The organism is Perlucidibaca piscinae DSM 21586 (assembly GCF_000420045.1).
GTDB lineage: Bacteria > Pseudomonadota > Gammaproteobacteria > Pseudomonadales > Moraxellaceae > Perlucidibaca > Perlucidibaca piscinae.
Window position 1 is genome coordinate 274,453 of the sequence record NZ_ATUE01000006.1, and the last position, 54,426, is coordinate 328,878.

60 protein-coding genes and 1 tRNA gene (1 of these 61 only partly in view) are annotated in these 54,426 nt (G+C 65.1%); 37 read left to right on the plus strand and 24 right to left on the minus strand.

What is annotated here, in order from left to right; translation table 11 throughout:
* Positions 1-64: 64 nt before the first annotated feature.
* Both F595_RS0105360 and F595_RS0105365 read left to right on the plus strand, forming a co-directional pair.
* Positions 65-1,000 (plus strand): sterol desaturase family protein, encoded by a 936-nt coding sequence (locus F595_RS0105360; RefSeq protein WP_022955845.1) that lies wholly within the window; start codon positions 65-67, stop codon positions 998-1,000.
* A 245-nt stretch (positions 1,001-1,245) separates the two neighbouring features.
* Positions 1,246-1,593, plus strand: coding sequence for an HVO_A0114 family putative DNA-binding protein (locus tag F595_RS0105365; RefSeq protein ID WP_022955846.1), 348 nt, complete (start codon positions 1,246-1,248; stop codon positions 1,591-1,593).
* 173 nt (positions 1,594-1,766) lie between these two features.
* On the opposite strand, the gene F595_RS0105370 is transcribed toward F595_RS0105365, so the two are convergent.
* On the minus strand, positions 1,767-2,759 hold the full coding sequence (locus F595_RS0105370) for an integron integrase (RefSeq protein WP_022955847.1): 993 nt from the start codon (positions 2,757-2,759) through the stop codon (positions 1,767-1,769).
* 674 nt (positions 2,760-3,433) lie between these two features.
* On the opposite strand from F595_RS0105370, the gene F595_RS14635 reads away from it, so the two are divergent.
* The 8 genes from F595_RS14635 to F595_RS12930 all read left to right on the plus strand — a co-directional run bounded on the left by F595_RS14635 (position 3,434) and on the right by F595_RS12930 (position 9,082).
* Positions 3,434-4,165 (plus strand): hypothetical protein, encoded by a 732-nt coding sequence (locus tag F595_RS14635; protein ID WP_156873805.1) that lies wholly within the window; start codon positions 3,434-3,436, stop codon positions 4,163-4,165.
* Positions 4,166-4,984: a DUF5677 domain-containing protein gene (locus tag F595_RS14640; RefSeq protein ID WP_156873806.1), complete on the plus strand. Its 819-nt coding sequence runs from the start codon at positions 4,166-4,168 to the stop codon at positions 4,982-4,984.
* A gap of 70 nt (positions 4,985-5,054) precedes the next feature.
* Positions 5,055-5,831 (plus strand): hypothetical protein, encoded by a 777-nt coding sequence (locus F595_RS14645; RefSeq protein WP_156873807.1) that lies wholly within the window; start codon positions 5,055-5,057, stop codon positions 5,829-5,831.
* 97 nt (positions 5,832-5,928) lie between these two features.
* Positions 5,929-6,435, plus strand: a complete 507-nt coding sequence (locus F595_RS0105380) for a hypothetical protein (protein ID WP_022955849.1) — start codon at positions 5,929-5,931, stop codon at positions 6,433-6,435.
* 115 nt (positions 6,436-6,550) lie between these two features.
* Positions 6,551-7,018 (plus strand): hypothetical protein, encoded by a 468-nt coding sequence (locus F595_RS0105385; protein ID WP_022955850.1) that lies wholly within the window; start codon positions 6,551-6,553, stop codon positions 7,016-7,018.
* A 154-nt stretch (positions 7,019-7,172) separates the two neighbouring features.
* On the plus strand, positions 7,173-7,976 hold the full coding sequence (locus F595_RS0105390; RefSeq protein WP_040568137.1) for a class I SAM-dependent methyltransferase: 804 nt from the start codon (positions 7,173-7,175) through the stop codon (positions 7,974-7,976).
* Positions 7,977-8,099: 123 nt separating this feature from the next.
* On the plus strand, positions 8,100-8,792 hold the full coding sequence (locus tag F595_RS0105395; protein WP_022955852.1) for a type 1 glutamine amidotransferase: 693 nt from the start codon (positions 8,100-8,102) through the stop codon (positions 8,790-8,792).
* 77 nt (positions 8,793-8,869) lie between these two features.
* Positions 8,870-9,082, plus strand: coding sequence for a hypothetical protein (locus F595_RS12930; RefSeq protein ID WP_022955853.1), 213 nt, complete (start codon positions 8,870-8,872; stop codon positions 9,080-9,082).
* A 28-nt stretch (positions 9,083-9,110) separates the two neighbouring features.
* Here the strand turns inward: F595_RS12930 and F595_RS12935 are convergent, their stop codons facing one another.
* Together F595_RS12935 and F595_RS14470 are read right to left on the minus strand one after the other, a co-directional pair.
* Positions 9,111-9,437: an addiction module antidote protein gene (locus F595_RS12935; protein WP_228126947.1), complete on the minus strand. Its 327-nt coding sequence runs from the start codon at positions 9,435-9,437 to the stop codon at positions 9,111-9,113.
* Positions 9,438-9,469: 32 nt separating this feature from the next.
* Positions 9,470-9,799, minus strand: coding sequence for a type II toxin-antitoxin system RelE/ParE family toxin (locus F595_RS14470; RefSeq protein ID WP_084682840.1), 330 nt, complete (start codon positions 9,797-9,799; stop codon positions 9,470-9,472).
* A 218-nt stretch (positions 9,800-10,017) separates the two neighbouring features.
* On the opposite strand from F595_RS14470, the gene nadA reads away from it, so the two are divergent.
* Positions 10,018-11,085 (plus strand): quinolinate synthase NadA, encoded by a 1,068-nt coding sequence (gene nadA / locus F595_RS0105415; protein ID WP_022955856.1) that lies wholly within the window; start codon positions 10,018-10,020, stop codon positions 11,083-11,085.
* 39 nt (positions 11,086-11,124) lie between these two features.
* Here nadA and F595_RS12940 read toward each other — a convergent pair whose 3' ends face one another.
* Complete coding sequence (locus F595_RS12940; protein ID WP_022955857.1) at positions 11,125-12,603, minus strand: M48 family metalloprotease; 1,479 nt, start codon at positions 12,601-12,603, stop codon at positions 11,125-11,127.
* A 14-nt stretch (positions 12,604-12,617) separates the two neighbouring features.
* Here F595_RS12940 and F595_RS0105425 point away from each other — a divergent pair, with 14 nt between their 5' ends.
* Positions 12,618-12,845, plus strand: coding sequence for a sulfurtransferase TusA family protein (locus F595_RS0105425; RefSeq protein ID WP_022955858.1), 228 nt, complete (start codon positions 12,618-12,620; stop codon positions 12,843-12,845).
* Between the two features lie 3 nt (positions 12,846-12,848).
* Here the strand turns inward: F595_RS0105425 and F595_RS0105430 are convergent, their stop codons facing one another.
* The 16 genes from F595_RS0105430 to aspS all read right to left on the minus strand — a co-directional run bounded on the left by F595_RS0105430 (position 12,849) and on the right by aspS (position 25,498).
* Positions 12,849-13,316, minus strand: a complete 468-nt coding sequence (locus F595_RS0105430) for a peroxiredoxin (protein WP_022955859.1) — start codon at positions 13,314-13,316, stop codon at positions 12,849-12,851.
* A gap of 14 nt (positions 13,317-13,330) precedes the next feature.
* Positions 13,331-13,873, minus strand: coding sequence for a glycine cleavage system protein R (locus tag F595_RS0105435; protein WP_022955860.1), 543 nt, complete (start codon positions 13,871-13,873; stop codon positions 13,331-13,333).
* A 53-nt stretch (positions 13,874-13,926) separates the two neighbouring features.
* Positions 13,927-14,604: a 7-cyano-7-deazaguanine synthase QueC gene (queC, locus tag F595_RS0105440; protein WP_022955861.1), complete on the minus strand. Its 678-nt coding sequence runs from the start codon at positions 14,602-14,604 to the stop codon at positions 13,927-13,929.
* Between the two features lies 1 nt (position 14,605).
* The gene (gene queE / locus F595_RS0105445) at positions 14,606-15,247 is read right to left on the minus strand and encodes a 7-carboxy-7-deazaguanine synthase QueE (protein ID WP_051144663.1); all 642 of its coding nucleotides are present in this window, start codon (positions 15,245-15,247) and stop codon (positions 14,606-14,608) included.
* Between the two features lie 23 nt (positions 15,248-15,270).
* Entirely contained in the window at positions 15,271-16,215 is a 945-nt protein-coding gene (locus tag F595_RS0105450) for a YbgF trimerization domain-containing protein (RefSeq protein ID WP_022955863.1), read from the minus strand.
* A 75-nt stretch (positions 16,216-16,290) separates the two neighbouring features.
* On the minus strand, positions 16,291-16,902 hold the full coding sequence (gene pal, locus F595_RS14790) for a peptidoglycan-associated lipoprotein Pal (RefSeq protein ID WP_022955864.1): 612 nt from the start codon (positions 16,900-16,902) through the stop codon (positions 16,291-16,293).
* Positions 16,903-16,978: 76 nt separating this feature from the next.
* Entirely contained in the window at positions 16,979-18,268 is a 1,290-nt protein-coding gene (gene tolB / locus F595_RS0105460; RefSeq protein ID WP_022955865.1) for a Tol-Pal system beta propeller repeat protein TolB, read from the minus strand.
* Position 18,269: 1 nt separating this feature from the next.
* Complete coding sequence (locus tag F595_RS0105465) at positions 18,270-19,127, minus strand: energy transducer TonB (protein WP_022955866.1); 858 nt, start codon at positions 19,125-19,127, stop codon at positions 18,270-18,272.
* Positions 19,128-19,146: 19 nt separating this feature from the next.
* Complete coding sequence (gene tolR, locus F595_RS0105470) at positions 19,147-19,590, minus strand: protein TolR (RefSeq protein ID WP_022955867.1); 444 nt, start codon at positions 19,588-19,590, stop codon at positions 19,147-19,149.
* Positions 19,591-19,592: 2 nt separating this feature from the next.
* The gene (tolQ, locus tag F595_RS0105475) at positions 19,593-20,276 is read right to left on the minus strand and encodes a protein TolQ (protein ID WP_022955868.1); all 684 of its coding nucleotides are present in this window, start codon (positions 20,274-20,276) and stop codon (positions 19,593-19,595) included.
* Positions 20,273-20,731, minus strand: a complete 459-nt coding sequence (ybgC, locus tag F595_RS0105480; RefSeq protein ID WP_022955869.1) for a tol-pal system-associated acyl-CoA thioesterase — start codon at positions 20,729-20,731, stop codon at positions 20,273-20,275. The genes tolQ and ybgC overlap by 4 nt, the downstream gene beginning before the upstream one ends.
* Positions 20,728-21,741, minus strand: coding sequence for a Holliday junction branch migration DNA helicase RuvB (ruvB, locus tag F595_RS0105485; RefSeq protein WP_022955870.1), 1,014 nt, complete (start codon positions 21,739-21,741; stop codon positions 20,728-20,730). Before ruvB ends, ybgC begins: the two co-directional genes overlap by 4 nt.
* A 3-nt stretch (positions 21,742-21,744) precedes the next feature.
* Positions 21,745-22,359: a Holliday junction branch migration protein RuvA gene (ruvA, locus tag F595_RS0105490; RefSeq protein WP_022955871.1), complete on the minus strand. Its 615-nt coding sequence runs from the start codon at positions 22,357-22,359 to the stop codon at positions 21,745-21,747.
* Between the two features lie 46 nt (positions 22,360-22,405).
* Positions 22,406-22,924, minus strand: coding sequence for a crossover junction endodeoxyribonuclease RuvC (gene ruvC / locus F595_RS0105495; RefSeq protein ID WP_022955872.1), 519 nt, complete (start codon positions 22,922-22,924; stop codon positions 22,406-22,408).
* A gap of 29 nt (positions 22,925-22,953) precedes the next feature.
* Positions 22,954-23,703, minus strand: a complete 750-nt coding sequence (locus F595_RS0105500) for a YebC/PmpR family DNA-binding transcriptional regulator (RefSeq protein WP_022955873.1) — start codon at positions 23,701-23,703, stop codon at positions 22,954-22,956.
* Between the two features lie 4 nt (positions 23,704-23,707).
* Entirely contained in the window at positions 23,708-25,498 is a 1,791-nt protein-coding gene (aspS, locus tag F595_RS0105505; protein WP_022955874.1) for an aspartate--tRNA ligase, read from the minus strand.
* A gap of 197 nt (positions 25,499-25,695) precedes the next feature.
* Here aspS and F595_RS14775 point away from each other — a divergent pair, with 197 nt between their 5' ends.
* From F595_RS14775 to F595_RS0105525, 4 genes are all read left to right on the plus strand, one after another.
* Positions 25,696-25,869: a PA3496 family putative envelope integrity protein gene (locus F595_RS14775; protein WP_022955875.1), complete on the plus strand. Its 174-nt coding sequence runs from the start codon at positions 25,696-25,698 to the stop codon at positions 25,867-25,869.
* A gap of 113 nt (positions 25,870-25,982) precedes the next feature.
* The gene (locus tag F595_RS0105515) at positions 25,983-26,582 is read left to right on the plus strand and encodes a superoxide dismutase (protein WP_022955876.1); all 600 of its coding nucleotides are present in this window, start codon (positions 25,983-25,985) and stop codon (positions 26,580-26,582) included.
* Positions 26,583-26,590: 8 nt separating this feature from the next.
* On the plus strand, positions 26,591-27,910 hold the full coding sequence (locus tag F595_RS0105520; RefSeq protein WP_022955877.1) for an ATP-binding protein: 1,320 nt from the start codon (positions 26,591-26,593) through the stop codon (positions 27,908-27,910).
* A 23-nt stretch (positions 27,911-27,933) separates the two neighbouring features.
* On the plus strand, positions 27,934-28,473 hold the full coding sequence (locus F595_RS0105525; protein WP_051144665.1) for a response regulator transcription factor: 540 nt from the start codon (positions 27,934-27,936) through the stop codon (positions 28,471-28,473).
* A 45-nt stretch (positions 28,474-28,518) separates the two neighbouring features.
* Here the strand turns inward: F595_RS0105525 and F595_RS0105530 are convergent, their stop codons facing one another.
* From F595_RS0105530 to F595_RS0105540, 3 genes are all read right to left on the minus strand, one after another.
* Positions 28,519-29,166, minus strand: coding sequence for a DedA family protein (locus tag F595_RS0105530; protein ID WP_022955879.1), 648 nt, complete (start codon positions 29,164-29,166; stop codon positions 28,519-28,521).
* Positions 29,157-31,019 carry a protein-disulfide reductase DsbD gene (gene dsbD, locus F595_RS12950; protein ID WP_022955880.1) on the minus strand — a complete coding sequence of 621 codons (1,863 nt, stop codon included), beginning with the start codon at positions 31,017-31,019 and terminating at the stop codon, positions 29,157-29,159. The genes F595_RS0105530 and dsbD overlap by 10 nt, the downstream gene beginning before the upstream one ends.
* Before the next feature lie 72 nt (positions 31,020-31,091).
* On the minus strand, positions 31,092-33,197 hold the full coding sequence (locus F595_RS0105540; RefSeq protein WP_022955881.1) for an acetyl-CoA hydrolase/transferase C-terminal domain-containing protein: 2,106 nt from the start codon (positions 33,195-33,197) through the stop codon (positions 31,092-31,094).
* A 101-nt stretch (positions 33,198-33,298) separates the two neighbouring features.
* Here F595_RS0105540 and ccmA point away from each other — a divergent pair, with 101 nt between their 5' ends.
* The 21 genes from ccmA to F595_RS0105645 all read left to right on the plus strand — a co-directional run bounded on the left by ccmA (position 33,299) and on the right by F595_RS0105645 (position 53,102).
* Entirely contained in the window at positions 33,299-33,958 is a 660-nt protein-coding gene (gene ccmA / locus F595_RS12955) for a cytochrome c biogenesis heme-transporting ATPase CcmA (RefSeq protein ID WP_022955882.1), read from the plus strand.
* Complete coding sequence (gene ccmB / locus F595_RS0105550) at positions 33,958-34,632, plus strand: heme exporter protein CcmB (protein ID WP_022955883.1); 675 nt, start codon at positions 33,958-33,960, stop codon at positions 34,630-34,632. The genes ccmA and ccmB overlap by 1 nt, the downstream gene beginning before the upstream one ends.
* Before the next feature lie 10 nt (positions 34,633-34,642).
* Complete coding sequence (locus F595_RS0105555; RefSeq protein WP_022955884.1) at positions 34,643-35,407, plus strand: heme ABC transporter permease; 765 nt, start codon at positions 34,643-34,645, stop codon at positions 35,405-35,407.
* Positions 35,404-35,628: a heme exporter protein CcmD gene (gene ccmD, locus F595_RS12960; RefSeq protein WP_022955885.1), complete on the plus strand. Its 225-nt coding sequence runs from the start codon at positions 35,404-35,406 to the stop codon at positions 35,626-35,628. The genes F595_RS0105555 and ccmD overlap by 4 nt, the downstream gene beginning before the upstream one ends.
* A complete protein-coding gene (gene ccmE, locus F595_RS0105565) occupies positions 35,628-36,068 on the plus strand; it encodes a cytochrome c maturation protein CcmE (RefSeq protein WP_022955886.1) in 441 nt (146 codons plus the stop codon). The genes ccmD and ccmE overlap by 1 nt, the downstream gene beginning before the upstream one ends.
* The gene (locus tag F595_RS0105570) at positions 36,065-36,538 is read left to right on the plus strand and encodes a DUF6882 domain-containing protein (RefSeq protein WP_022955887.1); all 474 of its coding nucleotides are present in this window, start codon (positions 36,065-36,067) and stop codon (positions 36,536-36,538) included. The genes ccmE and F595_RS0105570 overlap by 4 nt, the downstream gene beginning before the upstream one ends.
* A 3-nt stretch (positions 36,539-36,541) precedes the next feature.
* Entirely contained in the window at positions 36,542-37,423 is an 882-nt protein-coding gene (locus F595_RS0105575; protein ID WP_022955888.1) for a pseudouridine synthase, read from the plus strand.
* Positions 37,420-39,138 (plus strand): autotransporter assembly complex protein TamA, encoded by a 1,719-nt coding sequence (locus tag F595_RS12965; protein ID WP_022955889.1) that lies wholly within the window; start codon positions 37,420-37,422, stop codon positions 39,136-39,138. Before F595_RS0105575 ends, F595_RS12965 begins: the two co-directional genes overlap by 4 nt.
* Entirely contained in the window at positions 39,135-42,113 is a 2,979-nt protein-coding gene (locus tag F595_RS0105585; RefSeq protein WP_022955890.1) for a translocation/assembly module TamB domain-containing protein, read from the plus strand. The genes F595_RS12965 and F595_RS0105585 overlap by 4 nt, the downstream gene beginning before the upstream one ends.
* Positions 42,114-42,199: 86 nt before the next feature.
* A complete protein-coding gene (thrS, locus tag F595_RS0105590; RefSeq protein ID WP_022955891.1) occupies positions 42,200-44,164 on the plus strand; it encodes a threonine--tRNA ligase in 1,965 nt (654 codons plus the stop codon).
* Positions 44,151-44,693 carry a translation initiation factor IF-3 gene (infC, locus tag F595_RS0105595; RefSeq protein WP_026913265.1) on the plus strand — a complete coding sequence of 181 codons (543 nt, stop codon included), beginning with the start codon at positions 44,151-44,153 and terminating at the stop codon, positions 44,691-44,693. The genes thrS and infC overlap by 14 nt, the downstream gene beginning before the upstream one ends.
* 97 nt (positions 44,694-44,790) lie before the next feature.
* Positions 44,791-44,988, plus strand: coding sequence for a 50S ribosomal protein L35 (gene rpmI, locus F595_RS0105600; RefSeq protein ID WP_022955893.1), 198 nt, complete (start codon positions 44,791-44,793; stop codon positions 44,986-44,988).
* A gap of 18 nt (positions 44,989-45,006) precedes the next feature.
* Entirely contained in the window at positions 45,007-45,366 is a 360-nt protein-coding gene (rplT, locus tag F595_RS0105605) for a 50S ribosomal protein L20 (protein WP_022955894.1), read from the plus strand.
* Positions 45,367-45,515: 149 nt separating this feature from the next.
* Positions 45,516-46,532, plus strand: coding sequence for a phenylalanine--tRNA ligase subunit alpha (gene pheS / locus F595_RS0105610; protein ID WP_022955895.1), 1,017 nt, complete (start codon positions 45,516-45,518; stop codon positions 46,530-46,532).
* A 98-nt stretch (positions 46,533-46,630) separates the two neighbouring features.
* On the plus strand, positions 46,631-49,009 hold the full coding sequence (gene pheT, locus F595_RS0105615) for a phenylalanine--tRNA ligase subunit beta (protein WP_022955896.1): 2,379 nt from the start codon (positions 46,631-46,633) through the stop codon (positions 49,007-49,009).
* 39 nt (positions 49,010-49,048) lie between these two features.
* Positions 49,049-49,351 (plus strand): integration host factor subunit alpha, encoded by a 303-nt coding sequence (gene ihfA / locus F595_RS0105620; RefSeq protein WP_022955897.1) that lies wholly within the window; start codon positions 49,049-49,051, stop codon positions 49,349-49,351.
* Positions 49,332-49,751 carry a MerR family transcriptional regulator gene (locus tag F595_RS14980; protein ID WP_022955898.1) on the plus strand — a complete coding sequence of 140 codons (420 nt, stop codon included), beginning with the start codon at positions 49,332-49,334 and terminating at the stop codon, positions 49,749-49,751. The genes ihfA and F595_RS14980 overlap by 20 nt, the downstream gene beginning before the upstream one ends.
* A gap of 50 nt (positions 49,752-49,801) precedes the next feature.
* Positions 49,802-49,878, plus strand: a tRNA-Pro gene (locus F595_RS0105630).
* Positions 49,879-50,026: 148 nt separating this feature from the next.
* The gene (locus tag F595_RS14150; RefSeq protein ID WP_169446961.1) at positions 50,027-50,512 is read left to right on the plus strand and encodes a ComEA family DNA-binding protein; all 486 of its coding nucleotides are present in this window, start codon (positions 50,027-50,029) and stop codon (positions 50,510-50,512) included.
* A 457-nt stretch (positions 50,513-50,969) separates the two neighbouring features.
* On the plus strand, positions 50,970-52,208 hold the full coding sequence (locus F595_RS0105640) for a nucleoside recognition domain-containing protein (protein ID WP_022955900.1): 1,239 nt from the start codon (positions 50,970-50,972) through the stop codon (positions 52,206-52,208).
* A 93-nt stretch (positions 52,209-52,301) separates the two neighbouring features.
* Positions 52,302-53,102: a ParA family protein gene (locus tag F595_RS0105645; protein ID WP_022955901.1), complete on the plus strand. Its 801-nt coding sequence runs from the start codon at positions 52,302-52,304 to the stop codon at positions 53,100-53,102.
* Here F595_RS0105645 and phrB read toward each other — a convergent pair.
* Positions 53,059-54,426, minus strand: the 3' portion of a protein-coding gene (gene phrB, locus F595_RS0105650; RefSeq protein WP_022955902.1) for a deoxyribodipyrimidine photo-lyase. The gene runs 93 nt beyond the window's last position; the window shows 1,368 of its 1,461 coding nt (coding positions 94-1,461); its start codon lies off the right edge, out of view; it ends in the stop codon at positions 53,059-53,061. The genes F595_RS0105645 and phrB overlap by 44 nt on opposite strands.

The following is a 54,426-nucleotide window of genomic DNA, read 5'->3' on the forward strand; positions in this document are numbered from 1 at the left end:
CGTGACCGTCAAGCCATCACTACCCCGACGCGCTATTCTGCTGACATCACAGGAGGGTAATGCAATGCAAGCACTCGAAACATGGCTGTACCAGATGGTGCACTGGCTGGAGCAGCTCACCGGTTTTCCGGTCGACACCAAGCAGATCATCCTGATCGGCCTCACGCCGCTGTTCCTCGGCGCCTTCTTCGTCGAGTGGCGCGTCATGCTGCGCCGCGGCCAGGACAAGTACTTCAAGGGCCAGCTCATGCCCATCCTGACCAACCTCAACCTTGGCGCCGCCTACCAGGCCTTCGAGCTGGTCGTGCACGCGTTCATCTTCATGGCGGCCATGCACTGGGTCTACGGCCAGCGCTTCTTCGACGTGCCGTTCAACGGCTGGACCATCCTGCCGCTCTTCATCCTGCTCGAGCTCTGCTACTACGTGTTCCACCGCACCAGCCACCGCGTGCGCTGGTTCTGGTGCGCCCACGTCGTGCACCACAGCGGCGAGCACATGACGCTGAGCACGGCCATGCGCCAGAGCATGCTGTACTCGCTGACCGGCTACTGGCTGTTCTTCACCCCGCTCATGCTCATCGGCGTGACCCCGGAGATGACGCTGGCCATGTACGCGGTCAACCTGGCCTACCAGTACTTCGTGCACACCGAGTCGGTGCGCAAGCTGCCGGCCTGGTTCGAGTACGTGTTCGTGACCCCGTCGCACCACCGCGTGCACCACGCCCGCAACCCGCAGTACATCGACAAGAACTACGGCGGCGTGCTGATCATTTTCGACCGCCTGTTCGGCACCTTCGCCGAAGAAGTCGAACCCGTGGAATACGGCATCGTGCGCCAGGTGCACAGCAACAACATCATCACGCTGAATTTTCACGAGTTCGTCGACATGGTGAAGGACATGCTCAAGCCCGGCCCGCTGTGGCTGCGCCTCAAGCACTTGTGGGCGCCGCCCGAGTGGGAGCGTCCCGGCCTCGAGCGTTCGCTTGAACAGAAAGGATGACCTGAGGAAATGACAGGGCCGCCGCAAGGCGGCCTTGCTGTTTCTGGCGGCGTACTTGTCGCGAACGGCACAGGCGAAACCGGTGGGCATGGTCCATATCTGTATCGCAAGCATGCAACACGAATGCTATTGCGTATGGACAATATATTGCTAGGATGCCATATATGTCTGGACATGCTTTGGTACGGGCAAAGGAAGTTCGTGATGACGGCAGCATTGTCGATATCGTGCCTGGGAGAGCGAACATGAAAGCGATCATTGATCTGGCGCCACGCAGCAGCGTATTTGCCACGGCAGCCGCGCAACTGGCGGCAGGCGGCGAGAGCGATTTTCGACTGCATTTCGAGTCGGCACGAGCCCTGTTCTCTGAACTCACCCCGGCGCGCATCGAGTTGCTGGATACCCTGCGTCGTCAGGGGGCGTGCAGCGTTTATGCTCTGGCCAAGGCCGCAGGCCGAAACTACTCCAATGTGCATGGCGACATTGCCGCACTGGAGAACCTGGGGCTGGTAGCCCGCGACGCGAGCGAGAACGTGACCGTGCCGTTCGAGTCCGTTGAAATCCGTTTGTGTCTTGCGGACGCAGTCGCCTGAACCGTTGCCTGACTACCTGCCCAATCGGGCAGGTGACACGCCTTGATCCGCTCGCGTTCAATGCCGGCAGGTGCACTTGCTGCGGTGTTTGCTGTCGCAGCCGTGCTTGGTCACACACATTTCCTTGAGCCGGTGGCTGCACGCGTCGTGCGGTAGCCTGCCCGGATGGCAGGTCAGCGCCGGTCCAGCGGACTGATCACGCCACGCCCGCCCTGGTTCAACACATGGGTGTAGATCATGGTGGTGGACACATCGGAATGCCCCAGCAGCTCCTGCACCGTGCGAATGTCGTAGCCACCCATGAGCAGGTGCGTGGCAAAGCTGTGACGGAGGGTATGCGTGGTGGCAGGCTTGACGATGTCGGCGGCCTGCACGGCTCGCTTGATTGCACGCTGCACGGCCTGCTCGAAGATGTGATGCCGCCGTCGCACGCCGGTGACCGGATCCAGCGAGAGGTGGTCTGCCGGAAAGCACCAGAACCAGCTCCAGCTGGTTGCCGCGCCGGGGTACTTGCGAGCCAGTGCATCCGGCAGGGAGACACCCGGTTCAGCGCGCGCCCGGTCGCTGTCATGGCACTGGCGAGCGGATTTCAGCTGTGTCTGCAGGTCCGTGATCAGACTGGCAGGCAGCATGGTCACGCGATCCTTGCCGCCCTTGCCGGCACGTATCGTGATTTCATGCTGCTGAAAGTCGATGTCCTTGATGCGCAGCTGGCAGCACTCCATGAGCCGCATACCGGTGCCGTAGATCAAGCGGGCCATGAGGCCGGTGACACCGCTCATGCAGGCCAGCAATGCACTGACTTCATGGTGAGACAGCACGACCGGTCGACGCTCGCGGGGTTTGGCGCGGGTGATCTTGTCGAGCCAGGGCAGGGTCAGTCCGAGCACTTCCTTGTACAGAAAGAGCAGTGCGGCCAATGCCTGGTTCTGGGTGCTGGCAGACACCTCGCGGTCGGTGGCCAGCCATGACAGGAACGCTTCGATGTCGGGGCCGTTCATGTCTGCCGGGTGTCGTTTGCCGTGGAAGAGAATGTAGCGCTTGATCCAGTGCGTGTAGGCCTGCTCGGTGCGTCTGCTGAGGTGTCTGGCGCGAATGCGGCGTCTGACCTGTTCCAGCAAGGGCAGGGCGGTGCTGCGGTGATTGTCCGGTGCCGTTGTCGACATGATGCACGCCTCTTGCCTGCGGAATCATGTCATTAACGCTAGACACGGTACCGGCATATCGCCAGTCGTGCAGCTTATGCAGCAGGCTGTCGGGAGGTCAGGCAGCTGTCACGCGGGATGACAGAAAAGCTGCGATAGTTGACGGACAGGGCTGCGGTGACGGGTTTTTCAAGGCGTTGATTCAAGGGGTTTTTCATGGCCGCCAACGGTGTTACGCAGCAATTCAGATTACTTACACCGCACCACTGCGGTCGAATTTAAGTTGGGTGTAACAGACATGAGGAGTCGCACTTCTGCACTGCTTCTCGCAATCATTGGCTGGAGCTATGGCGCTGGGCTCCTGCTTATTGCATATCGGGGGCTAGGTCTTGACGGTCAGCCAGCCAGTCCAGTGTGGAGCGGGGTAGGCACATTTCTAGCGGTCGGCTTCATCGCGTCACTTGTTGCGGCAGTTGCAATGAGCCTGCAGGGTCTTTGGCAGAGGGCGCACGTCGTAGAAAACCTTCTTGCATTGCTGCTAGTGTTGCCGGCTGCAGTTCTTGCATTCCTGTAATTGGTTTGCTGAGCGGAGGCATCAAAATGTACCACCCAACCAACGCTTCAATCCGACGTGGCGCTTCGCGCCACGCGGCTTAAGCTAGGCGTTATGCGCCTATGGCTGCGCGAGGTGCTCCGTGAGTGAGTCAAAGAAGAAAGGAGTGCTAGCCGATCATCATCGGCAAGGGAAGCGACTAATCCCGCCTCTCATGAGGATCGCAAATATTGCAGAAACTTCGTTCCGTGACTCAAAAATTCCAGAACTAGTGTGGATGTCAGCAATATTTAACAGGGCTACGGACAAGAGTGCAGTTGATGGAATCGTAGAGTTCCTAATAGCGTGCCAGGAAGGGATTTCTGAAGATGGCGCACCGCACCTTTCCTTTCTAAGCAATTTTTCTCGGCTTTCGGGTGCCCAGAGGCAGAAAATACTGGACTGCGAAAAGTGTCAGGAGAGAATTCCATTCCTTCAGCAGCATCTTTGGCATCACAACGTACTTTTCGAAGCATACCCGCTGGCATTCATATTTCCGGATCGCCCAGAGTATGACCATCAATCTGCAATTGAACGCCTAAAGCTAGATGTAGATTCTTTGCTTAATAGGTACTCAAGCCACGCTACTAAAGTACAAACGACAGCCGTTGTTGCCATGATGGCAACTGGGAAAATGTTTATACACGAGAGAATCGATCTGCCAGACCCGAATGCCATTTTCACCAGCCCCGACTCAGATGAAGCAAAGAGGGTGGCGTCGTTCGTTAGGGCCACACTAAATGCCGGGAGTGATTTATTGGAGGAGCAGGCCGTATCAGAGCGATGGATTTCCGAGTTCTGGGCTAAATGCTTTGTACTGGAAGGGTGTAAGTGAATGAGCGATCACATGGATGAGCTGAGGGCTCTCGTTCAGGACTATGAAGCGTACTTGCAGTCGTCGTTTCGGGAGCTTTGGCAGAAGGTTCCTATAGACCCTTCCAACCTAGAGGCATATTCGGTAATCGGTGGGCTACTCTCTCGCCAGGTAACACTATCCATCCAATTGGCAAGATCTCCCGCAGCATGGAATGGGCATGCCGCCTCGCTATTTCTTCGTGCACAGACTGATCTGCATATAACGCTTGCATGGATTCTAGGAGACCTGGTCGATCGTGCAAGGAAATATGTATTGCATGGGCTTGGAGAGGAGAAGCTCATAATTGAACAATACAAGAAAGAAATTGAAGAAATGCCAGATTGCGATCTTCGTTCGCAGATGGAGCAATTGGTTGAAGTAAAAACGGCGTGGGTAAGCTCGCAGCGCCATGAGTGGATGGTGGAAGTAAATCTTGGTCATTGGGCGCACCTAGATACGAGGTCAATGGCTATTGAGGCTGACTGTGAGGGTCTTTATAAATTCGCCTACAAGCCGTTTAGTCAGTCAGCGCATAGTATGTGGCCTCATGTGTCCATATATAACTGCAGGCAGTGCGAGAGTCCTCTGCATCGTTATCACCTAATTCCAGAACTAATAGATCTTCACGGTGATCCGGACTATTTGTACCGGTCATGCAAATATGTTGACCGGAGCTATGAGTCCATCGTAAAGAGGTTTGGCATCGCTTTGCCTGTGCCAATGCCACTTCAGTGGTGGAGTGACTACTTTTCTGATGATGAACTGCCTTCGGAACAGGAGCCTAACGCAGGCGCATAACCATTCGCTGCAGGCGCGACGGCCCGGACGGGTCGCGGCCTGAGCTCAAACGTTAGGGCAAGTTAAAGTCATGTACGAAAATAGATTTATTGCATTTATAGATTTACTTGGATTCGGAAGTCTTGTTGAGAAAAGCGCAACAGATAACGACCTACCGGGGAAAATATTCTCGGCACTATCCTCGCTTCAACCAAAAACCATAGAAGAAGAGGCTTATGCCTCGATAAATCATGAACTATGCCCACCCGAGGAACTAGAAAATGTTCGCGCCCTTCTCAAGAGAATGACGCAGAACATGAAAGCCTTGCACCCCGTAACAATCACATACTTTTCTGATAGCTTGGTTATTTCAGCATTATCTGATGATGTGATTTCATCACAAATGATTCTTGATCTTTTAGCAAAGCTCAGCATTAAGTTGTGGTCAGAGCATTCACTTCTGCTCCGAGGAGGCATAACAGAGGGAAAACTAATACATCAGGAAGGCGGCCCACTTTTTGGCCCAGCCATGAATCGTGCTTATTATTTAGAATCAAAACTAGCAATAAACCCAAGAATACTTATTGATAATGAGTGCATTACAAAATACAGAAGCGTTGAAACATTCCAACTATTTGAGTCGTTCTTTGAGTTTGATGGCGAATTTAACTATGCATCACTAGGAACCGCATATCGTCATATCTTAAACGATAGCTCTTTAGTATTAGCTGGAGAAGAGGTTCTTTGGAAGTTCCGAAAAACGCTTGCAGAAACAACCGGAAAGCTATCAGAAATAAGAGAACATTTCGAAGATGAAAGAGTTAAGGATAAATATACTTGGCTTATAGAAGAAGTATCTAGAAGATAAAGTGAGATAAATCAGCTCTAATAAGTCCTTCAAGCGGACACCGTACCGGTGCCGCTTAAGTCCAACGTTAGGCCTTAAAGAGGTGCGGTCAGTGGGCATGACGCCGGAACAGTTCCTAGAGTCTTTCGTCGAGTGGAACCTCGCTGATTGCTGTGAACAACCCGGCGATATCCGGCGCGGATTTAACGCTGCGGTATCAGCGTCTCAGCTGGCAGACCACTATTTTTTCTTCGCAAAGCGCCACAAACCCGAACTCGTGGCCCCTTTCCAAAACCTCGGGCAGTTTGTAGAGCACATATGCCAAGAGACGTCTGGAGCGTTTAAAGATATTCGCAGCGTATCCAACGTTTATAAGCATCTATACACAGATAAAGGCGAGCTCTCGCAGTATTCGTCAGTGAATTCATGCGGCGCTATTGAATGTCTGAGGCTGGAGACAGACGAACCCATTAGGGCGTTGGAAGAAGACTACGTTTCCGGTGACGAGCAGGAAGGCCGGATGCGTGTAATCGTGAGGAGAAAAGACGGCTCTAACTTCGAGCTCCTTCCAGCGCTGGAGGCCGTCGTGGCTTATTTCAGAGAGCTGGTCTATGCCCAGGTATAATCAGAGCTTCCAGCCGACGTGCTTGCCTCCGCTTAGCTTTTGCGGGGCCGCAGGTGAAGGCTGGCGTTAGGTGCCATGATAGAAGCACCAATGGTTGCCCCTGCAGGAGACCAACATGGTTATTGACATCGAGAGACTCAAGCATGACCTGCGGTACTGGACGCTGCTTCTCGGTACTCTGCAGATCATTGTCGGCTGCGTCGTCGGGCTCATCCCGCCCTCTGCCGTGAGCTGGTTTCGCGGGATTGTCATGGCGCACATCGAGTTCACGGCCAATGGCGTCCTGATGGTCGTGCTGGGTTTGCTGGTTCGTGACCTGGCGCTCAAGGCCTCCGCGTTGAAGGTGTGGTTCGCAACGCTCCAGATCGGCACGTGGACGAACGGTACAGCGGGTGTCATCGCAGCGTTCTCCGGGACTACCTCAACACTCATGACGACCCTTAACGAGAAGTTTCCCCCACCACACGGAACGGACAGCGTGCTCGTGACCAGCACGCTTCAGCTTTGCGGCGTCACCATCCTGATTGCGCTCGGGCTGACCCTCTATGGTCTGTACCAGTCTCGGCATACTTCCGCGTCGTAACGCAGCGCCCGGTCGCCAGTAGAGAAGTAACCCGACCGGGAGCGTTGCCGAGCCTGCGTCGTGGTGCCATGCTCATAGGGCAGCCTCGCGTCATGTCCCGGCTGTGTCTGCTGCTGTCAGCGTGTCTCCGCACCATCCCGAGCCGGAGGTTGCCATGACCGATTTCACTGAACTCAAGACGCGTCAGCGTGCCATGTGGGCGCTGGGCGAATACGACCGCATTGCCGACGGGCTGACCGTCTCCACCGACCAGACCCTGCGTGTCGCCGCGGTTCGCCAGGGCGAGAAGGTGCTGGATCTGGCGACCGGCACGGGCGTGACCGCGATTGCGGCGCGCGAGCGTGGCGCCCGTGTCACCGGTGCCGACCTGACGCCCGAGCTGCTGGCGGTGGCGCGTGACCGGGCCAGGGCTGCCGGCTTTGACGATATCGAGTTTCTCGAGGCCGATGCCGAGGCCTTGCCCTTCGCCGATGCCAGTTTCGATGTCGTGCTTTCCACCTGCGGGCACATGTTCGCGCCGGACCAGCCCCGCGTTGCCGCCGAGCTTGGCCGCGTCACCCGCCCTGGCGGGCGAGTGGTGTTCCTGGCATGGACGCCGGAAGGCGGCATAGGTCAGTGGTTCCGCATCACCAATGCGCATGTGCCGCCACCGCCCGGCCTTGCCAGCCCGTTCAACTGGGGCAATCCGGAGCAGGTCAGGACGCTGCTGGGCAGCGCGTTCGCCGAGATCAGCTTCACGCAAGGCGATTGCCCGCAGTTCGGTGACTCGCCGGAGAGCATCTGGGAGCTGTTCTCGACGCGCTACGGCCCGACCATTCGCGCCCTGGGCAGCCTTGAGGGGCCGGCCAGGGAGGCATTCCGGCGTGACATGCTGGCGTTTCTCGCCGGCTATCGCGCTGCCGACGGCAAGGTGCGCTGGGGCCGTGAATACCTGATCACGCGCGCGATCCGGGCCTGAGGGCGAGCGGGTGGCGTGGCCATGTCCGGTTCGTGCAGCCACCTGCACCGGGCGCCGGATTGACGCCGTCCAGCGCGTGCGCGAGTCTTGCGCCTCGTCAGTCATCGCCGCCCGGGATCCTCCATGCGCATTCACTGCCTGCAACACGTCGACTTCGAAGGCCCCGGCCAGATCGGGACCTGGCTGGCCGCACGCGGCCATGTGCTGACCACCACGGCCTTCTGGACCCGGGATGCCGTGTTGCCGGCGCTGGATGCCTTCGATGCGCTGCTGATTCTGGGCGGGCCGATGAGCGTCAACGACGAGCAGCAGCTGCCCTGGCTGCGTGACGAGAAGCGATTCGTGCGTGACTGCATGGCGGCCGGCAAGCCGGTGCTGGGCATCTGCCTGGGCGCCCAGCTCATTGCCAGCGCGCTGGGCGCGCGGGTGTTTTCCAACCCGGTCCGCGAGATCGGCTGGTTCGACATCCACCCGGTGACCACCGGCGGCGATGACCTGCTCAGACTGACCGGGGAGACCCGCGTCTTTCACTGGCATGGCGAGACGTTCGAGCTGCCGGCAGGGGCGCGACTGCTGGCCAGCAGCGCTGCCTGCGTGAATCAGGTGTTCCAGATCGGGGAGCGCGTGATCGGCCTGCAATGCCACCTGGAAACCACGCCAGAGGCGGCGCAGGCACTGGTGGCGCACTGCGGTGACGAGCTGCAGCCGGCAGCCTGGGTGCAGAGCGAGGCGGAGATTCTGGCGGCACCGGCTTCGGCCTATGCGCAGGCCCATGCCGTGCTCGACTCGCTGCTCACGCGGCTGTTGCGCGACTGATTTGTCCCGCGCTGTTCCATGCCATCCGTGCCGGCGCTGGCTATGCTGACATTTGGTCAAGAATCGGGGATTTCCACATGCCGCGTTTAGTCATCTACGTCCTGATCATTCTGCACGTGGCGCCCGGCATCGCCTTCACGCTGCTGGCCTTCGGCTGCAATCCCTACGTGCCGTCGCTTGGCGGTTTCTGCGGTCAGGGTCTGCTGCTGCCGTTCATGCAGATCACCCTGATTGCCACCCTGGCACTGGCAGGGGTGTTTGCGCTGTTCGAGCGACTGCGAACGCGTTGACCGAGAGTGGCGTCCACCGAGAGGGGCGTCAAGGCGATGGCGTGTTCTCGGTGACGCCAGCCGGCGCCGTTTCAGAAGGAGCGGCCGGTACTGCCGACAGACGCATGCCGACGGCATGAAGCACGGCCAGCAGCGTTTTCAGTGTCGGATTGCCCTGCGCAGACAGCGAGCGATACAGCGCCTCGCGCGAGATGCCCGCTTCACGGGCAATCAGTGCCAGGCCGCCATGGGCCTCGGCGACATGACGCAGAGCCATCAGCCCGATGGCTCTGTCTTCGGGGTTGTCCAGATCTTCCAGCGCGGTGCGCAGGTACTCGCTGGCGAAGGCCTTGTCGGCGCGAAGCATGTCAATCATGAACGCATGATGTGACACGGAGGCTGGGTAATTCATGTGCGCAGTCTCGCTTTCCAGTCATGCCAATAGGTGAGTGCCAAGGCAATGTCGCGATCCTGCGTGGATTTGTTGCCTCCTGCCAGCAGGATGTCCCACTCCGGACCATGGCGACCCAGATAGATTCTGTAACCAGGACCACTGTGCAATCGCAGCTCCAGAATGCCTGCCCGGAGTGGACGAACATCGCCGAAATTTCCATCTGCAAGGCGATTAAGTCGCGTCGTGATGCGGGTGATCAGTACGGGATCACGCAGTCCCAGCAGCCATTGCTGCAAGGGACGCTGGCCGTCAGGGCGCTGGTAATGCACAAGATGAATGGTCATGGCACTGTAACTTAAAAGCTACATGCAATCAAACGCCCGGCCAATTCCGCCTGTTTCCGGATCATGGCGCTGCCTCCCGGCCTGAATGCTCCTCAAGACATGGCACCGCGATGGCGATTTCGCCACCCGCGGGCACAGCCAGTCGTCGTGCTGATGCCCTGAGCGCGTCACTGCGCTAGAATCCGGCCTCTGTCTTTTGCCCCCTGCGTGAGGCCGTCATGTCCCAGCCCGTCGATCCCGCCGCCCAGCGCCTGGTCCAGGAGCACCTGGCCCATCTGCACGAGGTCGTGGACACGCACACGCCGGAAGAGAAGCGCGCGCTGCGCGAGCGCATCAAGGCCTTGCTGAAGGCGCAGGATGCCGTGCTGGTGGCGCATTACTACACCGACCCCGAGCTGCAGTCGCTGGCCGAGGAAACCGGTGGCTGCGTGTCCGATTCGCTGGAGATGGCGCGCTTCGGCAATGCCCACCCGGCGAAGACGCTGGTGGTGGCGGGCGTGAAGTTCATGGGCGAGACCGCGAAGATTCTCAACCCCGAGAAGCGCGTGCTGATGCCGACGCTGGAGGCGACCTGCTCGCTCGATCTGGGCTGCCCGGCGGAGACCTTCACGGCCTTCTGCGACGAGCATCCTGACCATACCGTGGTGGTCTATGCCAACACCTCGGCAGCGGTGAAGGCGAGGGCGGACTGGGTGGTGACGTCGAGCATCGCGGTCGATGTCGTCGATCACCTGGCCGGCCTCGGCGAGAAGATCATCTGGGCGCCGGACAAGTACCTGGGCGCCTACGTGCAGAAGGTCACCGGTGCCGACATGATTCTCTGGGACGCCTCCTGCATCGTGCACGAGGAGTTCAAGGCCAAGGGCATTCTCGACCTCAAGCAGCAGTTCCCGGACGCCGCCGTGCTGGTGCACCCGGAGTCGCCGGCCTCGGTGGTGGAGATGGCCGATGCGGTCGGGTCGACCTCGCAGCTGATCGCGGCGGCGAAGAACCTGCCCAACGAGCGCCTGATCGTCGCCACCGATCGCGGCATCTTCTACAAGATGCAGCAGGCAGCGCCGGGCAAGATCTTCATGGAGGCGCCGACCGCCGGCAATGGCGCGACCTGCCGATCCTGCGCGCACTGCCCGTGGATGGCGATGAACGCCCTCGACAACCTGGCGCATGTGCTGGAGCACGGCGGCCAGGAGATCTTCGTGGATGAGGCCGTGCGCGTGGAGGCGATGAAGCCGCTGCAGCGCATGCTCGATTTCTCGGCCGAGCTCAAGCGCGCACGCGGCGGCTGAGCGTTCAGCGTTGCAACCGTTGACTGAGCCGGCAGCGGCTCAGCCGCGGAATTCCTCGTCGAGCTCGCGCATTTCCCGCAGTCGCTTGTTGAGCTGGGCGGTCAGCGAGTAGTTGTCGCGCGCCAGCCGCAAGGCGTTGTTGATCTGCTCTTCGGCCAGGCGCAGACGCCCGCTCAGGAACAGGATCTCGGCGCGGGCACGAAACACGGTGAGGCTGTCTTTCTGGCTCGCGGCACAGTCTGCGAGCTGGCGCCAGATGCGCAGGTCGTTCGGGTAGCGGCGCAGGGCCCGGTCCAGACGCGGCCGCAGCAGATCGGCCTTGCCGGCGGCAAGGCCGGCACGGGTCAGGCGCTCAAGCGCGGCGCGCCGGTCCGGGTACAGACTCCAGGCGCTGTCGGCCTGTTTCCATGCGGTGTCGTAATCCCGTTCGGCCAGCGCGATGTCACTGGCGGTAAGCAGGTAGTCGATGCGGTCGGGGTCGGCCGCCAGCAGTGGCGCCAGGCTGGCGCGCGCTGCCGGCAGCTGGCTGGTGCGCAGCAGGGCCAGGGTCAGTCCGAGCTGGCTGGCCTGGGAGGCGCGGCCGCTGTCGACTTCCTTGCGGTAGGCCGTGACCAGCTCGTCAGGGCTGGCGCTGTAGGCGACCTGCAGACGCACCTGGGCCAGGCTGAAGTCGGGCGAGCGGGCACTGAGCTTGCGTTCGCTGGTGGCGACACGGCGCTCCAGGTCGGCCAGGCGGCTGCTGCTCAGCGGGTGGGTGAGCAGAAACTCGGGGATGTAGCCGAGCTGGCGCGAGCTGCGTTCCATGCGCAGGAAGAACACCGGCATGGCACGCGGGTCGTAGCCGCTGCGGGTCAGGGTCTGCAGGCCGAGGCGGTCGGCTTCCTGCTCGAACAGGCGGCTGTAGCGCAGCTGGTTCTGCGCCACGGCAGCCTGCGCCGAGAGGCCTGCGGCAAGGCCGAGGTCGCTGCCCGAGCCGCCACCGGCGGCCGCGGCGGCGATGCTGGCGAGCAGGCCGCCCAGGGCGATCCACTGGTTGTACTTGCCGGCATCCTGCGAGCGCGCGAAATGGCGCTGGCTGAGGTGGCCGAGTTCATGCGCCAGCACGCTGGCGACTTCATCTTCCGATTCGGCGGTGAGAATGAGGCCGGTGTTGATGCCGACCACGCCACCGGGCACGGCGAAGGCGTTGACCTGCCTGTCGTCGACCACCACCAGCGAGAATTGCGGGGCGCTGAAGTCTGCCTGTGCCGCCAGACGGTAGAGCAGGGCTTCGATATAATCGCGTACCAGATCGTCACGCCACAGCGGTGTGGTGGCCTGCAGCTGGCGCAGCCAGGCCTGGCCGAGACGACGCTCCAGGGCCGGATCGGCGATCAGGTCGGCGGGCTGGCCCAGCTCCGGCAGATCAAAGCCGGTCACGGGTGGCCGGCCGTCAGCCGCCGCCAGCGGCAGGGCCAGCAGCAGGGCGCAGCTGGCGGTCAGCAGCCGCTGATGACGGCGATGTGGCCTTTTAGACACGAGACTGAGCTCCGATGGATACGCTGGACCTGCGCGGCTTGCGCTGCCCCTTGCCCCTGCTGCGACTGAAGCAGGGCTTGCATCAACGTGCGGCCGGCGTCGAGCTGACCGTGTACACCAGTGACACCGGCGCGCGCCGTGACATCCCCGCGTTCCTGCGTCAGGCCGGTCACGAGCTGCTGGCCATGAGCGAGTCTGCCGACGGCGAGACCTGCTTCGTCATTCGCAAGCAGCCCGGCTGAGGCTCAGGCCAGCGCCTGCACGGCAGCCAGCACCTCGGCGGCATGGCCTTCGGGCTTGACCTTGCGCCATTCCTGACGCAGCACGCCATCGCCATCGATGAGGAAGGTGCTGCGCTCGATGCCCAGCACCTGCTTGCCGTACATGTTCTTCGACTTGATCACGTCAAACAGGCGGCACAGGGCCTCGTCGCCATCGCTGAGCAGGGCGAAGGGCAGGCACTCGTTGCTGCGGAAACGCTCGTGTGACTTCAGGTTGTCGCGCGAGATGCCGAAGATCACCGCGCCGGCAGCGCTGAACTGGTCATTGAGGTCGCGGAACTGCTGGCTCTCCAGGGTGCAGCCGGGGGTGGCATCCTTGGGGTAGAAGTACAGCACGACCTTGCTGCCGCGCAGGGCCGACAGGGTGACCGTGGTATCGCCGGTGGCGGCGATGGTGAAGTCGGGGACGAGGTTTCCGATGCTGACGTTCATGGGGGGTTCCAGGCTCAGGCCTTGTAGGGTTCGATGATGGCGTCGAGGTTGCGGTCGTCACAGAACAGCATGAAGTTTTCGCGCAGAGAGGCAATGTGCACCCGGCCCGGAATGTTCACGGTCATGGACAGCGCGAACATCTGCGAGCCGGTGTGTGGTGCGGCGTAGGTACTGGTTTCCATGGCTTCGATGTTGATGCCCTGGCTGGCGAAGAAGTTGGCGATCTCGTGCACGATGCCGGGGTTGTCGAGGGCGATCACGTGCACGCTGTAGGGAATCGATTCCTTCTGCGCCGGACGCTGTTCGGTGCGGCGCGACAGGATGTCCAGACCCAGGCGGCGGCCGACGGCGGGCAGCTGCGATTCGAGCTTGGCGATGGCGTCCCAGGTGCCCGAGACCATCATGATGATGGCGAATTCCAGGCCCATGACCACCATGCGCGAGTCGGCGATGTTGCAGCGCGTGTCACTGGCGGCACGCGCCAGTTCGTCAATGATGCCGGCGCGGTCGCTGCCCAGGGCGGACAGCACGAGGAAGTGTTCGGTTTCAGGTTTCATGGTGATGACTCAGTGCGGTATGAGGGCAGTCTAGCCAGCTGGCGCGAGAGCGACTAGTGGGCAGGACGGTATCGGGTCGGGTCTGGCAGGCCGGCATCGTCAAATCCCTTGCGGCGCAGGCGGCAGGCATCGCAGACGCCGCAGGCGCGGCCGTCGTCGTCGGCCTGGTAGCACGACACGGTCTGGCTGTAGTCGACGCCGAGCGCGGTGCCGGCGCGAATGATGTCGGCCTTGCTCAGCGTGATCAGCGGCGTGCGTATGTCCATGCCTTCGCCTTCGACACCGGCCTTGGTGGCCACATTGGCGAGGCGGGCGAAGGCCTCGATGAATTCCGGCCGGCAGTCCGGGTAGCCGGAGTAGTCGACCGCGTTGACGCCGATGAAGATGTGGCGGGCCTGGGTGACTTCGGCGAGGCCCAGGGCCAGGGCCAGGAACACGGTGTTGCGCGCCGGCACGTAGGTCACCGGAATGCCTTCGCCCGGCTGTTCGGGCACGGCGATGGCGGCGTCGGTGAGCGCGGAGCCGCCGATCAGGCCTAGGTCCAGACGCAGGATGCGGTGGTCGCTGACGCCGAGGTCGGCGGCGATGCGTTGCGCGGCCTGCAGCTCGGCGGTGTGGCGCTGGCCGTAGTCGAAGCTGAGCGCGGTGATGCTGAAGCCCTGGTCGCGAGCCATGGCAAGGCAGGTGGCGGAGTCCAGTCCGCCGGAAAGCAGGACCACGGCGTGCGGCATGTCAGTGTCCGGGTTCGTTGTTCCAGAGGTATTTGTGCAGCTGCACCTGCAGGCGCACGCGCAGGCGGTCGGCAAGTATCCACTCGGCCAGTTCGCGCGGCGACAGCGTCTCGTGCGCGGGCGAGAACAGCACCTCGCTGACGCGCTCCTGCAGGCGATGCTGGTCGCACTGCAGGCGTGCCCAGTCGTAGTCCTTGCGCGAGGCGATGACGAACTTGACCTGGTCGTGCGGCAGCAGGTGGTCGAGGTTGTGGTAGCGGTTGCGATGCACCTCGCCCGAGTCCGGGGCCTTCAGGTCCATGACCTTGATCACGCGCGGGTCGACCTCGGCCAGCGACAGGGCGCCGCTGGTTTCCAGCGAGACTTCGTGACCGGCATCGCAGAGCGCAAGCAGCAGGGGCAGGCATTCCGGCTGCGCCAGCGGCTCGCCGCCGGTGACGGTGACGTGGTGCGCGCCGTACTGGCGGACCTCGGCCATGACCTCGTCCAGCGTCCACAGGCTGCCGCCGCTGAAGGCGTATTCGGTGTCGCACCAGCTGCAGCGCAGCGGGCAGCCGGTGAGACGCACGAACACCGTGGGCAGGCCCACGGTGCGCGTCTCGCCCTGCAGCGAGAAGAAGATCTCGGTGAGTCGCAAGGTCACCGGGGAAGCGCCCGTGCCAGCCGTCACGGGGTGGTTCCGCTGGCCGGGTTCTGCTTCAGGTAACCCTGGGCCAGGCGGGCTTCCTGGCTTTCCGGAAACTGGGCAATCAGGTCGGTCATCCAGCGCCGGGCCTCGTTGCGCTGGTTGCGCAGGTCGGCGATGGTGCCGAGCTTGTAGTACGACGACGACACCTTGGGGCTGCTGGCGTAGTCATTGATCACGCGCTTGAAGCTGGCTTCGGCGGCGGCATAGTCGGCCGGCTCGTTGGCGAGCTGGAACTCGCCCAGCCAGTACCAGGCGTTGGGGGTGAAGACGCTGTTCGGATGCTGCGTGATGAAGCCCTGCATGGCCGTGATGGCGGCGGCCGGACCGTCGCTGCGGAAGCGCTGGTAGGCGGCCAGGTAGGCCTGCTTCTGGCCTTCGATGTTGCTGCTGTCGACCGGGGCGGTGACGCGTGAGGGCTCGGTCACCGGTGTCGGCACGGGCACGGCGACCGGGGCGGGCGCTGCCGCTGCCGGGGTGGCGGCGATCACCGTGCTGCCGTCGACGCCGGCGCTGACGGCTGCCGGGTCGACGCTGGCGGCGGGGGCCACCGGCTGGCTGGCTGCCGGTGCCGCGGGCGCGGCCTTGCCGTTGAGCTGCTCGATGCGCTGGTCAAGGTCGGTGTAACGCACGCGCAGGTCTTCGCGTAGGCGTTCGATGAGCTGCTGCTGTTCCTCGACCTGGCCTTGCAGGGTGGCGACGGTGCGCTGCAGGGCTTCAAGCTGCTGGAACATGTCCCAAGCCGGGTTGGCGGCGGCGCTGACCGGGCGGCTGGCGCTGGCCACGGCAGCGGCGGTCTGCGCGGGCTGGCTGGTGATGACCGGGCTGCCGGCACTGGTCAGCGGGCGCTGCTCGATCTGCACGGCGTGGGCGCTGGCGCAGAGCGCGAAGAGGCTGCCGCAGAGCAGGGAAGAGGTGAGTCGCATCAGGTTCTCCGGATAGTCGGTTCAGCACAAAAAACAAACGGGCCTGAGCCCGTTTGTTGCCGCGAAGGACGGGACTCAGTTGCCGGACACGTAATCCAGCTCGACACGGCGGTTCTTGGACCAGGCTTCCTCGTTGCTGCCATCGGCCGCCGGCTTTTCCTTGCCATAGCTGACGACGCTGATCTGCGAGGAGTTGACACCCTGGCTGACCAGGTAGCGGGCAACGGCGTTGGCACGACGTTCGCCGAGCGCCAGGTTGTATTCACGGGTGCCGCGCTCGTCGGTGTGGCCCGACAGCTGCAGACGCTGACCGGCGTTTTCCTTCAGGTAGGCGGCGTGGGCATTGAGGCCGCCGTAGGCGATGGCGGTGATGTCGCTGAGGTTGGTGCCGAAGTAGAACACGCGCACCTTGAGCAGGTCGGACATGCTGCCGGCGATGACACCGGAGCTGCCGCTGCTGTCGGCCATCACGTTGCCCTGGATCGGGTTGTCGAGGTTGGCGGAGCCGGTCGAGGGATCGCTGTCGGAGACCGAACCCACCGATTCGACTGCCGGCGCCGGCGGCAGGTTTTCATACTGGCTGGCGTCGTTGGGGTCGATCGGTCGCGGGCCGCGGAATGTCGAGCAGGCAGCAATGCTGGCAACCAGCAGGGACACGGTGGCGACACGAACGGTCTTGTGGATCATCACGATAAAAACTCCTGTACCAGGGCGCTGGCAAATCTGGACGAACTAATGGATGCGACGGTAACTGACTCGGACATCAGCGTAAATAGGGGGACCACACGGGCTCGCGAACTTCTCCCTCGACGGCCGGCAGACGCAGCTTGAAGCGACCGTCCAGCGACATCATGCCGAGCACGCCCTGGCGTCCCTTGCGGGTGGCGTAGACCACCATGCGGCTGTTCGGCGAGAAGCTCGGCGACTCGTCCAGCGGCGTGTTGGTGAGGATGCTGAAGATGCCGTTGCTGAGGTCCTGGATGCCGATGGCGTAGCTGTTGCCGCCGGTCTGGTGGACCATGGCCAGGTAGCGGTCGTTCGGGCTGATGTCGGCACGCGCGTTGAAGCTGCCGCTGAAGGTCAGGCGCTTGGTTTCACCGCTGGCGATGTTGAGGCGGTAGATCTGCGGGCCGCCGCTGCGATCGGAGGTGAAGATCAGGGAGCGGCCGTCACGTGTCCAGCGCGGCTCGGTGTCGATGGCCGGGTTGTTGGTGAGGCGGGTGAGCTGGCGGCTGTCGAGGTCCATCAGGTAGAGCTCGGGGTTGCCGTCACGCGACAGGGTCAGGGCCATGCGCTTGCCGTCCGGCGACCAGGCCGGTGCGCCGTTGAGACCGGCGAAGTCGGTCAGCTTGGTGCGCTGGCGGGTCGACAGGTTCTGCACGAAGATGGCCGGCTTGCGGCTCTCGAAGGAGACGTAGGCGACCTGGCGTGCAGTCGGCGACCAGGTCGGCGACAGGATGGGTTCGACCGAGTCGAGCAGGGTGATCTGGCGCTCGCCGTCGATGTCGGACAGCTCCAGGCGGTAGCGCGGCTTGCCGCCCCGAGAATACTGGTTCACGTACAGGATCTTGGTGGCGAAGATGCCGGGCTCGCCGGTGACCTTCTCGTAGATCTTGTCGCTGATGTAGTGCGCGGCATCGCGCCAGCGGCTGGCGTCGACGGTGAAGCTTTCGCCGAGCAGGCGCTCGAGGCCGCCCTTGCGCAGCAGCTCGTAGCGGAAGCTGTACTTGCCGTTGGCGAGGCGGGTGGCCTGGCCGATCACTACCAGGTCGGCACCGATGTTCTGCCACACGCCGGGCAGCATTTCGGCGCTGCTGGCCGGGCGGCCGGGCAGGCGAGACGGGTCGAGGGTGCGGAACAGGCCGCTGCGATCGAGGTCGGCACGGATGATGCTGCCGGTGTTGACGTTCTCGGCCTCGATGCCGGCAAAGGCGGCGACGGCGATCGGCGTGGCGTCATCCGCCCGCTGGGTGACTTCGATGGTCAGTGCCGCGCTGGCCAGACCGGACACCCACCAGAGCACGAGCCCGATGACTGGTACGCGAAAACCCATCTCATTCCTCCGATTTCAATTTCAGCGTCAACACCTTGAACTGTTCACGGAACAAGGCGGGATCCGATGGCACGGGCAGCGGGCTGGCGCGGCGCACGGCTTCCTGCGCGCTGGCATCCAGCGCCGGATTGCCGCTCGATCGTATCACCACGACCGAGGCGACTTCACCTCCGGGCAGCAGGGTAATGCGCATTTCGGTGGTCAGCCCGGCCGGCACGTTGGCGGGCAGGCGCCACACCGACTTGATCTTGCGGTCGATGGCGCGCGTGAACTCGCCGATCTGCGCCGCCATCTGGCGGGCGCGGGCATCGGCGGCGGCCTGCGCCGCCAGTGCCTCGGCCTCGTCCGCAGCCTGCGCCGCCAGCGCCTGCTGACGCGCCAGGGCATCGCGCTTGCGCTGCTCGGCCTGTTCGCGGGCGATGCGCTGGGTTTCCTTCTCGACCTCGGCCAGCTCGCTGTCGACGGCATCCGGGTCTATGCGCGGCTCGTTTCGGGGTTTGGGCGGCTGCTTCTCGGGCTTTTTCTCGGCCGGCTTCACGGTTTCCGGCTTTGCCGGCGGCTTGACCGCGGGCTTGGCCGGTTCCGGAGCCGGCTTCGGTGGCGTCACCGGCTTGGGGGGGGCGGGTTCCGGCGGTGGCGGCAGCGGTTCCGGCTCCGGCAGGGGCGCCGGTGCCGGGGCGTCGGCAGGCAGTGCCGGCTGCGGCGCAGGCAGCACGGCGCCACCGGCGGGCATCAGCATGGCCTGCATCACCGGCGGCGGCTCGGGCAGCGTGTGCGGCTTGGCGACCAGCCACAGCACCAGCACCAGTCCGCCATGCAGGCAGACCGAGAGCAGCAGGTTGCGACGGGACAGGTTCATGCGTGCGGGCGTCCGGTCATCACGGGGTGGCCGGCAGTTCGGTGAGCAGACCGACCTGCTTGACGCCGCCCTGCTGCAGCGACGACATCAGTTCGACCACGCGGCCGTAGCCGACGCTGTGATCGCCGTTGACCAGCACCGGGATCTCCTCGCCGCGCGCCTGGCGCAGGGCGCGAATCTCGCTGGGCAGGTTCTGCAGGCTGACCTGGCTGCGGTCGTCCGGACCGGTCTGCAGCCAGAGCTCGCCGTCGGCCTTGACGGTGACGATCAGGGGCTGCTGTTCCTGCAGGCTGAGGGCGTCGGCCTGGGCATCGGGCAGGTCGACTTCGATGCCCTGGGTCAGCATGGGTGCGGTGATCATGAAGATGACCAGCAGCACCAGCATGACGTCGATGTAGGGCACCACGTTCATTTCCGACATGGGCGCCCGGCGGGGCCGGCGGAACGAGGAGTGCAGGCTCATGGTCAGCGTCCTGCGTGGGCTTCGCGGTGCAGGATGCTGCTCAGTTCCTCGGCGAAGATCTCGTAGCGCGACAGCAGCTGCTCGCTGCTGGCGGAGAAGCGGTTGTAGGCGAGCACGGCCGGGATTGCCGCGAACAGGCCGATGGCGGTGGCGATCAGGGCTTCGGCGATGCCGGGCGCGACCACGGCCAGCGTGGCCTGCTGCACCTGGGCCAGGCCCAGGAACGACGACATGATGCCCCAGACCGTGCCGAACAGGCCGATGTAGGGGCTGGTGGAGCCGACGCTGGCGAGGAAGGGCAGCTGGGCATCGAGCTTGTTCTGCTCGACGCTGAGCGAGATGCGCAGGGCACGGCTGACGCCCTGCATGATGGCATCGCCATCGGCCTGCTTCTCGCGCAGGCGCTGGAACTCCTGGAAGCCGGCACGGAACAGGTTCTCGCAGCCGGAATCCGGCTCCGGCTTGTGCTGCGACTGCTCATAGAGCTGGCGCATGTCCATGCCTGACCAGAAGCGTTCCTCGAAGCTGCGGCTGAGGGCGTCGGCGCGGCTGTAGATGCCGCGACGCTGGAAGATGATGGTCCATGACATCACCGAGGCCAGCACCAGGATGGCCATGACGGCCTGGACCACGAAGCTGGCATTGAAGATCAGGGAAGTGACGGTCATTTCGGGTGCAGCGGTCATGGGGTGCTTCCTGTATCGGCATTCAGCAGGGCGGTGAGTGCGGCGGGCAGTGCGCGCGGCTTGAGAGTATTGCGGTCGACGCAGGCAACTTCAATCCGGCCCTCGGCGAGTACCACGTCACCACGCAGGATCCGTTGACGGAAATGCAGCGAGGCACGACCGCGATGGATGATTTGTGCGCAGGCGGTGAGGGCATCGTCGAGGCGGGCCGGCACGCGGTAGTCGACATCGGCGTGACGGACCACGAAGAACACCGGTTCGTCGCTGACCAGGTAGTGCGAATAGCCCAGCGAACGCAGCCATTCGGTGCGCGCGCGTTCCATGAACTTCAGGTAGTTCACGTAGTAGACGATGCCGCCGGCGTCGGTGTCCTCGATGTAGACCCGCACCGGCGTGCGGAATTCGGGATACGGCGTGTCGGCGGCAGCGGCGGCAGTTGAGGCGTGCTGACTCATGGCGTCTCCGGGGCGGCGAGCCCGAGCTGCAGCCAGGCCGACTGGCTGGCGACGCGGCCGCGCGCGGTGCGCAGGATCAGGCCCTGCTGTAGCAGGTAGGGTTCGATGACATCCTCGAGGGTGCCGGCATCCTCGGACAGTGCCGCCGCCAGGGTCTCGACGCCGACCGGGCCGCCGTCGAACTTGTCGATGAGCAGGCTGAGGTAGCGGCGGTCGAGGTGATCGAGGCCGTGGTCGTCGATGTCGAGCATGGACAGGGCCTGGCTGGCGACATCGGCAGTGATGTGGCCGTCGGCGCGCACCTCGGCGTAGTCGCGCACGCGGCGCAGCAGGCGGTTGGCGATGCGTGGCGTGCCGCGTGCACGCCGGGCGATCTCGCGGGCGCCGTCATCGGCGATGGACAGGTTGAGCAGGCCGGCGGAGCGGGTGACGATGCGGGTCAGGTCGGCGAGCTGGTAGAACTCCAGGCGCTGCACGATGCCGAAACGGTCGCGCAGCGGCGAGGTCAGCAGGCCGGCGCGGGTGGTGGCACCGACCAGGGTGAAGGGCGGCAGGTCGAGCTTGAGCGAGCGCGCGGCGGGGCCCTCGCCGATCATGATGTCGAGCTGGTAGTCCTCCATCGCGGGATAGAGGATCTCCTCGACCACCGGTGACAGGCGGTGGATCTCGTCGATGAACAGCACGTCGCCGGCTTCCAGGTTGGTGAGCAGGGCGGCGAGGTCGCCGGCACGCTCCAGCACCGGGCCCGAGGTCGAGCGCAGCTGGCCGCCCATCTCGCGCGCGATGATGTTGGCCAGCGTGGTTTTGCCGAGGCCGGGCGGTCCGAAGATCAGGGTGTGGTCCAGGGCCTCGCCACGGCTGCGTGCGGCGCCCATGAAAATGGCCATCTGCTCGCGCACCTGGGGCTGGCCGATGTAGTCGGCGAGCTGGGTCGGGCGGATGGCGCGATCGACCGACTCGTCCTGGCCGCGGGCGATGGGCGTGATGAGGCGATCCGATTCAATGCTCATGGCTTATTGTCTCAGCAGGCTCTTGAGCGCGGCGCGCACCAGGTCGGCGGTTTCGTGGTGGTCATCGGACACCGCCTTGACGGCGCGCTGTGCCTCGGCCGGCTTGTAGCCCAGCGCGAGCAGGGCGCTTTCCGCCTCTTCGCCGGGCGTGGCGGGCGCCGGCGCCGGGGTGCGCGCGGCCGGTAGCGCACCGCGCAACAGGGGAATGCTGTCCATGCCCGGCAGCTTGTCGCGCAGCTCGATGATCAGGCGTTCGGCGGTCTTCTTGCCGACGCCGGGAATGCGCGTCAGCGTGGCCAGGTCTTCCTGGCTGATGCAGCGCTTGAGGGCATCGACTTCCAGTCCGGAGAGCAGGGCCAGCGCCAGACGCGGGCCGACGCCGCTGACCTTGATCAGGATGCGGAAGGCCTGCAGGGCATCGCGCTGGTGAAAGCCGAACAGGCTGTGGGCGTCTTCGCGCACGCTGAGGTGGGTCCACAGCGTGACCGGCTCGCCCAGCGCGGGCAGCTGGTAGAACGTGCTCAGCGGCACGTCCACCTCGTAGCCGACGCCATGGACGTCGATGACCACGGTGGGCGCGATTTTCTCGATGAGCTGGCCGTGCAGGCGTGAAATCATGGTGTTCCCGTTCGGGTTGTCGTGAAGCGGTCGGCGTCGTGACGCATCAGCGCGCGCGTCCGCCGCGCAGACCGGATGCCGCGATTCTACTCAGGTTCGCGCCGGCATGGGCATGGCAGAGGGCGGCGGCGAGGGCATCGGCGGCGTCGGCCGAGGGCATGCCGGGCAGGTTGAGCAGACGGGTGACCATGTGCTGGACCTGGGCCTTGTCGGCGGCGCCGGTGCCGACCACGGCGAGCTTGATCTGGCGTGCGGTGTATTCGGCCACCGGCACGTCGCCATGGGCCAGTGCCGCCAGCGCGGCACCGCGTGCCTGGCCGAGCTTGAGCGCGGAGTCGGCGTTGTTGGACAGGAACACCTGCTCGACGCTGGCCTGGGTCGGACGCCAGGTCACGATGAGCTCGCCCAGGCAGCTGAAGATGGTCTTCACGCGCTCGGGCAGCGACTGCTCGGTATTCATGCGTATGCAGCCGCTGTCGAGGTAGCGCCAGCCACGGCCGTCCTGGGCGATGAGGCCGTAGCCGGTGATGCGCGATCCGGGGTCGATGCCGAGGATGATGGTCATGGCTGGCTCCCCGGCCGTGCTGGCATGGCTCAGCCGTTCAGCTTCGCCATGATCTCGTCGCTGAAGCTGACGTTGGTGTAGACGTTCTGCACGTCATCCAGGTCTTCCAGCATGTCGATCATCTTCATCAGCCTTTCCGCCTGCTCGGGATCGGTGATCTCGGCATCGGTGGAGGCCTTCATGGTGACTTCGGCATTTTCCGGCTTCAGGCCGGCGCCGGCGAGGGCGTCCATGACGGCACCGAAGGCTTCCGGCGAGGTCACCACGGTGATGCCGTCGTCATCGGTTTCGACGTCGTCGGCACCGGCATCGAGCGCGATTTCCATGACCTTGTCTTCATCGGTGCCGGCCGGGAAGCGGATTTCGCCACGCTTGCTGAACAGGAAGGCGACCGAGCCGCTGGTGCCCATGTTGCCGCCGTTCTTGCTGAAGGCGTGACGGACTTCCGAGACGGTGCGGTTGAGGTTGTCGGTCATGGTTTCGACCAGCACCGCCACGCCGCCGACGCCATAGCCTTCGTAGGTCAGTTCGTCGAGCTTCTTGTCGTCATCGCCGCCGGCGCCGCGCTGGATGGCGCGGTTGACGACGTCACGGCTCATGTTGGCGCCCAGCGCCTTGGCGACGATGGCGCGCAGACGCGGGTTGTCGGCTTCCGACGGGCCGCCGAGACGGGCGGCCACGGTGATTTCACGGATGAACTTGGTGAACACCTTGCCGCGCGAGGCATCGACACGGGCCTTCTTGTGCTTGATGTTCGCCCACTTGCTGTGACCTGCCATGTGCTCAGGCCTCCTTCTTCACTTCTTCGCGCAGGCGGATACCCAGCTCGCGCAGCTGTTTGTTCTCGACCGGGGCCGGGGCGTGCGTCATCAGGCACTCGGCGGTCTTGGTCTTGGGGAAGGCGATGACGTCGCGAATCGAGGTCGCGCCGGTCATCAGCATGACCAGGCGATCGAGGCCGAAGGCGAGGCCGCCGTGGGGCGGGGCGCCGAACTTGAGGGCGTCGAGCAGGAACTCGAACTTCTCGTTGGCTTCCTCTTCGCTGATGCCGAGAGCCTCGAACACGGCCTTCTGCATGTCCATGTTGTAGATGCGCAGCGAGCCGCCGCCGAGCTCGGTGCCGTTGAGCACCATGTCATAGGCCACCGACAGGGCCGAGCCCGGATCGGTCTTGAGCACGGACACGTCGCACTTGGGCAGCGTGAACGGGTGGTGCACCGAGGTCCACTGGCCGTCGGCGACTTCCTCGAACATCGGGAAATCAACCACCCACAGCGGGGCCCATTCGCAGGTCAGCATCTTGAGGTCGTGACCGACCTTGACGCGCAGGGCGCCCATGGCGTCGTTGACGACCTTGGCCTTGTCGGCGCCGAAGAAGATGAGGTCGCCGTTCTGTGCGCCGGTACGTTCAATGATCGCTGCAAGCGCTTCATTCGGAAGGAATTTCACGATCGGCGACTGCAGGCCGCTGCCTTCGCCGTTGTGGATGTTCGTGACGTCATTGACCTTGATGTAGGCCAGGCCCTTGGCGCCGTAGATGCCGACGAACTTGGTGTAGTCATCGATCTGGCTGCGCGGCATGGCGTTGCCGCCCGGCACCTTGAGCGCCACCACGCGACCCTTGGGGTCCTTGGCCGGGCCGGCGAAGACCTTGAACTCGATGTTCTGCAGCAGGTCGGCGACATCGACCAGCTCCATCGGGATGCGCAGGTCGGGCTTGTCGGACGCGAAGCGGCGCATGGCTTCGTTGTAGGTCATGCGCGGGAAGGCGTCGAACTTGACGCCGAGCAGTTCGTCGAAGAGTTGCACGATCATCTTTTCGGTGATCGCCATGATCTCCTCGTCGCTGAGGAACGAGGTCTCGATGTCGATCTGGGTGAATTCCGGCTGACGATCAGCGCGCAGGTCTTCGTCACGGAAGCACTTGGCGATCTGGTAGTAGCGGTCGAAGCCAGAGACCATGAGCAGCTGCTTGAACAGCTGCGGCGACTGCGGCAGGGCGAAGAAGCTGCCCGGCTGGGTGCGCGAGGGCACCAGGTAGTCGCGCGCGCCTTCCGGCGTGGCACGGGTCAGGATGGGGGTTTCCACGTCGAGGAAGCCGTTGTCATCCAGGTAGTTGCGGATCAGCGAGGTGACCTTGGAACGGAAGCGCATGCGCTCCAGCATTTCCGGACGACGCATGTCGAGGAAGCGGTACTTGAGGCGCGTTTCCTCGCCGACGTTGCTGAAGTCGTCGTTGAGCGGGAACGGCGGGGTCTCGGCCTGGGCGAGAATCTCGATCTGCTTGCCCAGCACCTCGATCTGGCCGGTGCTCATGTTGGCGTTCTCGGTGCCGGCGTAGCGCTGGCGCACGCGACCGGTGACCTTGAGCACGAACTCGGAGCGCGACTTGTCGGCGAGCGCAAAGGCATCCGGGGTATCCGGGTCAATCACCACCTGCACCAGGCCTTCGCGGTCACGCAGGTCGAGGAAGATGACGCCGCCGTGGTCGCGACGACGATGCACCCAGCCGCACAGGGTCACGGTCTGGTCGATATGGGATTGGGTGAGACTGCCGCAGTAGTGACTACGCATGGTGCCGATGATTCCGTTGCCGTAAAGAGGGGCGGCAGGGCCGACCCCGGTAAGCCGGCGAGTATAGCGCGTGCGGCAAATGCCTGAGAACCGGCATTTCGGCGGAGTGCTATTTACAGCGCGGCCGTCGTGTCTTAAATAGCCGAGACGGACCGCAGCGGTCCGGATTCTGGCACAACGGCTTGCTGGAGAGCGTCATGTTGGAAGAAGGCTTCAACGACGAAGCGGCAGATGGCGAAGACGAGACCGTGTCGAAGGCGCAGGCGGCGAAGAATGCCCTGCTCAAGCGGCGCGCACTCGATGACGTGATCGAGGAGCACCGCCTCAACAAGCGGCTGCGCGATTACGACTTCGATCTCGATGACGACTGATCGCCGCGCCGGCTGTCCGCAGCGGCGCCGGCCTTGCACCTGTGCGCCGTGTGGGCATAATGGGGCGGCCTCGCGCTAACCCCGCATCAACACTGAATCACAAGGAAACTGTCATGGCGATCGAACTGCCGGCTCTGCCCTATGAAAGCACCGCCCTGGAGCCGTACATCACGGCCCACACCCTGAGCTTCCACCACGGCAAGCACCACAATGCCTACGTGGTCAACCTCAACAACCTGATCAAGGGCACCGACCTTGAGAACGCCAGCCTGGAAGCCATCGTTGCCGCCTCGGCCGGTGACGCCGCCAAGGCCGGCATCTTCAACAACAGCGCCCAGGTCTGGAACCACACCTTCTACTGGAACAGCATGAAGCAGAACGGCGGCGGTCTGCCGACCGGTGCCATCGCTGACAAGATCAACGCCGACTTCGGTTCCTACGAGAAGTTCGTCGAGCTGTTCAAGGCCGCTGCCACCACCCAGTTCGGCTCCGGCTGGGCCTGGCTGGTCGTTGGCGCCGACGGCAAGCTCGCTGTCACCAAGACCGGCAACGCCGACACCCCGATCGTGCACGGCCAGAAGCCGCTGATCACCATCGACGTGTGGGAGCATGCCTACTACCTGGACTTCCAGAACCGTCGTCCGGACTACATCACGACCTTCCTCGACAAGCTCGTGAACTGGGACTTCGCCAACGCCAACCTGGCCGGCTGATTTCCCCGATGCGGGCACTGACCGGCCTGGTGCCCAGTGCCCGCCATCGCAACCTGGCTGAACTCTGCCTGCTGCGCGGTGTTCTGCTGACCCTGCTTGTCGGCAGCGGTCTCTGGCTTTCCCTGCATCATGGTCTTGCGCTGCCGCTGGCGTCCGTCTCCTGGATACTGGCCGGATGGCTGCTGCTGACCGTTCTCACGCTCTGGCGTCTGCGCCAGCGCAGCGTCGTGGATGATGACGAGCTGTTCCTGCAGCTGCTGGGCGACGTGCTGCTGCTGTCGGCGCTGTTCAGCCAGACCGGTGGCCACAGCAACCCGTTCGTGACCTATTACCTGGTGCCGCTGGCGATTGCCGCCTCGACGCTGGCGTGGCGCCAGACGCTGACGCTGGCGGTGACCATGCTGGCCGCCTACAGCAGCCTGTTCTGGCTGCCGAAAAGCCATGGGCCGGCCTGGCCCTGGGACAGCTACCACGGCCATCTGCTCGGCATGTGGTTCAATTTCCTGATCAGTGCCGTGCTGCTGGTGGTGTTTGTCAGCCGCATGCAGCAGCGCCTGCGTGATCATGACCGCCAGCAGGCCGTGCAGCAGCGTCAGCATCTGCAGCAGGACCAGGCGCTGGCGGTGGGCACCCTGGCCGCCACCGCCGTGCATGAGCTGGCCACGCCGCTGGCCAGCCTGACCCTGCTCAGTGACGAGCTGGCGGCGGCACTGACGTCTGAAACCCCGGACGGTCAGCCGGATCTGCCCCAGGCGCAGGCGGATCTGCTGGCCATGCAGTCGGCGCTGGCACGCTGTCGTGACATTCTCGGGCGTCTGCGCGAGCAGGCGCGCAGCCCGCAAAGCAGTCCTGCCCAGCCCGTGCAGGTGCAGGTCGAGCAGCTGCTGGTCGGATTGTCGCTGCAGTTTCCGGACTGTCGCTTCCTGGCGCTGGCGGGCACGGCCGACCCCTGGAACCTGCCCATGCCCTGGCGTCTGCAGCAGGTGCTGCACACCTTGCTGGTGAATGCCGCCGAGGCGGCCTCGGGCACGGTCAGCGTGCAGGTCGACGGTGTCGATGGCGCAGGCGCCGTGGTGGCTTCCCTGGCCGAGGCGGCCCGGCTGCGCTGGCGCATTGCCGATGACGGGCCGGGCTGGCCCGCCGACGTGCTGGCGAGTGCCGGTCGTCCGCGTGACAGCAGCAAGCCGGAGGGGTTTGGCTGGGGCCTGTTTCTCAGCGAACTGACAGTGACGGCTCTTGGCGGGCGTCTTGACACGCTGGCCGGCGAGAGCGGCGGTGCGGTGGCTCAGCTGAGTCTGCCGCTGCCGGTGTTTTCCGAAACGATCTGACTGGGTGGAGAGTGCAGGCGATCATGCGCATGCTGCTGGTGGATGACGATGAGCTGTTTCGCGACACGCTGGCACGCGGCTGTCGCCGGCTGGGTCACGAGGTAAGCACGGCGGCAAGCGCTGCCGAGGCCTTGCAGCAGCTGCGCGAGCAGGCACTGGATGCCTGCGTGCTGGACCTGCGTCTGGCCAGCGGCTCGTCCGGCCTGCAGCTGCTGCCCGAGCTGCTGGCGCTGCAGCCGTCGCTGCAGGTGCTGATGCTGACCGGTTACAGCTCGATCGCGACGGCGGTGGAGGCGATCAAGCGCGGTGCGGTGAACTACCTGACCAAGCCGGTATCGGCAGCCGACGTGCTGCGTGCGCTGGAGGCAGACCCGGAGCAGGCCGAGGTCAGCGACAGCGAGGTGGATGCGCTCGAGGATCTGACGGTGAACCGGGTGGCCTGGGAGCACATCCAGCGCGTGCTGCTGGAGGAGAACGGCAACATCTCGGCCACGGCACGCCGTCTCGGCATGCACCGGCGCACCCTGCAGCGGCGTCTGCTCAAGCGTCCTGTGCCGCTCTGAGCCGAAGCAACGCCCCTTGGCGTGGCTGCACCTGGGGCAGCGGCATCAGCCGCCGGCGCGGCGTTCGCGCAGGCTGGCCAGCTTGAGACGGATGAGGCCGTAGATGCCGGGGGCCACGCTGAGAATGATGATGGCGAAGATCACCAGCATGAAGTTGTCCTTCACCACCGGCAGATTGCCGAAGCCGTAGCCCAGCCAGACGAAGCTGCCGACCCAGACCAGTCCGCCGAACACGTCGATCAGGAAAAAACGCTGGTAGGGCATCTTGCCGACACCGGCCACGAAGGGCGCGAAGGTGCGGATGATCGGCATGAAGCGCGCCAGCACGATGGTCTTGCCGCCATGGCGGTCAAAGAAGGCCTGGGTGCGAAGCAGGTAGTCACGGCGTATCCAGCGTGAGTCCATGTCGTAGACGCGCTCGCCGAGCGTGCGACCGACCCAGTAGTTGCAGTTGTCGCCGAGCACGGCAGCGAACCAGAGCAGGAAGAACAGCAGCCAGGGGTCCATGACACCGGTGCCGGCCAGTGCGCCGGCGGCGAACAGCAGGCTGTCGCCGGGCAGGAAGGGCATGACCACGACGCCGGTCTCGACGAACACGATGAGAAACAGCAGGCCATAGATCCAGGCCCCGTTCTCAGCCGCGAAAGCCGCGAGGTGTGCGTCAACATGCAAAATGAAATCAATCAGTTCCATGACTTTTCAACAAACTCCATGAAGGTTTCCCGGGTCGATTCGCCGACCAGGGGCTGAGCCTTGCGGCCCTGGCCGTTCCACGCCACGAAGGCGGGAGGACCGAACAGGTTCTCGCGCTGCAGCCAGTCGAGCTGGGCGGCGCTGGTGTCGGTGATGTCGAACTTGAGCAGCACGCCGCTGGCCAGCAGCGCCTGCACCTCGGGGCGCGGGAACACCGTGCGTTCCATTTCCACGCAGCTCACGCACCAGTCGGCATAGACGTCGATGAGCACGGGCTGACCTGCCGCGAGCGCGTCCGCGACGGCGGCATCGAGCACGGCCGGGTCGGTGATGCGACGGAACTGGCTGCCGCGCTTGGCGTCAGTCAGCGTTGCCTCGGCCTGCCAGGGCCTGAGCAGGTCGTTGCCGCCGCGCGAGGCGCCCCAGACCAGCACACCGGCCCAGGCCAGCAAGGCAATGACCAGCAGCCAGGCCGGTGCCTGCCTGACCTGCCAGGCGCCCAGCCGCTGCACCAGCAGCAGGGCCAGCATGGCGGAGAAACCGGCCCAGACCAGCAGCTGGCTGGTCAGCGGCAGCATCCGGTTGATCAGGCTGATCGCCACCGCCACCAGCAGCAGGGCGAACACCTGCTTGGTCAGGGTCAGCCAGGGCCCCGAGCGCGGCAGCCAGCGGCCGCCGCCGGCGCCGATCAGCAGCAGCGGCAGACCCATGCCCAGGCTCAGGCTGAACAGGGCGGCGCCACCCAGCCAGAGATCCTGGGTCGTGCTCAGGTAAAGCATGATGCCGGCCAGCGGTGCCGACACGCAGGGCGACACGATCAGGCTGCTGATGGCCCCCATGACGAAGACCGAGGGCAGCGAGCCGCCGGCCTGGTTGCCCTGCCAGCGTGTCAGGCGCTCGGTGAGCCAGTCCGGCAGGGCCAGCGCGCTGCCACGCCAGAGCATGATGGCGAGCGCGAGGAAGAGCAGGGCGAAGGGAATCAGCACGGCCGGGTGCTGCAGCCACAGCGAGACGTTGGCGGCGGCGCCGAGGCCGGCAATGAGCAGACCCAGCGCGGTGTAGACCAGGCACATGCCGAGCACGTAGCTGCCGGCCAGCGCGAGGCCGCGTCCGCTGCCCAGCGCCTTGTCCTTGCCCTGGGCGCCACTGATGATGGCGGACAGGATGGGCAGCATGGGCAACACGCAGGGGGTGAAGGCCAGCCCGATGCCCAGCACCAGGAAGGTCAGCATGACCAGCGGCAGGCTGGCCCCGGTCAGCCACTGCGACAACGTATCCGAGCGCGTGCTGGCGGGCAGGGCCGGCGTGCCGGCGGTGCTGCTGGCCAGCGGGGCGTCCGGCACCACGGCCTCGACCTTCGGCCCGGCATCGGCCAGTGCGGTCCAGTCGGCCAGTGCTACCGTGAGCTGGCGGCGCTCCGGCGGATAGCAGAGGCCGGCATCGGCACAGCCCTGGTAGCTGACTTCCAGCGTGGCCGTGCCGTCGAGGGCACGGTTCGGCGCCGGCAGCACCAGGGTGAGTTCGTCACGGTGAATCTTCACGCGCCCGAAATTGGCATCGTCATGCCATTCGCCGGGCTGCAGCAGGGTGAACTGCACCGGCAGCTCGCCATGACCCGGACTCAGCCAGGCCAGGCTCAGCGACTTGTCATAGAGATAGTGTCCCGGGGTGATCTCCCAGCTCAGCACGAGCTGGCCGGGCTCGACGCCGTCGCTGAACACGAAGGCTTCGTCCACCGGCAGGAAGTCACGCTTGCCGCTGTCACCGAACAGGCTCACGGCATGGGCAACGCCGCCGAGGCTGAGGCCGAGCAGCAGCAGGATCAGTGCATGGAAGCGGGAAGCAGACGGCATGGCGGGCGCATCCGGGCTGGTGGTGGCTGGGAACCGATCAAACGCGGCAGAGTATGGCGTGGTGCACGCCAGTTAGCCACGGCACGCGGCATACAGTCGCGCGCTCAGCACGTCTTTCAGCGATGTCGGCCGGTCCAGTCCGAGGCGTTCCAGTTCTGCAGCCGGCGCCTGCACGTGCCGGTACTGCCAGAGCCGGGTCAGCAGCGCCTTGCGATCGTTGAGCAGCGGTTTCATGCGCTGCAGCGTGGCTGCCATGACAAGTTCGTCGGCGCTCAGGTCGCTGCCGAAGGGAAATGCCGGCAGCAGGCCGTCGGCACGGAACGGTTGCAGCCGCTCGGCCAGGCGCTCCGGCAGGTTGTGGCGCTGCGCCTCGGGAATCACGTAGTCGGCGGAGAGCTTGCCGGCGGCCACGGCCTGCGCCTGCAGCTCGGCCTGGAAGCGCGAGTCGGTGATGGCGAGCAGGCGCTGGATGACCTCGCTGTCGGTGCGCCCGCGCAGTTCGGCGATACCGTATTCGGTGATGACGACATCGCGCAGCTGGCGCGGAATCGTGGTGTGGCCGTAGTTCCAGACGATGTTGGACACGGTCTTGCCGCCGCTCTCGCGCACCGCGCGCAGCATCAGCACCGATTGCGCATCGGGCAGGGCGTGCGCCATGGCGACGAAGTTGTACTGGCCACCGACGCCGCTCACCACGCGGCCGTCGGCAAGACCGTCGGACACGGCCGCGCCGAGCAGGGTCATCATCATGCAGGTGTTGATGAAGCTGGCGCGCTGGCGTTGCGCGCGGGCCAGCGCTTCCTGGCCGTAGAGCTGGTTGATGAAGCCGATGGCGGTCATGTTGATGGCATCGCGATCCTCGTCATCGAGATCACGCAGGGCCTGGTAGAAGTCGCGCGGGCCGAGGAAGAAGCCGCCGGTCAGCGCGTGTCCGCCACGCAGGCGGGTGCCGAGGCCGTCGGCGGCCAGGACGTCGCGGGTGCGGGCGTCATCCCAGCATGCCGGCACGGTGTGCTCGCCAATGACCAGGGTGTCGTTGTGCCAGCGCACCGAATCGCGCAGGATGCCGACGCGCTGCAGCCAGGCCACGTCGCCGGCGTCGGCATGGCGGCGCAGATGGCCGTGGGCACGCAGGGCGTCCAGGGTGGCCAGCGACACTTCCTCGCCGATGACCTTGTCGTTGAGCAGGGTCTGCAGGCCGGCGTGCGGGTAGACGAGGCGCCGGATCAGGCCATCCTGCTGCAGGCGCAGCAGGCCGTTGACGAGCATTTCGCTGCAGCCGTAGAGGCCGTCCTGAAAGTCCTCCAGCGCCGTGTCGGGGCGGGTGCTGCCGAGGGCGGCCATGACGTCGCGGTAGCGCGCGTTGTTGCCGTCACGCAGGCGCAAGGCATGGCAGATGGCGTCACCGAGGGCGCCGATGCCGATCTGCAGGGTGCCGCCGTCACGCACCAGGCTGGCGGCATGCAGGCCGATGGCATGCTCGCTCAGGCTCACCGGCGTGTTGGGGGCGCCGAACAGGGCGTGACTGCCCTCGGGCGTGTCGAGGATGACATCGGCAGCGGAGGCGTCGATGAGCGCGTCATTGGTCATGAACGGCAGTTCGCGGTTGACCACCAGCACCTTCAGCACCCGGCGGCCCGAGGCCGCGATCAGCGGCAGCAGATCCAGGGTCACGTCCGGATTGCTCGACAGCGAATACTGGCGCTGGCCGTCCTGTTCGCGCATGGCCACGGCCTGCACCACGACATTCAAGCCCTGCGCCATCATGTCGCGCGCCACCAGCGTGTAATGGGTGGCGAGGTAGTCCTGCTGGGCTCGCGGATTGCCCAGGTAGTCGCCGGACTTGAGGAAGAATTCCGATACCGTCACGTTGGCCGGCAGCTGACCGCGCTGCTGGTCGCGCACGTAGTGCAGATCCGGGTAGCCCGCGAACAGGCGCTGCAGGATGGGCTGCATGAAGGCGGTTTCCAGCCCCGGTGCGGTCGACGGCACGTTCAGCGAGAGCGCGGTGAGCAGATGCAGCGAGCGGGTCGGATCAGCCTTGATGCGGTCATAGACGGCATTGAGCAGGGTGTTGGGCTTGCCGGTGCCGAGCGGGGTGCCCAGTATCAGGTTTTCGCCGGCGGCGGCCAGCACGGCGTCGACACACCGGTTCATGTCGGAGAAATGCAGAGTCATGACGGCTTCCTGAACGGTGTGGTGTTGATAGGGTGTGTGACTATAAGAAATCCGGTCCGGCTGGGCTACACTAGGCACCTTGTCTTCGGGGGCCCTCCGGCGTGCTTGAGCTGCAACATCTGGACGCGTGGCGTGATGACCGCTGTCTGTACCGTGATCTGACCGTGACGCTGCCGGCGGGTGCGGTACTGCAGGTGGCGGGCGTCAATGGCGCCGGCAAGACCACGCTGCTGCACACGGTGGCCGGTCTGCGCGCGCCCGATGCCGGCCGGGTCTGCTGGCGCGGTGTCGACCGTCGTGACGATCCGGAGGCCATGCAGCGCGATCTGCTGTTTCTCGGCCATCTGCCCGGCCTCAAGGCCAGCCTGAGCGTGCAGGAGAACCTGCGCTTCCTGGCTGCCTGTCGCGGCCTGCGTCTGCCGGCAGCGCTGCTCGACAGGGCGCTTGAGCGTGTCGGCCTGGCTGGCTGCGAGGATGCGCCGGTGGCGCAGCTGTCGGCCGGCCAGCGTCGCCGTGTCGCGCTGGCACGGCTGTTCACCGAGCCGGTGCCGCTGTGGGTGCTCGACGAGCCGTTCACCGCCATTGACCGCGACGGCGTCGCCGCCATCGAGACCTGGGTGGCCGACCACGCCGAGGCCGGTGGCAGCGTGCTGCTGACCACCCACCATGCCCTCAGCCTGCGCTGCCCGCTGGCGCAGCTGACCCTGCAGCGTCGTGTTGACGACGACATGCTCGCGGATGACGACGGAGCGCTGCCGTGATGATGCAGGTCTTTGCCGAAGTCCTGCGTCGCGACCTGCGCGTGGGCATGCGCCAGGCCTCGGACTGGCTGAATCCGCTGGTGTTCTTCCTGATGGTGGTGGCGCTGGTGCCGCTGGCGGTGAGCCCGGCACCCGAGCGACTGCAGGCCATGGCCGCCGGCATCGTCTGGATCGCCGCGCTGCTGGCCGTGCTGCTGGCGATGGACGGCCTGTTCCGCAGCGATTTCGATGACGGCAGCCTGGAGCAGCTGCTGCTGACGCCCGCGCCGCTGTCACTGCTGGTGCTGGCCAAGGTGCTGGCGCACTGGCTGCAGACCGGACTGACGCTGGTGCTGGTGGCCCCGGTGGCGGCGCTGCTGCTGAATCTGCCGGTGGCGGCAATTCCGGTGCTGTGCCTGACCCTGCTCATCGGCACCCTGACCATGAGCCTGGTCACTGCCATTGGTGCCGCACTCACGGTAGGCTTGCGCCGGGGTGGCGTGCTGGTGCCGCTGATCAGCCTGCCGTTGCACATTCCGGTGCTGATCTTTGCCACGGCAGCGGTTCAGACTGCCATGAGCGGCCTGCCAGTGTCGGGATTCCTGGCCCTGCTGGCGGCTTTTCTGGTGCTGGCCCTGCTGTTTGCCCCGCTGGCGGCCGCTGCCGCCTTGCGCCTGTCCCTGAGCGGAGGATGAAGTCAGCGTCATGATGACCCTGTTGCGAAAACTCTGGGCCGTGATCGAGCCCACCGTCAGTCCGCGCAATTTCCATGATCTGGCCGGACGTCTGCTGCCCTGGTTCGCCTGGCCGGCTGCCGTGCTGCTGCTGCTCGGCCTGGTCTGGGGGCTGGCCATCGCGCCGCCCGACTACCAGCAGGGCAACAGCTACCGCATCATCTTCATTCATGTGCCGTCGGCCAGCCTAGCCATGGGCGGCTACCTGATGCTGGCGGCCTGCGCGGTGATCTCGCTGGTGTGGAAGGTCAAGACCGCCGACATGGTGGCGCGCGCGGTGGCGCCGGCCGGTGCCGTGTTCTGCTTCCTGGCGCTGATCACCGGTGCGCTCTGGGGCAAGCCGACCTGGGGCACCTACTGGGTCTGGGATGCGCGGCTCACCTCCATGCTCATCCTGCTCTTTCTTTACATGGGCGTGATCGCGCTGCAGCACGCCTTTGACGAGGTTGCGCAGGGTGGCAAGGCGGCAGCCATCCTGGCGCTGGTCGGCGTCGTCAACCTGCCCATCATCAAGTACTCGGTGGAGTGGTGGAACACGCTGCACCAGGGCTCCACCTTCCGCATCACCGAACGCCCGACCATGCCGCCGGAAATGTACCTGCCGCTGCTGGTCATGTTCTTCGGGCTCTGGTGCCTGTTCGTGGCGGTGGTGCTGATGCGCAGCCGCCACATCATCGTGCAGCGTGAGCGCCGCACGCGCTGGGTGCGTGAGCTGATCGCGGAGGGCAGGGCATGATGGCCTTCGAGTCGCTGTCCGCCTTCCTAGCCATGGACGGTCATGCCCTCTATGTCTGGCTCTCCTACGGCATCGCGCTGCTCAGCCTGGGCGGGCTGGTGCTGCTGTCGCGTCAGCACCATCGCCGCTGGCTGCGCGAACAGCAGGCGCTGCTGCGCCGCCAGCAGGGCAGTCGTCGCAACACTCCGTCATCCACGTCATCCCGCGAGGAAATTTCCTGATGCATCCGCAACGTCGTCGTCGCCTGATCTGGCTGCTGGTCCTGGTGCTGGGTGTCGGCCTGGTGGTGGCCCTGTCCAGCTATGCCCTGCGCCAGAACATCAATCTGTTCTTCACGCCCAGCCAGCTGGCGGCCAACGAGGCCTCCGACGGCCAGCGCATCCAGGTCGGCGGTCTGGTGCTGCAGGGCTCGGTGAAGCGCGATCCGGGCAGTCTGGCCGTGCATTTTACGCTGACCGACCTGAAGCACTCGGTCGAGGTCTATTACGACGGCATCCTGCCCGACCTGTTCCGCGAGGGGCAGGGCATCGTCGCCAACGGCGAATGGCGTGACGGCCGCGTGGTGGCCGAGGAAGTGCTGGCCAAGCATGACGAGAACTACATGCCGCCCCAGGTCAAGGAAGCCATCGAGAAGGCCGGTCATCCGGGAGCCGCGCAGTGACGGAAGATCAGTTCGAGCAGCTCCTGCAGGACAGCACGCAGCAGCTGCGTGACAAGCAGGCCCGCCTGGAGCGTGACTGTCATCTGCAGGCCATGGCGCGCTGGCAGCTCAATGAGGCCGATGCCGAGCTCACCTTTTTCGACGCGTCAGGTGTCGCGCAACTGGTGTTCTCGGTGACGCCGCTGGGCTCGTTCGCCGCCGCCCAGGACAGCTGGAAGTGGGCCTGGGCCAATCCCAAGCTGAACGGCAACTTCCGTCAGCGTGCGGTCCCGCTGCAGGGCCTGTTCCAGATCACCGACTACGACCTGTTCCTGGAAAAGGACACCGTCAGCGTCGATGCTGGCATGGCCTGGGAGCTGGCGGCGGTCGCGGTGGCGCATCTCGATGCGCTGGGCTGCTACCGGGTCACCCATGGCGATGTCTGGCTGTTCCTGGCGCTGGATGCCGTGCGTCCGGCCGGCGAGGTCTGATTCGTGGCGGCGGCAGTGATCAACGGGGTCGCTGCCAGTCGGGTGTTCTGCCCGCCCGCTGACTGGGTGACGGTGCTCGACTTCCTGGCGACGCGCTTTCCCCACATCGCCCCGGAGATCTGGCGTCAGCGTCTGGCCACCGGCAAGGTCAGCGACGAGCAGGGCCAGGTGCTGGACGAGCACAGCCGTTACCGGCCGGGTGCCACGCTGTGCTATTACCGCGACGTGCCGCCGGAGGCCGTGCTGGCCGGCCCGGTGACCATTGTTCATGGCGACGCGCATCTGCTGGTGGCCGACAAGCCGCATTTCCTGCCGGTGATGCCGGGTGGCCGCTTTGTTCGCGAGACCCTGCTGGTGCGTCTGCGCGAACAGCTGGGCGAACCGGATCTGGTGCCGGTGCACCGGCTGGATCGCGACACGGCTGGTCTGGTGCTGCTGTCGCGTCGTCCCGATACCCGCGATGCCTACACCGCGCTGTTCCGCAGCCGCGCCATCCGCAAGACCTACGAGGTGCTGGCACCGCTGCGCGAGGACCTGGCCGAGCCCTTGCACTATCGAAGCCGCCTCGAGGATGCCGAGGAGTTCTTCCGCAGCCGCGAAGTCGCCGGCGAGCCCAACAGTGCCAGCATCATCCAGCTGATTGGCGAGTGTCGCGGCCTCGGACGCTACCGCGTGCAGCTGCTGACCGGTCGCAAGCACCAGATTCGCGTGCATTTCGCGGCACTGGGCATCGCCATCGAGAACGACCGCCTGTATCCGGTCTGGCAGCCCGATCTGCCCGATGATGCCGGCCGGCCGCTGCAGCTGCTGGCACGCGAGCTGGCCTTCACCGATCCGGTCAGCGGCGAGGACCGGCATTTCATCAGCGGCCGGGTGCTGTCATGAGGCTGCTGGCCGTCCTGCTTGCCCTGCTGCCGCTGTCCGGCCTGCATGCTGCCTGGCGCAAGGACATCCAGCCCGAGTCGCTGGTGCAGCCGATACGCGACACCATCGCGCTCTGGGAGTCGCCGAAGAAGGGCAGCGAGCCGCCGTCCGATCTGGCCATTGCGGTCGAGGCGCCGGTGGCCATCTTCGATACCCTGAAGGCGCTGGGCTATTACGATCCCGAGGTCAGCCTGCTCAAGGACGATGACAGCTGGGTGCTGCGCGTGCAGGGCGGGCAGCCGGTGCGGGTCGGCCAGGTCAGCGTCGAGTGGCTGGGCGAGGCCGCCGATGACCGCCTGCTGCGCCGGCTGGAATTTCCGCTCAAGACCGGTGACGTGCTCGATCAGGTGCGCTATGAGGCCTTCAAGCAGACGCTGAGCGAGCGCATGCTGGAGCGGGGCTATTTCGATGCCGAGTGGCTGGTCACCGACATCGCGCTCGATCTGCAGGCACGCCGTGCCGACATCACGCTGCGTCACGACAGCGGCATGCGCTACCGCTTCGGTGACATTCTTTTCCTGGACAGTCTGGGCCAGCCGCTGACCGGTCTCGATGCGCGCTGGCTGCGTGCCATGACGCCGTTCAAGCCCGGTGACGAGATCAGCAGCCGGCGCATCACGGCGCTGCAGAAGACGCTGCAGGCCTCGCGCTACTTCGCCGATGTGCGTGTCACCCTGCTGCGTGACCAGGCCGAAGGCCGTGACGTGGCACTGGAAGTGCGCGCCGACACCCGCAAGCCCAACCGGATGGCGGTCGGTCTCGGCTATGCCACCGACGAGGGGCCGCGGGTCTCGCACGAGTGGCAGCGGCATCTGCTCAACACCCGTGGCCACGGCATCAGCACCGAGCTGCAGCTGTCGCCGGTGCGCCAGCAGGCCGACCTGCGCTATCGCATCCCGTGGAAGCATCCGGTCGAGGACTCCCTGCAGTTTCTCGCCGGCATGCAGCGCGACCGCATCGACGACACCCTCAATACCCAGACCGTGGTCGGCGTGCAGCGCGTCATCCAGCCGCCGCGTGGCTGGCAGACCACCTATGGTCTGCGCCTCAGCGAGGACCGCTTCGAGCGTGATGGCGGCGAACGCGGCAGCACCACGCTGCTGATGCCGTCCGTGGCCTGGAGCCTGGTCGAGAACCGAGGCGGCGCGCTCGACCCGCTGTCCGGGCATCGTCAGCTGCTGCAGATCCAGGCGGCGCACCCGCAGGCGTTTTCCGATGCCGAGTTCGTCTCGGTGCGTGCCGGCAGTCGCTGGCTGACCACGGTCGCCGAGCGTCACATGCTGCTTCTGCGTGCGGATGCCGGCGCCATTGTCAGCCCGCGCTTTGCCGAGGTGCCACCCAGCGTGCGCTTCTACGCCGGTGGCGACAGCAGCGTGCGCGGCTACGACTACCGTGCGCTGTCACCGGTCAATGCCGATGGCGACACGGTGGGCGGCCAGTATCTGGTCACCGGATCGATCGAATACAACTGGCGCTGGCGGACCGCGTGGCGGCCGGCCGTGTTCATTGATGCCGGCAATGCCTTTGATGCGCACTGGCAGCCGCTGGCCATCGGCGCCGGTGCCGGTCTGCGCTGGATTTCCCCGGTCGGTCCGGTACGTGTCGATGTCGCCAGCGCCGTCTCCGAGCCAGGGCGTCCGCTGCGCCTGCACATCACCCTGGGGTCACCCCTGTGACCTCGGTGGCGGCGGTCTTTGCCCGGGTGCTGGCGGTGCTGGTGATCTGGCTGCCGCGTCTGCTCTGGATGTTCCTGGTCCAGCTCTTCATTGCCGTATCGCTGGTCCTGCTCTGGCTGTCGCTGTCCGCGACGGCGCCGGTCTGGCTCTGGCAGCAGTTTGGCGAGCGCGTGCCGGGGCTGCAGATCGAGGGCATGCAGGGACGGCTGGTCAGCGGTCTGCACCTGCAGCGCGTGCACTGGCAGTCGGATGCGCTGGCGGTGAGCCTGACCGACGTCACCCTGGGCTGGCAGGTCAGCGACCTGCTCAAGGGTCGGGCACAGCTGCATACGCTGGCGGTGGCGCAGGCGCAGGTTCGACAGCTGCGGCCATCGGCGCCCGGACCGGTGACGCTGCCGGCCTTCAGCCTGCCGATGTGGTGGTCGCTGCCGTCGGCGCGCATTGGCGAGCTCCGCTGGCAGCCGGCCGCAGGAAACCCGCTGACGCTGCATGACCTGCAGCTGAGCGGACACGGCAGCGGTGACACGATCACGCTGACCCGTCTGCAGCTGCGTCATGAGCTTGGCAGCGCCAATGTGTCGGGCAGCCTGCAGACGGCGGCCGACTGGCCCCTGCAGGCCTCGCTGGTGCTGACGCCGGCCACGCCGGACTGGCCTGCGCAGCGACTGAGCTTGCGTGGCGGCATGTCGGCACTGGAGTTGCGCGCACGTGGCCCGGCCCGCTATCCGGTCTCGCTGCAGCTGGTCAGCAATCTCCTGCTGGAGCAGCCCAGCTTTCAGGGGCGTCTGACCTGGCCACGCTGGCAGCCCCCCGGCCAGCAGGACTGGCTGCTGGCACCGGGAAGCCTGGTGCTGCGTGGCACCGCCACGGCCGGCGAAGCCCGCCTGCAGGCCGCTGCCACGCCATTGCGCCCCGAGGCCCTGGGCTGGCCGGCGGCCTGGCCACGTCAGGTGACGCTGGCCGGCCCGCTGACGTGGCGTCGCAGCGGTGAGGGCATGCAGGTCGAGGCCGCCCAGGAAGGCCGTTTCGGGAATCTGCCGACGCGGTTCCGGCTGGCCTGGGACAGCCAGCGCCTGCACGCGACCCGCCTGGACCTGACGCTGGCGGATGCCCGACTCCAGGCCGACGGCTGGCCCGGCGCCCGCGGCCTGCGCTGGCAGCTTGGGGTGCCGGCGCTGCAACGCTTCCAGGCCAGCTGGTCCGGCGCGCTGGAAAGCACCGGGCAGTGGCAGGGCGCCTGGCTGGACGGTCGCGGTCAGCTCGTGCTGCAGCTTCGCCAGCTGCGCCAGGGGCGTGACCTGCTGCTGCGCTCGGCGGACATCGGCGTTACCGGCAGCCTGGCACGGCATCAGATCCGCAGTGCGGTGGTGCGAGACGAGGCACGCGCCAGCCTGGTGGCGGCGGGCGGTCTCGATGTCGCCCGCAAGCGCTGGCAGGGTGTCGTGCGTGACGGCGTGCTGACCCTGGCAAAGGGCAGCTGGCGCCAGCAGGAAGCCGCTGCCGTGATCCTGACGCCGGAGCGGCAGCAGATGGCACGGCATTGCTGGGCGCAGTCGCCCTGGCGCCTGTGTGCCGATGTCGATCTGCAGGCCTCCGGGTGGCTGGCTCGTGCCGACCTGACCTCCTCGTTTGCCGGCAGGCTGACGGCACTGCTGCGCCGCGATCCGCGCCAGAAAACCCCCGTGCTGGATGGCGAGCTGAGCTTGTCCGGCCTGCTGCTGCAGGAGTTGCCGCTGCCGCTGCCCGCCGGTCTGGCCGTGGCCGGGCGTGTCGATGGCCAGGCGCGCCTTGGCGGGTCGCTGGCGGCACCGCGTCTGCAGGGCGGCCTGCGGCTGCGTGACGGCCGCGTCAGTTACCCCGAATTCGGTCTCGACTGGCAGCCGCTGACCCTGGACATGCAGCTGCTGGGTGATCGCGCGCGCTGGCAGGGGCGCTGGCAGGATGCCCAGGGCGGCCAGGCCACGCTGGATGGCGACGCCACGCTGTCGCCATGGCGTGTGCAGGCCCGGCTCAACGGGCAGCAGCTGGCCATGCGCTACCAGCCCTGGGTGCGCTCGGCGCAGGTCAGTCCCGAGCTGACCCTGGATGTCGCCGCGCAGGGCGCGCGTCTGCGTGGCAGCGTCCTGGTGCCGCGTGCCGATGCCGTCTTCACCCTGCCGCAGGCTGGCGGCCTGAAGCCGTCGCCGGATGTGCGCATCGTGCGTGATCGTCAGGGCCGGGTGCCGGTGCTGGCCGGAACCGGCGGCCAGGGCGGCGGGTTGCCGCTGGACATGGCGGTGGTGCTGCGCCTCGGGCAGGACGTGCAGCTCAGCGGACAGGGCCTCACGGCCAGGCTGCTCGGCCAGTTGCAGTTGCAGCAGTCGCCGGGCAAGGCGCTGATCGCCAATGGCGAGCTGCGTCTGAATGACAACGCCCGGTTCGAGGGCTATGGCCAGAAGCTCACCCTGCGCCAGAGCCGCTTCCTGTTTGCCGGGCCGCTGACCCGCCCCGAGCTTCAGGTCGAGGCGGTACGCGAGGTCGACGGACGCCTGGTCGGTGTGCGCCTGAGCGGACGGCCGCCGACGCCCCGCGCCGAGCTGTTTTCAGACGAGGCCATGGCGCAGGAGGACATCCTCGCGCTGCTGGTGCTGGGGCGCACGCTGGACGAGGGCACGGGGGCTCCCAGCGAGGCTGAGCGCCAGGCCTTCGCCCTTGGTGCGGCGCTCAAGCTCGGCGGTCGCACCGGTCTCATGGACAAGCTCGGCACGGGTCTGGGCATCCGCAATTTCGCGGTCTCCACCCAGGGTGAGAGCGAGCAGACGCAGGTCGCCGTCTCCGGCTTCATCGGCGAGGACCTGTTCCTGAGCTTCGGCATGGGCGTGTTCGAGCCGACCCAGACCGTGAAGCTGCGCTACCAGGTCAATCGACGCCTGGCCCTGGAGGCGATGAGCTCGCTGCAGTCGGCCATCACGCTGTTCTATACCTGGCGTTTCTGAGCGCAGGGCTTTTGCCCCGCGCCAGCCCATTCGCTACACTGCGCGGCTTGTCGCTTGATCACTTGTCGCTTCATCAGGAGTTCCTCATGCCCGTCATCACCTTGCCCGACGGCTCCCAGCGTGCCTACGACCACCCGGTATCGGTCATGGACGTGGCCACCAGCATCGGCCCGGGCCTGGCCAAGGTGACCGTGGCTGGCCGCATCACCCCGGTTGCCGGCGAGCGGGCAGGCGAGTCGCGTCTGGTCGATGCCTGCGACCTGATCAGCGAGGACGTTCAGCTGCAGATCCTCACCCCCAAGGACGAGGCCGGTGTCGAGATCATCCGCCACTCCTGCGCGCACCTGGTCGGCCACGCCGTCAAGCAGCTCTATCCGAGCGCGAAGATGGTGATCGGCCCGGTCATCGCCGAGGGCTTCTATTACGACATCGCCTACGAGCGTCCGTTCACGCCTGACGACCTTGCCGCCATCGAGGCGCGCATGAACGAATTGATCGCCAAGGACTACGACGTCATCAAGAAGGTGACGCCGCGCGCCGAGGTCATCGACGTGTTCACGTCGCGTGGCGAGGACTACAAGCTGCGCCTGGTCGACGACATGCCGGACGAGCAGGCCATGGGCCTGTACTACCACGAGGAATACGTCGACATGTGCCGCGGCCCGCACGTGCCCAACACGCGTTTCCTCAAGGCGTTCAAGCTCACCAAGCTGTCCGGTGCCTACTGGCGCGGCGATGCAAAAAATGAGCAGCTGCAGCGCGTTTACGGCACCGCCTGGGCCGACAAGAAGCAGCTTGCCGCCTACATCCAGCGCATGGAAGAGGCCGAGAAGCGTGATCACCGCAAGATCGGCAAGGCCCTGGACCTGTTCCACCTGCAGGAAGAGGCGCCGGGCATGGTGTTCTGGCACCCCAACGGCTGGACCATCTACCAGGAGCTCGAGCAGTACATGCGTCGCGTGCAGCGCGACAACGGCTACCTCGAAGTGAAGACGCCGCAGGTGGTCGACCGCATTCTCTGGGAGAAGTCGGGGCACTGGGAGAACTACGCCGAGAACATGTTCACCACGGCCTCGGAAAGCCGCGATTACGCCGTCAAGCCGATGAACTGCCCCTGCCACGTACAGATCTTCAACCAGGGCCTGAAGTCCTACCGCGATCTGCCGCTGCGCCTGGCCGAGTTCGGCGCCTGCCACCGCAACGAGCCCTCCGGCGCGCTGCACGGCATCATGCGCGTGCGCGGCTTCGTGCAGGACGACGCCCACATCTTCTGCACCGAGGCGCAGATCGGCCAGGAAGCCGCCGATTTCATCAGGCTCACGCTGCAGGTCTATGCCGACTTCGGTTTCAGCGACATCAGCCTCAAGCTGTCGACGCGTCCGGCCAAGCGTGTCGGTGACGACGCGCTCTGGGATCGTGCCGAGGCCGCCATGGCCAAGGCCCTCGATGACGCCGGTCTGCCCTGGCAGCTGCAGCCGGGCGAGGGCGCCTTCTACGGCCCCAAGATCGAATTCACCCTGCATGACTGCATCGGCCGGGCTTGGCAGTGCGGCACCCTGCAGCTGGACTTCAACCTGCCGCAGCGTCTCGACGCCAGCTACATCGCCGAAGACAACAGCCGCCAGTACCCGGTGATGCTGCACCGCGCCATCCTGGGCTCGTTCGAGCGCTTCATCGGCATGCTGCTGGAAAACTACGCCGGCATCCTGCCGGCCTGGCTGTCACCGAGCCAGGTTTGCGTGATGAACATCACCGACAAGCAGGCCGATGCCGTCCGTGACGTGGAAAAGGCACTGAAACAACATGGCTTCCGTGCCTTCAGCGACTTGAGAAACGAGAAGGTTGGCTATAAGATTCGCGAGCGCACGCTCCAACGCATCCCGTACATGCTGGTCATTGGTGAGCGTGAGGCAGAACAAGGGACTGTGGCAGTCCGCACCCGTGAAGGCAAGGACCTCGGTGTCATGACCGTAGAGGCCTTCGCGCAGCGCCTGTCCGCAGACATTGCCCGCAAGGGTCGAGTGGTGGAGAACGAAAATCAAGCCGGATAACAAGCAGGGACGTGACAGCAAGCGCGCACCCATCAATGGCGACATCAAGCACCGCGAAGTGCGTTTGATCAACCAGAATGGCGAGCAGGTGGGCATCGTGTCCATCCGCGAGGCGCTGGCAGCAGCGGAAGCCGTGGAACTGGATCTCGTCGAGATCGTGGCTGACGCGGAACCGCCAGTCTGTCGCATCATGGATTACGGCAAGTTCGTTTTCGAGAAGAAGCAACAGGCCAAGGAAGCCAAGAAGAAGCAGCATCAGGTCCAGATCAAGGAGATCAAGCTGCGTCCTGGCACCGAGGAAGCCGACTACCAGGTCAAGCTGCGCAACATCGTGCGCTTCCTGGAAGAGGGCGACAAGGTCAAGATCACGCTGCGTTTCCGCGGCCGTGAAATGGCGCATCAGGAGCTGGGCTTGAAGCAGCTTCAACGAATCGAGGCCGATCTGGCCGAGATCGGGTCTGTGGAACAGCACCCGAAACTGGAAGGGCGCATGATGGGCATGCTCATCGGCCCCCGTAAAAAGAAGTAAGTCGGCAGGAAGCTGTCTTGCGTCTTACCCCCAGGTAGGTCACGTCATGTCTGCGGACACCGTGCGACGCCGACAGGGTCACTAAACGAGGTTACACATGTCTGCAAAGATCAAAACCAAGCGGGGCGCTGCCAAGCGCTTCTCGAAGACGGCCAACGGCTTCAAGCGCAAGCAAGCCAACAAGCGCCACATCCTCACCAAGAAGTCGGCGAAGCGCATTCGTCAGCTCCGCCCGATGTCCATGGTCTCGGCCTCGGATACCGGTCGCGTGCTCGCCATGCTGCCCAACCTGTAATCTGACGGAGGATAAGAAATGGCTCGTGTTAAGCGTGGCGTCATTGCCCACCGTCGTCACAAGAAGGTCCTCGATCGCGCAAAGGGTTACTACGGTGCCCGTTCGCGTGTCTATCGCGTGGCCTTCCAGGCTGTCATCAAGGCGGGTCAGTACGCCTACCGTGACCGCCGTCAGAAGAAGCGTCAGTTCCGCGCGCTCTGGATCGCCCGTATCAACGCCGCCGCGCGTCTGAACGGTCTGTCCTACAGCCGCCTGATCAACGGCCTGAAGAAGGCCTCGATCGAAATCGACCGTCGCGTGCTGGCAGACATTGCCGTGCACGATGCTGCCGGTTTTGCCGCGATCGCCGAAAAGGCGAAGGCCAGCCTCGCTGCCTAAGCGGTTGGTGTCTGCCGGATGATTCCGGCTGGCACGCACGAAGGGGAAGGGCTGTCTGGTTCTTCCCCTTTTTGTTTTCTGCGCCGGTGGCCCCTGCGGGCGGCCGGCATGTGTGGCGCGGTCATCTGCGACCGGCCCAAGGATAGGTCATGAGTGATTTGCAAGCGCTGGTGGCACAGCTTGAGCGTGCCGTGGCGGAAGCCGCCGACAGCAGTGCCGTGGAGGCGCTGCGGGTGCAGTTCCTGGGCAAGAAGAGCCAGCTCAGCGAGCTCTCCAAGCAGATGGGCAAGCTTGCCGACGAGCAGCGCCGTGTCTTCGGTGCCGAGCTCAACGCCGCTCGCGAAGCCATCACCTCGGCACTCAACAATCGCAAGCAGGTCCTTGATTCGGCAGCACTTGATGCGCAGCTCAAGGCCGAGTGCGTGGACGTCACGCTGCCTGGTCGCGGCCAGCCGGTGGGCGGCCTGCATCCGGTGACGCGCGTCATGGAGCGCATCGAGGACTTCTTCACCGCGGTCGGTTTCCAGGTCGCCGACGGTCCCGAGGTCGAGGATGACTTCCACAACTTCGAGGCGCTGAACATTCCCTCGCACCATCCGGCGCGGGCAATGCATGACACCTTCTATTTCGATGCCACCCGCCTGCTGCGCACGCACACCTCGCCGGTGCAGGTGCGTGTCATGGAAAGCCAGCAGCCGCCGATCCGCATCGTCTGCCCGGGCCGCGTCTACCGCTGCGACTCCGACCTCACGCATTCGCCCATGTTCCACCAGGTCGAGGGCCTGCTCATCGACGAGCACGTCACCTTTGCCGACCTCAAGGGCATGATCGAGGATTTCCTGCGCGTGTTCTTCGAGAAGGAACTGCAGGTGCGCTTCCGTCCGTCCTACTTCCCGTTCACCGAACCGTCGGCGGAAGTCGACATCCAGTGCGTGATGTGTCACGGCGACGGTTGCCGCGTCTGCAAGCAGACCGGCTGGCTGGAAGTGCTGGGCTGCGGCATGGTGCATCCGCAGGTGCTGAAGAACTGCGGCATCGACCCGGACAAATACCAGGGCTTCGCCTTCGGCATGGGCGTCGAGCGTTTCGCGATGTTGCGCTATGGCGTCAATGACTTGCGCCTGTTCTTTGACAACGACGTGCGCTTCCTTCGCCAGTTTGCCTGAAACGGCTTTTACTGTTTGAAATAACCTGTTGTTTCAGAACGACAAGATCGTGTGAAGCACAACGATTCAGCCTGCACTGCCAGGCAAGCGAGACCGTGATGCAATTCAGTGAACAGCGCCTGCGCCAGCTCGTGAACCCGTCCGTGGACACCGCCGCGCTCGCCCACCAACTCACCATGGCCGGCCTCGAGGTCGATGCCATTGTGCCGGTCGCGCCTGCCTTCAGCGGTGTCGTCATCGGTGCCGTGCTGAGCACCGAACAGCATCCCAATGCGGACAAGCTGCGCGTGACCACGGTCGACATCGGCAACGGGTCGCCACTGCAGATCGTCTGCGGTGCCGCCAACGTGCGTCCCGGCCTGCGCGTGCCGGTGGCCACGGTGGGGGCCGTTCTGCCGGGTGACTTCCGCATCAAGGAAGCCAGGCTGCGCGGCGTCGAGTCCTTCGGCATGCTCTGCGCCGAGCAGGAGCTGGGCCTGGCCGAGACCTCCGACGGGCTCTGGGAGCTGCCGGCGGATGCGCCGGTGGGTGCCGACATTCGCCAGTGGCTGGCACTCGATGACAACCTGATCGAACTGGGCCTGACACCCAATCGCGGTGACTGCCTCAGCCTGCGTGGCCTGGCACGTGAAACAGCGGCCGTGTTCGGCATGGCCTTCACGCCCGACACGGCGAGCCCGGTGGCCGCCACGCTTGCCGACACGCTGCCGGTCTCGGTGGATGCCGTCGATGCCTGCCCGCGCTATCTCGGCCGCCTGATCCGTGGCGTGCGTGCCGGTGGCGAGAGCCCGCTGTGGCTGGTCGACGCGCTGCGCCGCTTCGGAGTGCGCTCGCTGTCGCCGGTGGTGGACATCACCAACTACGTGCTGCTGACCCTGGGTCAGCCGCTGCATGCCTTTGATGCGGATCGTCTGCAGGGCGGCATTGTCGTGCGCCGTGCCCGTGCCGGCGAGCAGCTGACCCTGCTCGACCAGCAGACCGTGACCCTGCGCGAGCAGACCCTGGTGATCGCGGACCAGGCCGGTCCGGTGGCACTGGCCGGCATCATGGGCGGCCTGGCGACCGCGGTCACCGCCGACAGCACCAGCATCTTCCTGGAATCGGCATTCTTCCAGCCGCTGGCGCTGGCTGGCGAGGCGCGTCGCTACGGCCTGCACACCGATGCCTCGCACCGCTACGAGCGTGGCGTCGACTTCGCGCTGGCCGAGGAGGCCATCGAGCTGGCGACCCGACTCATCGTCGAGATCGCGGGCGGGCAGGCAGGTCCGCTGACGCGCGCCGAATCTCCCGAGGCGCTGCCGGTTCGCGCGCCGATCCGTCTGCGCCGCGAGCGCATTGCCCAGGTGCTGGGCTTCGCGCTGGCTGACGAGCAGGTGACAGCCTTGCTGAGCCGGCTCGGACTGGCGCTGGTGGCCGACGCCGAGGGCTGGCTGGCGACGCCGCCAAGCCATCGTTTCGACCTGGCCATCGAGGTCGACCTGATCGAGGAGCTGGCCCGTCTCTACGGCTACAACCAGCTGCCGGTCACCGCGCCGCAGGCACGTCTGCGTCTGACCCCGCGTGTCGAGGCCCGGCAGTCGCCGCGTCGTTTCAAGCGCGCCCTGGTCGATCTGGGCTGGCAGGAGGCCATCACTTTCAGCTTCGTCGAGCCCGGACTGCTGCAGCTGGTCGATCCCGGTGCGCAGCCGCTGCTGCTGGCCAACCCGCTGTCGGCGGAACTGTCGGCCATGCGCACCACGCTGTGGGCCGGTCTGGCGCTGGCTGCGCGGCACAACCAGAGTCGCCAGCAGGGCCGCGTTCGTCTGTTCGAGACCGGTCTGCGCTTCGTGAATACCCCGGATGGCCTGCAGCAGCAGCCCATGCTCGCCGGCATCGCTACCGGTACCGCCAGTCCGGAAGCGTGGAACAACCCTAAGAATCCACTTGATTTCTTTGATGTAAAAGGAAATATTGAGGCTGTTCTCGATGTGGCCGGCGTCGCGGGCGAGATTCGCTTCGTGGCGGGTGCGCATCCGGTGCTGCATCCGGGCCAATGCGCGCAACTGCTGCGCGGCGAGCAGGTCGTGGGCTGGCTGGGTGCCTTGCATCCGCTGACACAGAAGGCCCTGGACCTGGATGGCCCGGTCTATGTCTTTGAACTGGATCTGGCCGCACTGGCCGGCGACACCTTGCCGCGTTTCAAGGCCTTGTCGCGCTTTCCGGAAGTGCGTCGTGATCTCGCGCTGCTGGTGCCGGTGCAGCAGTCGGCGCAGTCCGTGCTTGATGTCGCGCGTGCCGCCGCTGGCGAGTGGCTGCGCGAGGTCCGGGTCTTTGACCTGTATCGTGGCCAGGGTGTGCCCGACGGCTTCTGCAGTCTGGCGATTGCGCTGACCTGGCAGCACCCGGACAGAACGCTGACCGATGACGAGGTGCAGGCCCTGCGTGACCAGGTGCTGGCAAACCTGTCAGAAACATTGAACGTGACCCTGCGCGCCTGAGTGCCTGCGGGGTCATTCCCGCACATGAGGGAGGCCGACATGGCTGCATTGACCAAGGCTGACATTGCCGAGCGCCTGTTCGAGGAGCTCGGCCTGAACAAGCGCGAAGCCAAGGAGCTGGTCGAACAGTTCTTCGAGGAGATCCGCCAGGCCCTGGTTGACGGCCATGCCGTCAAGCTGTCGGGCTTCGGCAACTTCGAGCTGCGCGACAAGCGCCAGCGTCCGGGGCGCAACCCCAAGACCGGCGAGGAAATTCCCATCAGCGCGCGACGCGTGGTCACGTTCCGTCCGGGGCAGAAGCTGAAGCAGCGAGTGGAAGGTCATGGCGCTCAATCGACCTGAGGTTTCGCTGCCCGAGATTCCTCCCAAGCGCTACTTCACCATTGGTGAGGTCAGCGAGCTGTGTGACGTCAAGACGCATGTGCTGCGTTACTGGGAGCAGGAGTTCACGCGCCTGAAGCCGGTCAAGCGGCGCGGCAACCGGCGCTATTACCAGCGTCAGGATGTCGAGCTGATCCGGCAGATCCGTGATCTGCTCTACCTGCAGGGCTACACCATCCAGGGGGCGCGCCAGAAGCTGGCTGATGTCCGTCATGACAAGCCCGAGACGGCGACGGGTGCCGCTGACGACGCGCCAAGCCTGGGCAGCCAGACACCGGACACGGTCTGGCACTTCGCGCTCAGTGACATGATCGAGGATTTGCAGGAAATTGCTCACATGTTGAGCCATCGCGAATCCTGATACTGGACAGCAAGGCGCAATCCAGTATCATGCACACCTCGTGAAATCGTCGGGGCGTAGCGCAGCCTGGTAGCGCACCTGCATGGGGTGCAGGGGGTCGCAGGTTCAAATCCTGCCGTCCCGACCACGATCTCTTCGCGATGAAGCCGTTGCACCCTCCGGGTTGCAGCGGCTTTTTCGTTTCCGGGCCCGGCTGTCGTGACTGGCGCGGGCGCTGATCATGGTCTACCTCCTGAAGACAGTCATGCGGTCGCATGACGTTGCCGGAGATGACCATGCGCCTCGCCACGATCTCGGCCCTGCTGAAAGTCAGGGCCATGAGCAGAAGTCTGTCACTGCTGCTGTGCACGTTGCCGACACCGGTGCCTGCCGCCGATGGCCATGTGCTGATTCGTCATCGACCTGCGACGGCGGCACAGGCCGTGCCGGGCGAGGGGAGTGGCAGTGGACAGGCAAGGGCGGAGGCGGTTGTCGCGCTGGACATCAACCGCGCCGGGGCCGGGGAGCTGGAAGCCGCGCTCGATGGCGTAGGGCCGGCCAAGGCGGCGGCGATCATTGCCTGGCGTGAACAGAACGGTCCGTTCAGGACGCAGCAGGACCTGCTGGCGGTGAAGGGCCTGGGCCCTGCGTTTCTGGAAAAGAACAGGCTACGCCTGGCGCTGCCGGTCGCGCCAGTGACGTCGTCGCCGACCAGTGCCCCAGGCCGGTTGTCAGAATCCCCCACGTTGTTACAGAAATCGTCTGGAATTCGTCTGGATTAGTATTCCCTGCCTGTTTTTCCAGCGCTTGTCAGACAATTTATCGGGCGGTTGTCTGACTTATCCTCCGTGTCAACCCGAGCTGCCGTTTTTTCATGAAATCCCGTGGTTTTTTCTTTCATTAACAGGACATGACGGTGTTGACAAAATTAAGTTGTTGAAAATAAACAATAAAAACGATTTGCTCAAAATATGATCAATCTGTGTCGAGGCCAGTGGTCAGGGTGCTTGGGAGCCATTCCCAACGGCTTTTCCACGGAGTTATCCACAGAAATTGTGGACAACTTTTCAGGGCCCGGCAATGCCGCGTCCTGTCTGGCTCTGACGGTGAAAATGCCTGGCTGGCGCCGCTGAGGAGGATCGCTGACGCCCCTGAGCCTGTGTTTAAATCGACGAACGGAGGGGCTGTACGCGGTCTTCACCGGCAGGTTGTCGATCTGGCAGTACAGGAGTGCGGTTCGTGCTGAATGCGTTGTGGCTGGCGTTCTTTGTGGTGACGGCGCTGAGCGCCACCTGGCAGGCCCTGGTGCTGGGCGATGGCGAGAGTTTCTCGCGCGTGGTGCAGGCCTGGTTTGAGGGGGCCAAGACCAGTGTCGACATCAGCATCGGTCTGGTCGGGGTCATGACCTTGTGGCTGGGGCTGTTCAAGGTCGCCGAAGAGGCCGGGCTGGTGGCACGCTTCGGACGCCTGCTGGCGCCCCTGTTTCGCCGCCTGATGCCGGACGTGCCGGCTGGGCATCCGGCTCTCGGCGCCATGACCATGAACATGTCGGCCAACTTTCTCGGACTCGACAACGCGGCCACGCCGCTCGGCCTGCAGGCCATGCGTGAACTGCAGACGCTGAATCCGGAGCCGGAGCGGGCAACGCGGGCACAGGCCCTGTTCCTGGTCATCAACACCTCGTCGGTGACACTGATTCCGGTGTCGGTGTTTCTCTACCGGGCGCAGCAGGGCGCTCCGGATCCGGCCAGCGTCTTCCTGCCCATCCTGCTCGCGACCTCGGCGTCGACCTTTGTCGGCGTGCTGGCAAGCTGCCTCTATCTGCGCATCCGCCTGCGCGACCCGGTGCTGCTGGCCTACGGGGCCGGCTTCGCCACGGTCATGGCGCTGTTCATCAGCGCCCTCAGCCAGCTGCCGGCAACCGAGCTCGGCCAGTTCTCCAGCAGCCTTGGCAACGGCCTGCTGGTGCTCATCATCATGGGCTTTCTGCTGGCTGGCTGGTGGCGTCGCCTGTCGGTCTACGACACTTTCATTCGCGGTGCGAAAGAGGGCTTCGAGACTGCCGTGGGCCTGATTCCGTACCTGGTGGCCATGCTGGTGGCGATTGCCGGCCTGCGCGCCAGCGGCGTCATGGACACGCTGCTCGACGGGGCTGCCTGGCTGCTGAACCAGCTCGGCATGGCCACCGAGTTCGTGCCGGCCCTGACCACCGCCTTCATGAAGTCGCTGTCGGGCAGCGGTGCCCGCGCCATGATGCTGGAGACCATGCAGACCTACGGCGTCGACAGCTTTCCGGCACTGGTGGCGGCGGTCATCCAGGGCTCGTCCGAAACCACCTTCTACGTGGTTGCCGTGTACTACGGCGTGGTGGGCATTCGCCGTGACCGCGGCGCGCTGGGTTGCGGCCTGCTGGCCGATGCCACCGGGGTCACGGTGGCCATCGTGGCGGCCTACTGGTTTTTCCCGCCGGTCGCGTGAGCAGTCGACACGTGACGGGCATGACAGGAAGCTGTCCTGAGCTAGACTAGCGCCAGCCCGGATCGGGCAGGCAGGATCATGAGGAGTGGCAACATGCGGCGGGTGGTGTTCAATCAGAAGGGTGGCGTCGGCAAGTCCAGCATCACGGTCAATCTGGCGGCCATCAGCGCGGCCAGGGGGCGACGCACGCTCATCCTTGATCTTGATCCGCAGGGCAACGCCAGCCAGTACCTGCTCGGCGAAGCCGCCGAGTTCGGTCGCGACAAGGCCGAGCTGTCACCCAACATCGGCCAGTTCTTCGCGCAGTCGCTGTCGTTCAAGGTGCGCGAGCGACCGCTGTCGGAGTTCGTGCATCCGACCCCGTTCGACGGCCTGTTCCTGATCCCGTCGAATCCCGAGCTGCGTGAAATCGAGCACCTGCTCGAGAGCAAGCACAAGATCTACAAGCTGTCGGCGGCACTGGCAGAGCTCAGCGAGCAGTATGACGAGATCTTCATCGACACGCCGCCGGCCTTCAACTTCTATACGCTGTCGGCGCTGATCGCCTCGCAGCGCTGCCTGATTCCCTTCGACTGCGACGCCTTTTCGCGCCGGGCGCTGTACACCCTGATGGAAAACGTCGAGGAGACCATCAAGGACCACAATCCGGCGCTGGCCATCGAAGGCATCATCATCAACCAGTTCCTGCCGCGTGCCACGCTGCCCGGCAAGCTGGTTCAGGATCTCAAGGACCAGGGCCTGCCGGTGCTGGATCCGCCGCTGTCATCGTCGGTGATCATGCGCGAGTCGCATCAGCGCTGCCTGCCGCTGATCCATTGCGCCCCGCGCCACCGCCTGACGCAGGAGCTGGTCAGCCTGTTTGATCGTCTGACGACGCCAGACCCAGCGCCTTGAAGCTGGCCACGGCATGTGCCTTGGCGCTGGCGTGATCGACGATCGGGCGAGGATAGCCCGGTCGCGGCGCCTTGGGGTCATGCAGGGCCTTGGTCGGGCAGCGAGCCAGCTCGGGCACGAAGCGGCGGATGAAATCGCCATCCGGATCGAATTTCTCGCCTTGCAGCCAGGGATTGAAGACCCGGAAATACGGCGCGGCATCGTTGCCGGTCGAGGCACTCCACTGCCAGCCGCCGTTGTTCGCGGCCAGATCGCCATCGACCAGATGGCGCATGAAATGGCGCTCGCCCAGTCGCCAGTCCAGGAACAGGTCCTTGGTGAAGAACATCGCGGTGATCATGCGCAGGCGATTGTGCATCCAGCCGGTAGCCAGCAGCTGGCGCTGAGCGGCATCGACGATGGGAAACCCGGTACGCCCTTCCTGCCAGGCGGCCAGCAGGGCCGGATCGCTGCGCCAGGCCAGGGCATCGGTCTCGCGCTTGAAGGCGCGATGCCGGCAGACATGCGGAAAGGCCACCAGGATGTGCTTGTAGAAGTCGCGCCAGATCAGCTCGCTGATCCAGGTGTCGACATCGAGTCGGCCCTCCAGTGCGCCCTGGTGCTGCCAGGCGGCGGCCAGGCACTGGCGCGGCGAGAGTATGCCGGCAGCCAGGTAGGGTGACAGCGTGCTGGTGCCGCTGACGGTCGGCAGGTCGCGCTGGCGCTTGTAGAAATCCAGATCGCGTTCGGTGAATGCCTGCAGGCGCGCATGCGCTGCCGCCTCGCCGGCCGGCCAGAGCTCGTGTCGCAACGCCTCGGGCACGGTCTGGCCCTGATCCAGGATGGCGGGTCGAGGCGGCAGCGCGATCGTTGCCTGGCGCGCTTCAGGGGAACGGGGTGCCGGTGCCGGCAGCAGCTGCACGCCACGCTGAGCCATCTGCTGCAGCCAGTTGCGCTTGAAGGGCGAGAACACGGTATAGGGCTGACGCTGGCCGGTGAGCACGCTGCCCGGCGGCATCAGGCACAGGTCCTCATGCCAGTGGCAGGGGATGTTGCGCGCCGTCAGCGCAGTCTCGGTGGCGCGGTCTCGCGCCTGCTCGTTGATCTCGTACTGGCGGTTGGCGTGCAGCGCCGTGATGCCCTCGCGAGCAGCCCAGTCCGACAGGGTCGCGGGCGCGGCCGCGAAGTCGTCACAGGTCAGCACCACCAGGCGCATGCCCAGTGCACCGGCATCGGCATGCAGGGACTGCAGCTGCCGCCACTCCAGATCCAGGCGAACGGGGGCGACATCGTGGGCCTGCCATTGTCGCGGGGTCACCAGATAGACCAGGCTGACCCGGCAGGA

What these genes read in the sequence shown, in the direction of transcription:
- pheS (WP_022955895.1), top strand. Translation starts at nt 45,516, where the DNA reads ATGAGTGATTTGCAAGCGCTGGTGGCACAGCTTGAGCGTGCCGTGGCG.
- F595_RS0105365 (WP_022955846.1), top strand. Translation starts at nt 1,246, where the DNA reads ATGAAAGCGATCATTGATCTGGCGCCACGCAGCAGCGTATTTGCCACG.
- aspS (WP_022955874.1), bottom strand. Translation starts at nt 25,498, where the DNA reads ATGCGTAGTCACTACTGCGGCAGTCTCACCCAATCCCATATCGACCAG.
- rplT (WP_022955894.1), top strand. Translation starts at nt 45,007, where the DNA reads ATGGCTCGTGTTAAGCGTGGCGTCATTGCCCACCGTCGTCACAAGAAG.
- ruvB (WP_022955870.1), bottom strand. Translation starts at nt 21,741, where the DNA reads ATGAGCATTGAATCGGATCGCCTCATCACGCCCATCGCCCGCGGCCAG.
- F595_RS0105520 (WP_022955877.1), top strand. Translation starts at nt 26,591, where the DNA reads ATGCGGGCACTGACCGGCCTGGTGCCCAGTGCCCGCCATCGCAACCTG.
- F595_RS0105430 (WP_022955859.1), bottom strand. Translation starts at nt 13,316, where the DNA reads ATGAACGTCAGCATCGGAAACCTCGTCCCCGACTTCACCATCGCCGCC.
- F595_RS14150 (WP_169446961.1), top strand. Translation starts at nt 50,027, where the DNA reads ATGCGCCTCGCCACGATCTCGGCCCTGCTGAAAGTCAGGGCCATGAGC.
- F595_RS0105380 (WP_022955849.1), top strand. Translation starts at nt 5,929, where the DNA reads ATGACGCCGGAACAGTTCCTAGAGTCTTTCGTCGAGTGGAACCTCGCT.
- pheT (WP_022955896.1), top strand. Translation starts at nt 46,631, where the DNA reads ATGCAATTCAGTGAACAGCGCCTGCGCCAGCTCGTGAACCCGTCCGTG.
- F595_RS12930 (WP_022955853.1), top strand. Translation starts at nt 8,870, where the DNA reads ATGCCGCGTTTAGTCATCTACGTCCTGATCATTCTGCACGTGGCGCCC.
- ihfA (WP_022955897.1), top strand. Translation starts at nt 49,049, where the DNA reads ATGGCTGCATTGACCAAGGCTGACATTGCCGAGCGCCTGTTCGAGGAG.
- F595_RS0105360 (WP_022955845.1), top strand. Translation starts at nt 65, where the DNA reads ATGCAAGCACTCGAAACATGGCTGTACCAGATGGTGCACTGGCTGGAG.
- F595_RS14645 (WP_156873807.1), top strand. Translation starts at nt 5,055, where the DNA reads ATGTACGAAAATAGATTTATTGCATTTATAGATTTACTTGGATTCGGA.
- F595_RS14775 (WP_022955875.1), top strand. Translation starts at nt 25,696, where the DNA reads ATGTTGGAAGAAGGCTTCAACGACGAAGCGGCAGATGGCGAAGACGAG.
- F595_RS0105500 (WP_022955873.1), bottom strand. Translation starts at nt 23,703, where the DNA reads ATGGCAGGTCACAGCAAGTGGGCGAACATCAAGCACAAGAAGGCCCGT.
- thrS (WP_022955891.1), top strand. Translation starts at nt 42,200, where the DNA reads ATGCCCGTCATCACCTTGCCCGACGGCTCCCAGCGTGCCTACGACCAC.
- F595_RS0105370 (WP_022955847.1), bottom strand. Translation starts at nt 2,759, where the DNA reads ATGTCGACAACGGCACCGGACAATCACCGCAGCACCGCCCTGCCCTTG.
- tolB (WP_022955865.1), bottom strand. Translation starts at nt 18,268, where the DNA reads ATGGGTTTTCGCGTACCAGTCATCGGGCTCGTGCTCTGGTGGGTGTCC.
- tolQ (WP_022955868.1), bottom strand. Translation starts at nt 20,276, where the DNA reads ATGACCGCTGCACCCGAAATGACCGTCACTTCCCTGATCTTCAATGCC.
- pal (WP_022955864.1), bottom strand. Translation starts at nt 16,902, where the DNA reads ATGATCCACAAGACCGTTCGTGTCGCCACCGTGTCCCTGCTGGTTGCC.
- F595_RS0105465 (WP_022955866.1), bottom strand. Translation starts at nt 19,127, where the DNA reads ATGAACCTGTCCCGTCGCAACCTGCTGCTCTCGGTCTGCCTGCATGGC.
- ybgC (WP_022955869.1), bottom strand. Translation starts at nt 20,731, where the DNA reads ATGAGTCAGCACGCCTCAACTGCCGCCGCTGCCGCCGACACGCCGTAT.
- dsbD (WP_022955880.1), bottom strand. Translation starts at nt 31,019, where the DNA reads ATGCCGTCTGCTTCCCGCTTCCATGCACTGATCCTGCTGCTGCTCGGC.
- F595_RS0105425 (WP_022955858.1), top strand. Translation starts at nt 12,618, where the DNA reads ATGGATACGCTGGACCTGCGCGGCTTGCGCTGCCCCTTGCCCCTGCTG.
- F595_RS0105390 (WP_040568137.1), top strand. Translation starts at nt 7,173, where the DNA reads ATGACCGATTTCACTGAACTCAAGACGCGTCAGCGTGCCATGTGGGCG.
- ruvA (WP_022955871.1), bottom strand. Translation starts at nt 22,359, where the DNA reads ATGATTTCACGCCTGCACGGCCAGCTCATCGAGAAAATCGCGCCCACC.
- F595_RS12965 (WP_022955889.1), top strand. Translation starts at nt 37,420, where the DNA reads ATGAGGCTGCTGGCCGTCCTGCTTGCCCTGCTGCCGCTGTCCGGCCTG.
- tolR (WP_022955867.1), bottom strand. Translation starts at nt 19,590, where the DNA reads ATGAGCCTGCACTCCTCGTTCCGCCGGCCCCGCCGGGCGCCCATGTCG.
- F595_RS0105435 (WP_022955860.1), bottom strand. Translation starts at nt 13,873, where the DNA reads ATGAAACCTGAAACCGAACACTTCCTCGTGCTGTCCGCCCTGGGCAGC.
- rpmI (WP_022955893.1), top strand. Translation starts at nt 44,791, where the DNA reads ATGTCTGCAAAGATCAAAACCAAGCGGGGCGCTGCCAAGCGCTTCTCG.
- F595_RS0105645 (WP_022955901.1), top strand. Translation starts at nt 52,302, where the DNA reads ATGCGGCGGGTGGTGTTCAATCAGAAGGGTGGCGTCGGCAAGTCCAGC.
- F595_RS0105515 (WP_022955876.1), top strand. Translation starts at nt 25,983, where the DNA reads ATGGCGATCGAACTGCCGGCTCTGCCCTATGAAAGCACCGCCCTGGAG.
- F595_RS0105540 (WP_022955881.1), bottom strand. Translation starts at nt 33,197, where the DNA reads ATGACTCTGCATTTCTCCGACATGAACCGGTGTGTCGACGCCGTGCTG.
- ccmE (WP_022955886.1), top strand. Translation starts at nt 35,628, where the DNA reads ATGCATCCGCAACGTCGTCGTCGCCTGATCTGGCTGCTGGTCCTGGTG.
- F595_RS14640 (WP_156873806.1), top strand. Translation starts at nt 4,166, where the DNA reads ATGAGCGATCACATGGATGAGCTGAGGGCTCTCGTTCAGGACTATGAA.
- ccmB (WP_022955883.1), top strand. Translation starts at nt 33,958, where the DNA reads ATGATGCAGGTCTTTGCCGAAGTCCTGCGTCGCGACCTGCGCGTGGGC.
- F595_RS0105555 (WP_022955884.1), top strand. Translation starts at nt 34,643, where the DNA reads ATGATGACCCTGTTGCGAAAACTCTGGGCCGTGATCGAGCCCACCGTC.
- nadA (WP_022955856.1), top strand. Translation starts at nt 10,018, where the DNA reads ATGTCCCAGCCCGTCGATCCCGCCGCCCAGCGCCTGGTCCAGGAGCAC.
- F595_RS14470 (WP_084682840.1), bottom strand. Translation starts at nt 9,799, where the DNA reads ATGACCATTCATCTTGTGCATTACCAGCGCCCTGACGGCCAGCGTCCC.
- ruvC (WP_022955872.1), bottom strand. Translation starts at nt 22,924, where the DNA reads ATGACCATCATCCTCGGCATCGACCCCGGATCGCGCATCACCGGCTAC.
- F595_RS14980 (WP_022955898.1), top strand. Translation starts at nt 49,332, where the DNA reads ATGGCGCTCAATCGACCTGAGGTTTCGCTGCCCGAGATTCCTCCCAAG.
- queC (WP_022955861.1), bottom strand. Translation starts at nt 14,604, where the DNA reads ATGCCGCACGCCGTGGTCCTGCTTTCCGGCGGACTGGACTCCGCCACC.
- F595_RS0105450 (WP_022955863.1), bottom strand. Translation starts at nt 16,215, where the DNA reads ATGCGACTCACCTCTTCCCTGCTCTGCGGCAGCCTCTTCGCGCTCTGC.
- F595_RS0105530 (WP_022955879.1), bottom strand. Translation starts at nt 29,166, where the DNA reads ATGGAACTGATTGATTTCATTTTGCATGTTGACGCACACCTCGCGGCT.
- F595_RS12935 (WP_228126947.1), bottom strand. Translation starts at nt 9,437, where the DNA reads ATGATTGACATGCTTCGCGCCGACAAGGCCTTCGCCAGCGAGTACCTG.
- ccmD (WP_022955885.1), top strand. Translation starts at nt 35,404, where the DNA reads ATGATGGCCTTCGAGTCGCTGTCCGCCTTCCTAGCCATGGACGGTCAT.
- F595_RS0105525 (WP_051144665.1), top strand. Translation starts at nt 27,934, where the DNA reads ATGCGCATGCTGCTGGTGGATGACGATGAGCTGTTTCGCGACACGCTG.
- F595_RS0105395 (WP_022955852.1), top strand. Translation starts at nt 8,100, where the DNA reads ATGCGCATTCACTGCCTGCAACACGTCGACTTCGAAGGCCCCGGCCAG.
- F595_RS0105385 (WP_022955850.1), top strand. Translation starts at nt 6,551, where the DNA reads ATGGTTATTGACATCGAGAGACTCAAGCATGACCTGCGGTACTGGACG.